The following is a 57671-nucleotide window of genomic DNA, read 5'->3' as shown; positions in this document are numbered from 1 at the left end:
ACTCGCTTGGCCACCGCGTTCGCTGTCAAGCAGCAGGTACCGCGGGGCCCGGCCCCGCGTGATGTGTCCCAGTTGCAGCCGGATCTTCAGCCTGGCGCGGGCCCGGATACGGCTGCCCCGGGTCGTAGCTTCGGTGACGTACTGATACAGCCAGTCCCTTTTTACTACCGCGGCGGACAAGCAGCGGCCGAATTCGTCTCGGCGCATCCGAAACACGACACTCGCCGCAACAGTACGTTCTTGGCGGTGCAGCGCAGGAATGCCGCTGGTATGTGGGTGCGGGTGGCCAACGAAGGTGAGTGGGCCGTGAAGTACTACTGGAGCAGGCGTGGTGTGGCCGAGTCGGTGGCGCGGTTCACCTGGGATATTCCCCCCGACGTCGAGCCAGGGCGCTATCGCTTCCAGCATTACGCGACCCGCCTCGGTTTCGACGGCTCGCTGGCCGCGTTCACGGGGACCAGCGACGAATTCGAGGTGGGCTGAGCGCGGTCGGACCCGGCTACAAGCCGACCTGCGCGCCCTTGTCGCCGCGGCGAGCGCCTCGGCGCTGGATCAGATAGATCACAAGTGCGAGTACGCCGACCACCAGCCCCATCAGGCAGACCGGGCGAGCCGGTGCCCAGCGTTCATCGCTTACCCATACCACCACGGTGGCGATCGCCCACAGCGCATTGCCGATCGCGAGCACCGGGCGCGGGTCGGTCAGGCGCGGTGGAAGTTGCGGGACGTGCTGTGTCACAGGCTCGAGCCTATCGGTGCGAGTGGAGTGGTAGCTGGACCCAGCGGGCCAAGCCGCGCGGTCGATCGAGATGGAAACCTCCTGATGCAGTCGGATCAGGGCGGGCTGGGCCGAGGTCCGACAGTCATCCAGCTTGATAGTTATCGAATAGCTAACATTTATGTGGGAGTCGTCTCGACTGTCTGATTGTGATTTATGTCACTTTCATGCTGTATGGGTGTGTACGGCTCATGAACCCGAGGATCTCGTATCCGATCGGGATCTCGGTCGGTGTCATGAGTTCGGGTTCGGCTCAGCCGAACCGGGCAGTGTGGTGACGTCTATCGCCCGCCGAACGGCTGATCGCTGTCCACGATCTCGCGTCCTAGCGGGAACAGTGAAATAGGTATGAGTTTCAGATTCGCCCAGCCGAACGGGATACCTATGATCGAGAGGAACAGCGGAATGCTGGTGAGCAGATGGCCGAGCGCCAACCACCATCCGGCCACGATGAACCAGATGATGTTGCCGATCATCGACCCCGCGCCCGCACCTGGTTTCTCTACCGTTGTTCGGCCGAACGGCCACAATACGTAGATCGCGATCCGGAAGGAAGCGATCCCGAAGGGGATCGTGACGATCAATAGGAAGCAGATGATTCCCGCCACGATATAGCCGAGCGCCATCCAGAATCCGGCGAAGAGGAGCCATACGATATTGAGAACCAGCTGAATCAGCTTCATGGCACCAGCATGCCAGCCCCGGACTGCATCTAGGGCACTTCCACGTCGCTGGTAACGAGTACCGAGGTATGGGTGGTCAAAAGAACCAGCCGAGTGCCGCGTCCCGCTCCGTCCGGAAGGCGTCGTCGAATGCGCGCAGTTGCGTGGAAGCCTTGGCTCGTAACCGATTGGCCGCGGCGAATACGCGTGCGGAATGCGCGCCGAGATACATGCTGCCCAAGACATCGATATCGCACTCTAGGTCGGCCGCGCGGTCGGTCGGTTCGCAGACCACCTGTTCGTCCCGCACTCGTAGCGCGAACCTTCCGCCCGCATTCAGGAAGGGGTCGGTGATATCGAGCACCACATCAAGGTCGGCCGCATACGTGCGTGCCATCAGTGCGGCGGGAATATCCATGAGACGCAGCCACAGTGCGTCGTAACGAGCCGTCGTGCGAACCAGCCTCGGGTCGGACAGCAGATAGCGCAGTGGGTCATGGTCGGTGAGCACGGCCTGTATCCGCTGGACCAGATCCAGCCCGAGCAAGGCCCGCCACAGTGCCGCATGTGCCGCTGTGGTGACCGTGCGTAATTCGACGATATCGATCGTCTTCGTCAGACCGTCGGAGTGGAATCGGTACAGTGCGTATCCGTCCGCGTGTCGCATAGCGAACAAGTCGCTGCCGCGGCCACGAAAGCGCTGTGGGTCGTCGAATAGGATGTCCCAGCTCGCCGCGGGACGCGCTTGCGCGCCGGGAACCAGTCTGCGCCAACGATCGTAAATCGCTTCCGCCGCGGCGCGTATATCACTCGGCGCGCACAGCGTGACCCCACCTGGATCCGGTGCCGAGGGCCGGAATTCGGCGAACCGGCGATCGATGCTGACCGCGTTTTCCCACGTCGCCGGGCCGTAGCCGAACCGGCCGTAGATGCCGCCTTCACTCGCGGTGAACATGGTCAGCGGCAGACCTGCCGCCTCGATGCGCCGATGCTGTTCGGTGTACATGGCGCGCAGAATCCCGCGTCGCCGGTGCGTTGGTGCCACGCTGACGCCTGAGATACCGCATACCGGCACGGTCAGCTCTTCAGGTACGGTCACCGACAGAGTGGTCGACTGCGTACACCCGACGATCCGTCCGCCCTCGGTCGCCACGATGGAGTGTTCCGGCGGAAACAACAGCAGCGTCCTGCTCAGCTTCGCTGGATCGTAGCGGATGCCGAAGGAGGTCTCCACCAGCGTTTTCATCGCGGTCGCATCGTCCTCACCCGCGGTGCGAATCGTGATTCCCGGAGGGGGCATGCCTCGACCATCCCACATTCGCATCCGCGGTTGTACCGGTTTTCGCATGGCCGTGCGCCTGCCGGGTGCGCACTGACTCGGCCCCTGCCACAGTCGCGCGGCAGGATAGGGTAATGGCCGAAGTGATCGATATCGATGACCCTGCCGACCCTAGGGTCGACGACTTCCGCGATCTCGCCTCAGCCGATCGCAGACCTGATCTGCCCGGACGCAAGGGACTGGTAATCGCTGAAGGTGTCATCGTGGTCCAGCGGATGCTCGATTCGAGATTCACGCCGGTCGCTCTGCTCGGGGTGGAGCGCAGACGTACCGAACTCGCCGAAGATCTGGCTGCCGTCGATGCTCCGTATTACCGTGTCACGGCTGAGGTGATGGCCGAGGTGGTGGGATTCCATCTCAATCGAGGTGTGCTCGCCGTCGCTTACCGCCCCGCGGCACTCGGTGTCGAGGAAGTGACCGAGAAAGCGCGGACTGTCGCGGTGCTCGAAGGCGTCAACGACCATGAGAATCTCGGCGCTATGTTCCGCAACGCAGCCGGACTCGGGGCGGATGCGATCCTGTTCGGCGACCATTGCGCTGATCCGCTCTATCGCCGTTCCGTGCGGGTTTCGATGGGGCACGTGCTGCGGGTTCCCTTCGCTTCGTTACTGAATTGGCCGGATGACCTGGATATATTGCGGAGCAAAGGCTTCCGGGTCATCGCGCTCACTCCGAATCCGGCTGGGACGATACTGGCGACGGCGATGCTGGGGGAACGGGTAGCGTTACTGCTCGGGGCCGAGGGGCCGGGATTGACCGAGAAGGCTATGCGGGCTGCCGATGTTCGTGCGCGTGTCCCCATGACGCCGGGTACCGATTCACTCAATGTCGCGACGGCGGCGGCGATGGCTTTCTACGAGCGGGTGCGGATCGCGTGACCGATCAGCGACCGGAACCAGCTTATCGGGATCCGACACCGTGGAGCGCTGGACTTACCGTGGCGACCATGGTGGCATTGCTGTCGGCGGTCGCGGTGTACTCTTTCGGCATCGCTCTGGCCGAGGTGCATCCGCTGCTCGCATTGGCGGTGAACTTGATCGCGGTGGGGGGTGCCGCGCCGACCGCGTGGCGATGGCGCTGCACCCTGGTTGTTCGGTGGGTCCTTGCCGGCGTAGCGGCAGGCGTGCTGCTCGGGTGGACCGTGTTACTCGGCGCGTTGCTCATCACTTAGCGGTGTTCCACTCCAGGCGAGATAGACAAGGCGCCTAGCGGCGTCGGCCGGTCCCACGCAGTCGACTGAATAGCCCGCCTCTGCGCCGTGTCGTTGACAGCTTTCTTTGTTGTGTCTGGCTTGCTTCTCCCCGAGGGTGGAGTGTGAAACCACAGACGGGGATATCGCCTGGCGCGAGTGCGCCATCTGTAGCAGGTGCGTGATAACAGAAGCCGAGCCATTCGTTATTGGCGGCGTCGGCGAAGTCTGGTGGATCGAACGGCAACGTGTGCGGATCGGGTAATTCGCCCGCCCGCCATCGAACCGGATGCTCTCCAGCCCAGTACGGCCGTTCCCATACCATCGGTAGTCCTTCATCCTCTACGATATTTATCCGGGTCGAGCTGAACGCTCTGCGGAATTCGCCACGTTCCCAGTGCGCGAAGGCCCCCCAGCCGTGCGCCCTGTCGAACGACACCAGGTAGGTGTGTTCGGAGGCCAGGGGGCGTACCAGTAGCTCGGGGAGTTCGGTCGGATGGATGCGCGCGGCCTGGGGCGTGCACAGCACAGTCACGCCGGGAAAACAGCCGATGCGAAGTTCGTCGGCGGCAGGCCCCGCGTAGCTGGCCAGTGTGTCAACCGGTCCAGGCAGTATATCGAGGTCGTCGTGCAATTGTTGTGCCAGTGCCAGCGCGGCTTCGGGAGCCGGATCGTGGTTCGCACGCAGGATTGCCACTGGGTCGGGGGCATCGATGTACCAGAGTGACGAAGCCTTGGATAGCATTTCCGGTACCTCCCCGTAGCCGTACGAATCGAATAAGCCAACTCAGAGCAACGCACGGTCGCACCGAGAGGGACCGTGCCGCAGTGGCCTGTTCGGCATCGATGTGCGTTGTCGACTACACCGAAACCTACTCCGTACTGGGCACAGCGCGGCTTTACGCCACGGAAACCACCGAAGCGTCTGGTCGTTTATCTCCGCTCGTACCGTAGAACGGCAGCACGACCAGTGAACTCAGTGTCCTGAGCTGCGCACTCCGAGCAACACGTCCTCCCAGGACGGCATCGCGGCCTTACCGCGTCTGCCACGGTTCGGCTTGGCCGGAGCCGCCTTGGTCGTCTGCTTGGCGGGCTCGTTCGGGGTGGGCGTAGGGGGGTGGTCATCCGTGGTGGATCCGGAGGGCGTCGTTGTCGCGCTGGTGGTGGGCATGGCATTATCAGCGGCGGGAGCGGCAGTGCTCGCCGTACCAGGGTTCGGCATGAGCGCAGCGCCATTACCACCGGTCGCAGTGGCGCGCTGTTCGTAGTACTCGTCCAGGGTGGGCTGGCCTTGCTTGGCCGAGGTGCGGGCTGGCGGGGTTGCTGATGTGGGGCGGGATGTGACCGCCTGCTCCGCGGGCGGTTCGGGCTCGACCGGCACGATGGTCGCCAGTCCGCGCAAAGCGCGGCCGAAATCCGGATCGATCAGGTCGGAGGCCGGATCATCCAGTGGAGAGACCGACCCGCCGTGTGCGTCCGGCTGATAGCGCCAGTGTGCGGCGATCTCGGAGCGCCCATTCCGCCACTGCAATTGGGCGACCCAGTATCCTTTCTCATCTTTCCACGCATCCCACTCGGCACCCTCGATGTTGTGTCCGCGTGCGGTGAAAGCGGCGGTGACCACAGCGATCAGAGTTTCCGCTGCGGGGCCGTCGGAACGGACGGGGTGCGCTTTCTGTGCGAGCTCCGCGGCACGCGCCCGCTCCAACAGCACCGGATAGGCGAACCGATCGACACGGCCTGCGGGCATACCGGATTCTTCGGTGACTTGTTCCACGGAGGCTCCGGCACGAATACGAGCCTGGATATCGCGGGGACGCATAGTTGCCTCCATTTCGATCTCGATCTGGCCGAATCGAGCAAGGTCTCCGCGCGCGGCAGCTCGTAGTTTGTCGTCGGCGGGAAGCCGGAACTTCTGGCCGGATTCGGTATCGACGCATACGATATGCGCGGAGTCGGGCGTCACCCCGATCACTCGAAGTTCATGCACCGCTACCTCCTTATCGCGTCGACTCGCGACACCGGCTACTTTCCGAAAGAGTAGTGCACATTCGAGGCTCGTGTGGCGGTGGGGCCCTATCTGGGGTAGCGAACACACGAGATTGTGAGATCGAGATCCCTGCGGGGATGTTCACTCTACTACTTGTCCAGGCCGATCGTATTCTCCTGAGTATCGGGCAGATACGACATATCGGGTAATCGATTTCGAACATTCAGTGCGCGAGTCTGCATGAGGGTGGGAACCGTATGAGATCCTCTGCGCCCGTAGATGCGCGCAGGGTACAGCGTAGCGATGGCTGGACTCGGTGGAATCCACAGCTTGGTTTCAGAGGTCGATCTACTTTCAGAGGCCAATGGTAATAAGGCATTTCAGCCGACGAAGATTGCGGTCGCCGAACATGTGCAGTAGATATTCGAAACCAGTGAGACCGGCCGGATGTGCTCGGGCGTAAGTGCGCGAGTAGCCGAAAATGCTGCCGCGATAGACAATTGGATGCATTTACCCGATGAGTAAGAGGTATCGCCACGTTTTGCTTCCAGTGCGCCGATCAACTGTTCACAGCTACCGAAAGAGTCACAGAAGCGAACCTGCCTTGTCCGTTATTTCAGGGACACGACGAGAGGTGCGGCGCGGAAATCTCCGAAGAGAGTCCTGCGCCGACTACTACGCTCTGCACATCCTGGACACGATGCTGCGATGATCGACTCAGGTGACATACCGAACCATGCGGTATCGCGTCTTGGGGCTGTGATTCGCAGCGGTTTACCGGACGCGACTCTCAGTCGAGATTCTGCACGACCCAGTCGATAGCACGGGTCAGCTGAGCGATGTCGTCCGGGGCGATTGCCGGGAACATGCCGATGCGCAGCTGGTTGCGGCCCAGCTTGCGATAGGGCTCGGTATCCACGATGCCATTGGCGCGCAGCACCTTCGCCACTGCGGCTGCATCGACCGTGTCTGCGAAGTCGATGGTGCCGACCACTTGCGAGCGATGCGCGGGGTCTGCGACATAGGGGGTCGCATACTCGCTCGACTCGGCCCAAGAGTACAGCCGCGACGAGGAGTCCAGTGTCCGCTTGACCGCCCAGTCCAGACCACCGTTGCCGTTGAGCCAGTCGATCTGATCGGCGAACAACAGGAGAGTGCTCAGCGCCGGGGTGTTGTATGTCTGGTCCTTGGTGCTGTTGTCGATCGCGATCGGCAGCGACAGGAAATCGGGCGTCCAACGACCCGATGTCTTGATTTCCTCGACCCTGGCCAGCGCGGCCGGGCTCATCAACGCGATCCACAGGCCACCATCGGCGGCGAAGCACTTCTGCGGCGCGAAATAGTAGACATCGGTATCGGTGATGGTCACCGGGAGACCGCCGGCGCCGGAGGTGGCGTCGATGGCGATCAGCGCGTGTTCCGACCCCGTTGGACGCTGTACCGGAATCGAGACACCGGTCGAGGTCTCATTGTGTGCCCAGCCGATCAGATCCACCGACGGGTCCGCTACCGGATTCGGTGCGCTTCCGGGCTCGGCTGAGACCACGATCGGGTCGGCGATGAATGGGTTGCCCTTGGTGACAGCGGCGAATTTCGAGCTGAACTCGCCGTTGGTCAGGTGCAGTGAGCGCTCCCGGACCAGGCCGAAGGCCGCGGCGTCCCAGAATGCGGTCGTGCCACCGTTGCCGAGCACCACCTCATAGCCGTCCGGTAGCCCGAATAGGTCGCGCAGGCCCGAACGTACGCGTGCCACTACGTTCTTGACCGGCTTCTGTCGATGCGAGGTTCCGAACACCGAGGCGCCGACATTCACCAGAGACTGCAACTGCTCAGGGCGCACCTTGGAGGGGCCGCAGCCGAACCGTCCGTCGGCAGGCTTGAGGTCGTCGGGAATGGTCGGAAACGCAGTGGTCATGGCGAATAGGGTAGTCGGTGATATTGCTGTGACGCCGCCCACGCTCCAGCTAACGTAGGTGTCCATGACCATGCCCTCAGTCAATTCGGGGTGGCGACTGCGGCAGCGCGCCCGAGTATTCCGATTACGCGGTCCGATGGTTTCGGATGCCATGCGGCGTGAGTTGCTGATCCGCGGGGAAGCCGGGTCGGCGACGATCCTCGGGGTGCGTCCGCGGCGCTCCGAATCAGGCTATGTGTTCTGGGTCCAGGTACAGCTGGCCGCGGAGTTCCCCTACGAGACCAGGGTATGGCAGCAGGTGCTGGAGCGGGATCTGGAATCGATGCGGCCAGGCGACGTCGTACGCTGCCGGGCGGATCCGCGCAATCGCGATCGGATAGTACTGTTCGCGCCCACGGTCGAGGAGCCGAGCCGGGCGAGTATTACGAAGATCCTTGCCGACGGCAGGCGCGCCGACGCCACTGTGCTCGCTGCTGCTCCGACCGCGGTCGACTACTCCGGGCGCGGTGATCCGGTACTGCGCCTCGACCTCGAACTGTGCGCCTGGGACGAGCCCGAGCCGTGGCGCGTCCGGCTGGTCCAGCCGGTGCCGTTGACCGCCATCGGAATGGTCGACCTGGGGCGGCATCTGGAGGTGGCCTTTTTCGCGGTCGACCGCGGTGAAACGGTCGCTATCGATTGGGCGGCCTCACTCGAGGAATAGCCTGGCTATGTCGTGCCTCGAGCGGGCCGTGCCCTCGGAAGGGGTGTGCGGTGGTTAGAGGTGGGCGATCGAGTCCCAGCCCGGAACATCGGTGAGTTCGCGCGCGCTCGGCCCGGTGTAGATAGCCGCTGGGCGGACCAGCTTGCCGAGTTGTTTCTGCTCGAGGATGTGCGCGCACCAGCCCGCGGTGCGGCCGCAGGTGAACATGGCAGGCATCATGTGTGCGGGCACCTCGGCGAAATCCAGGATCACGGCGGCCCAGAACTCCACATTGGTCTCGATAGCGCGGTCCGGACGCCGCTCACGCAGCTCCGCGAGTGCGGCCCGCTCCAGTGCGGCAGCGACCTCATAACGCGGCGCGGCCAGGCGCTTCGCGGTGGCGCGCAGCACGCGGGCCCGAGGATCCTCGGCGCGATAGACTCGGTGGCCGAAGCCCATCAGTTTTTCTTTGCGGTCCAGGATGCCTTTGACCAGAGCGCGCGCGTCGCCGGACTTCTCGACCTCCTCGATCATCGGGAGCACGCGTGCGGGAGCCCCGCCGTGCAATGGACCTGACATGGCGCCGATCGCTCCGGACAGCGCGGCGGCCACATCGGCGCCGGTCGAGGCGATCACCCTGGCGGTGAAGGTGGAGGCGTTCATCCCATGTTCGGCGGCGGAGACCCAGTAGGCGTCGATGGCTTCGGTGTGCCGCGGGTTCGGGTCGCCTTTCCATCGGGTCATGAACCGCTCGGTGACCGTGGCGCACGCGTCGATCTCCCGCTGGGGGACAGCGGGCTGGTAGATACCGCGCGCGGACTGCGCGACGTAGGACAGTGCCATCACCGAAGCACGGGCCAGGTTCTCCCGCGCGGTCTCGTCATCGACGTCCAGCAGCGGCTGGTAGCCCCAGATCGGCGCGAGCATGGCCAAACCGGCCTGGACGTCGACGCGCACATCGCCGGTATGCACAGGGAGCGGGAACGGCTCGGCGGGCGGTAGGCCGCGGCCGAACGATCCGTCGACCAGCAGCGCCCATGCGTCGCCGAAAGTGACCCGACTCTCGACCAGATCCTCGATGTCGACGCCGCGGTAGCGTAGGGCGCCACCGCTCTTGTCAGGTTCGGCGATATCTGTGGTGAAGGCCACCACACCTTCCAAACCACTGATGAAATCGTCGGGTACGGTAACCCGTCCTCCCGAAACCGCGGGGCTGGTAGTAGCCATTACGACTCTCCTTGGGCTGGGGTCCCATGCTCTCATCGATGGGAAGATGCTGGAATCGACGAGCACATGTCGATCACCAAAACCTTACAAAACTGTAGCCCCCCACTACTGCGGAGTAACATCTGGCCCATGCGTGACCTGGATGATTCGCTTCATGGCCAGGAAGCGGCTGAGATCTTCCCTGCTATGGATCTCGCCGCTATGCGGCTCGACTACGGCTTGCCGCCCGGCGGTACCGAAGATGCCGACCTGGACGAGAGCTGGCTGGCCGGCGGCTGGGAACCGCTGCTGCGTCATTGGATCGAACAGGCTACGGCATTCGGTGTCGCCGAACCCAATGTGATGGTGCTGGCTACGGTGTCGTCGGCAGGCAGTACGCCGCGACCGGTCACCCGGACCGTGCTGTGTAAAGGTCTCTCCCCGGCCGGGGTGATCTTCTATACCAACTACGACTCGGCCAAAGGCGCGCAATTGGCCGCCATCCCCTATGCCGCGGTTACCTTCGTCTGGCCCGCTCTGGGCAGGCAGGTGCATCTGCGCGGTGCGGTCGAGCGGGTGCAGGTCGAGACGACGGCGGCTTACTGGCGTTCTCGGCCGCGTGACGCGCAGCTGAGCGCATGGGCGTCGCGGCAGTCTGTGCCGATCGATTCGCGGGCGGAGCTGGATCGGGCGCTGGCCGAAGCGACGGCGCGGTTCACCGATGTCGATGAAATCCCGGTACCGCCACATTGGGGCGGCTTCTTGCTGCGCCCCGAAGAGGTCGAGTTCTGGCAGGGGCGTCGCGGTCGGCTGCACAACCGGATCCTGGTACGCATTGCCGAAGGGACTGTCGAGGTCGAGCGCTTGCAGCCGTAAGGACGAGTGCTCGCCGGGGTATTCCCGGTGCTCGCGTGAGAATTGTCGCGTCGAATCGAAAAGGGCCGACCGGATACGCTACGGCTGGTGAAGCTGCTCGCCGACACCACGCCGTTGCGTCATCCTGATTTCCGACGTTTGTGGGTCTCGGGCATTGTCACCACAATCGGTGCGCAGCTGTCCGTTGTCGCGGTGCCACAGCAGATTTTCCGGATCACCGACAGCTCCGGCTATGTCGGCCTGGCTGGGCTGTTCGGCTTGGTGCCGTTGATCGTGTTCGGTCTGTGGGGCGGGGCGCTTGCCGATGTGCTGGACCGGCGCACGTTGTTGTTGATCACCAATGCGGGTACCGGGCTCACCGCGCTCGCCTTCTGGCTGCAAGCTTTCGCCGGGATGGACAACGTATGGATCGTGCTCGGTCTGTTCGCGGTGCAGCAAGCGTTCTTCGCGGTGAATCAGCCTACGCGCAGTGCCGCTATCCCGCGCCTGCTGCCAAAAGGTCAGCTGGCTGCGGCAAATTCGCTGAGTATGACCGTGATGCAGTTCGGCGCGATCGCGGGTCCGGTACTGGCGGGTGTGCTGATCCCCGTGGTCGGGCTCGCCACGCTCTACCTGATCGACGCTATCGCACTGCTGGTCACGCTCTGGGCGGTCTGGCGGCTGCCCGCGCTGCCGCCGACTGGAACGGTGCGCCGCGCAGGCTTTCGTACGGTGCTGGACGGGTTCGGTTACCTCGCGACCCAACGAGTGTTGCTCGCATCGTTCGCTGTGGACGTGATCGCCATGGTGTTCGGCATGACGCGTGCGCTGTTCCCGCAGATCGCGCACGAGACCTTCGGCGACCCGGCCACCGGCGGTGTCGTGCTCGGGCTGCTGTTCGCCTCGATGTCGGCGGGTGCGGTGCTCGGCGGCGTGTTTTCCGGCTGGATACCGCGTATCCGCAGGCAAGGTCTGGCCGTCTTGGTCTGCATCGCACTGTGGGGCCTGGCCATGGCAGGTTTCGGCCTCGCTGTCGGATTCACCGGACACGGTCTCGGCCTGGGTGCCGGTTTGTGGATAGCGCTGACGTGTTTGGCTTTCGGCGGCGCGGTGGACATGGTCTCGGCCGCGCTGCGGGTCACCATGCTGCAAACGGTCGCCACCGATGACATGCGCGGGCGGTTGCAGGGAGTGTTCATCGTGGTAGTCGCGGGTGGCCCGCGCATCGGTGATGTTTCCCATGGTTTTGCGGCGGCGGCCTTGGGTACAGCTGTAGCTGCCGCCGGGGGAGGTGCGTTCGTTGTGGTGGGTGTGCTGATCGCGGCAGTCGCTTTCCCGGCCTTCCGACGTTATCGTGTCGGTCGCACTCATGCTCGAGTACTAGCGTGACCTGTGTCGAGAGGCGGATGGGCCCGAGTTTGCCTTCGGCGTGAGACCACGCCGAAGGCAAGACGCGTTTGTGAGCCGTCGCAGGACTACCCTCCGTATTTGTCTGCGTTGGCGAACGGCTAGCGTTGAGGAAGGCGCACCGCGCTGACCATGCCGGTGTCTATGGTTCTAGCCTGAGAGGGATCCTTCAGTGCCCGCTGAGAACATTATCAACGTCGATTACGACGCCAAGCCGGTTCTGTCCTATCCCGGCGGGGAGTTCCCTATGACGGTTACCGAGGCCGTCGAGGGCAACGACGGGATAGAGCTGGGAAAGCTCCTGGCCAGTACGGGGTACGTGACCTACGACCCGGGCTTCATGAATACCGCCCCGACCAAGTCGGCCATCACCTACATCGACGGTGAGGCAGGCATCCTGCGCTACCGCGGCTACCCGATTGATCAGCTTGCCGCGGCTTCGACCTTTATCGAGGTCAGCTATCTGCTGATTTACGGTGAGCTGCCCACCAAGATGGAGCTGGAGGACTTCACCGACCGCATTCGCAGGCACACCCTGCTGCATGAGGACCTCAAGCGCTTCTTCGACGGTTTCCCGCGTAACGCGCACCCGATGCCGGTGCTCTCGTCGGCGGTGAACGCGCTATCGGCCTACTATCAGGACTCGCTCGATCCGCGTGACCCCGAGCAGGTCGAGCTGTCCACCATCCGGCTACTGGCCAAGCTGCCCACCATCGCCGCCTACTCGTACAAGAAGTCGGTCGGTCAGCCCTTCCTTTACCCGGACAACTCACTGAGCCTGGTGGAAAACTTTCTGCGGATGACCTTCGGCTTCCCGGCCGAGCCTTATGAGGTCGATCCCGAGGTCGCGGCCGCTCTGGACATGCTGTTGATCCTGCACGCCGATCACGAGCAGAACTGTTCCACCTCGACTGTGCGGTTGGTCGGCTCCTCCGACGCCAACCTGTTCACTTCGGTGTCCGGCGGTATCAATGCGCTGTGGGGCCCGCTGCACGGCGGTGCGAACCAGGCCGTGCTGGAGATGCTCGACAGCATCAAGGCCAATGGCGGCGATGTCAAGGAGTTCATCCGCAAGGTCAAAGACAAGGAAGACGGCGTGAAGCTGATGGGCTTCGGGCATCGCGTCTACCGTAACTACGATCCGCGCGCGTCGATCGCCAAGAAACACGCTGACGCCATCTTGAGCAAGCTGGGTGCTGCTGACGAGCTGTTCGATATCGCGCAGGCATTGGAAGACGCCGCGCTCACCGACGACTATTTCATCGAGCGGCGCCTATACCCGAATGTCGATTTCTACACCGGTGTCATCTACCGGGCGATGGGCTTCCCGACTCGCATGTTCACCGTGCTGTTCGCGATGGGCCGACTCCCCGGCTGGATCGCGCACTGGCGTGAAATGCACAGTGAACCGCTGAAGATCGGTCGCCCGCGGCAGATCTACACCGGCTATGGCGCCCGCGATTATCGCGAGATCGCCAACCGGTGACCAACTCCATCCGAATACCTGACGAATCGAAGAGGACAACCGAATGACCAAGCCGGAGATCGAGTTCCAGGAAGGGCCTACGCCCACCGAGCTGGTGATCAAGGACATCATCGAGGGAGAGGGCAAAGAAGCCGTGCCGGGCGGCACGGTCGAAGTGCATTACGTTGGCGTCGAATTCGCGACCGGCGAGGAGTTCGACTCGTCCTGGAGCCGTGGCGAGTCCATCACCTTCCCACTGCGCGGCCTGATCCAGGGCTGGCAGGATGGCATCCCCGGTATGAAGGTCGGTGGACGTCGCCAGCTGACCATCCCGCCGGAGCTGGCCTATGGCCCAGTCGGCGCGGGTCATCATCTGTCGGGCAAGACGCTGGTCTTCATGATCGACTTGCTGAACGCCCATTGATTTCGCAGCGCCCTGTGCGCTGTGTGATTTTGCAGCGCCCTGTGCGCTGTGCCCGGTCGTCGCCGCTTCGGCTCGGTGTACCGGGCATCGTCGTGTGCTGCGCTATTTCCTGACGATATCGATAGGGTCGGTGAGCGCCAGCGCCAGCGCGGATTGCTGAACGCTGCTGCGTTGCGGGATAGCGGCGACCGCTTTGTCGGTTTGCGTGTTCAGATTGTCGACAATGCGCTGCAGCTGGCCGACCCCGCCCGTGAGCTGCTCGATGGCACTGATCAGCTGTGCGCCGCCCTGTTCAGCGAGTCGCGGTAGATCCTCGGCGAGTTTCGCGCCCTCGGACAGCTGTGCGCTCGCTCCGGTCAGGCGGTCGACGACGGTGCGAAGCAGGGTGCCGAGATCGGTGTCCGGGTTCGTCGCGCCACCGACGAGTTCGCCGAGGTCGGTCAGCTGGGTACCAGCCTGACCGGCCACAGCGTGCAACGCTTCGAGTTTGCCGATGACGTCGGCCAGCGCCGGGTCGTTCGCGAACGGCAGTGCGCGCAGCAGTGGCAGGACCTGGTCCAGTCCGCTACTCACCGTGCTCGCCGTCTGTTCCACTTGGGTGATTGTGATGCCAGTCGAGTCCAGGGCGTCAGCAAGCTGATTCGCCTGTGTGGCGGCGCCGTCCACGGTGGACTCGAGCAATGCGATAGCCGAAGTCAGCTGCGCCGAGCCTTCTTTGGCGAAGGCGAGGAAGCCGAGCAGTTGATCGGCACCGGAACTGAACTGATCGGCCCCTGTGGCCGCCGCGTTGACACCAGCATTGAGCAGTTGGGCAGTGAACTGCACTCGCGACATCTGCGACCGGGCTTGCGCGGCGGCGGTGAGCGCGGCGTCGACGCCGATGGCGCCGATGCGGTGCGCTACCTCGGTCACCGCATTGTTCACTACGGCGGCGTCGGCGTCTTTGTGTGCCCGCACAGTGACTTCGGCCCGCTTCGGCTGGGTGCCGGCCAGGGTGCCCATGGACTCGGTGAGGTCGGCGGGCAGGGTGATCACCGCGGCGTAGTCATCGATGCTCACCTCGTCCGGTGTGACGACAGTCCACTCGTAGTCACCGGCCTCTCGCAATGCCTGGACAACGCGCGCACCTGTCGGCCCGGTGTCTGCGTTGACCAGTGCGATTCCGCTCGGCGCCGGGCCTGGGCTGGTATATGCGGCGATTCCGACACCGAGAGCTGCTATGGAGACCAGGGCAACGGCGAAGAGCGCCCATGGGGCGCGTTTTCCGATCACGCACGCAGACCCTAGACGCCGGTTATGACCTGGTCTCTGGCAATTCTCTGAAAGTTGTCTAAGGGTCAGGTGGCGTGGTCGGGCAGTTCGAGAACCAGCCGGATGCCACCAAGCGTACCTTCATCGAAATATGCTCGGCCGCCGTGTAGTTGGGCCTGCTGAGCGACCAGGGCCAGACCGAGGCCCGAGCCCCCTTTGCCGGCCTGACTGCCGCGGAAGAAGCGGTTGAAGACGGCTTCGCGCTCCTCGGGCGGGATGCCGCGGCCATTGTCGTCGATGGAGATGATGATGTGACCATTCGGCTCCCGATGCGCGGAGACCAACGCCTCGGTGGCTCCGCCGTGCCTGACCGAATTGGTCAGGGCATTGTCTACCGCCAGTCGCAGCCCAGCGGGCAGGCCGTGGGTCACCAATTCGGCGTCGGAGTCGATCCACACGGTGAAGTCAGGGAAATGCCGCATGGCATCGTGCGCGGCTTGGTCGCACAGATCACCGACATCGGTGGCGACGTGATCGCGCTCATTGGTCAAATCGCCAGTGGCCAGCCGTTCGAGCGCGGTGAGCGTCGTCTCCACCCGGCCTTGACTCCGATGCAGATCATCGAGGATCTCCGTGCGCTGCGCCTCATCGAGATCGAGAGTGCGCAATACTTCGAGATCGGTACGCATCGCAGTGAGCGGGGTGCGTAGTTCGTGCGCGGACACGGCAGCGAAGTCACGCGCCGTTTCCAGGGCGGCAGCGGTTTGAGCTTGTGCCTGATCTACGCGGTGCAGCATGGTGCTGACCGCTTCGGCCAGTTTCTCGGCTTCGCGTACGCCCGGCTCTCGCACCGGTGCCTGCGGATTATGTGGGTTGGGGAATGCGCTGCGCGTGCCGACCTGCTGGGTGAGCCGCACGATCGGACGTACTGCGGCACCTGCGAGTAACCAGCCGAGTGCTGCGGAGGCGGCAATGGACAGCAGGGCGCCACCAAGTACCCATTTTTGCTGCCGAGCAGTGGCCTCGGTCGCGCCAGCGGCGGGGATACCGAGCGAAACGGCCCGTCCCGCAGGCTGATACTCCGCAGTGGTGAGAATCCGATAGGGAGTGTCGGATACCGTGACGGTACGGGTACCGGACGGCAGTGGGGGAAGTTCGATGCGGGTACTCGCGATGGCTCTGCCGTTATCGCGAACAGTTACCTCCAGATCATTGGCCAGTCCGGTCACGTTGATGAACTGGACCGCGATCTGGGGCTCGATCAGTACCAGTCGCGACGCGATAGCGAGTTGCTGGTCGGACTGCTGCAAATTGTTGCGCTCGATGGCGCGAATGCTGATCGAGCTGATCAATGTCACGATGACGATCGCACCAGCGGCCGCGGCGCCTGCCACGCGGGTACGCAGCGAAAACGACCGCCGCTGAACAACCTCTCGTGATCGGGCGGAGGCAGTGGACCCGGTCATTTCGGTGCTCGCAGCACGAATCCGACGCCACGGATCGTGTACAGCACCCTAGGCGTATCACCTATCTCCAGCTTGCGCCGCAGATAGCCGACGAACACGTCCACCACATTGGTATCGACGGCGAAGTCGTAGCCCCATACCAGCTCGAGTAGACGTTCCCGGCTCAACACCACACCGACATTCCTGGCCAGGGTGGACAATAGTTCGAATTCTCTTTTGGTGAACTCGATTTCGCGGCCGTGCAGCAGCGCGCGATACCCGGCGATGTCTACCTCGAGCGGGCCGACGGTGATCGCGGATGGCGTCACCGCCGACGGGACGTCGGATCGTCTGCGCAGCAGCGCGCGGATCCGCGCCACCAGCTCCGCCAGCACAAATGGCTTGACCAGATAATCGTCGGCTCCGGACTCGAGTCCGGAGATACGGTCGTTCACCGATGCGCGGGCGCTGAGCACGCATATCGGCACCTCATTGCCCATCGCGCGCAATGCGGTGACCACGCCGGCGCCGTCCAACACAGGCATGTTCATATCCAGCACGATGGCATCAGGAGTGTGTTCGTTCACGCTGCGTAGTGCCTGCGCGCCATCTCGGGCCACCAGTACTCGGAAACCGGACAGTCGGAGCCCGCGCTCGACCGACGCGAGTACGTCTTCGTCGTCGTCGACAATGAGGACGGTTGGGGTCGCACTCCGTTCGGTCACGTCGTTCATTCTGCCGTCCGATGGCACGGTGTCCGCTCCCGCACTGCGCCCAATGCTGTTCGGTGGTTGTGGCCGGACTCGATCGCGGTGCGGATATCACACGGGTGCCGCGCGATCAGGCTGGTGCCAGCGGATCCACGTCGGCGGGAGCGGCTGCCTCGTCGATGTTCGCGATGTCATCCCGCGCTGGTTCCAGCCACTCTGGACGCGCCGTGCGGATCTCCTCCTCCAGCGTCGCGAGCACCGTTGGATCGTCGATGGTCGAGGGGGCCTCGAACGACTCACCAGAGGTGAGCTGCCGGATGGTTTTGCGCAAGATCTTGCCGGACCTGGTCTTGGGCAGTGCCGAGACGATGAGGACGTCATAGAGGGTGGCGATCGCGCCCACCTGGGTTCGCACCCGCTGGGTCAGTTCATCACGCAGCTGCTGCGGATCGACGTCGACGCCGGACTTCAGCACGACGTAGGCCAGCGGTTTATGTCCCTTGAGCTCGTCGGGCAGCCCGATGACGGCGCATTCGGCGACCGCATCGTGCCCGGCTATGGTGGCCTCGATACTGCCGGCGGAGAGCCGGTGCCCGGCCATGTTGATCACATCGTCGCTGCGACCGAGGACGAACAAGTAGCCTTCTTCGTCGAAGTAGCCGGAGTCGCCGCTGAGATAGTGACCTGGGTAGGCGGAGAGATAAGAGCGTTGGTATCGGGCATCGTCGCGCCAGAGTCCGGTCAGGGTGCCCGGCGGTAGCGGCAGCCCGATCACGATGTTGCCTTCGGTGCCGGGTGCTACCGGATTACCGGAGGAATCGAGCACTCGGAGTCGGTAGCCAGGCACCGGCACCGAAGCCGAGCCCGGCTTGATCGGCAGTTGTTGCAGGCCCAGTGGGTTCGCGCAGATCGGCCAGCCGGTCTCGGTCTGCCACCAGTGATCGACGACCGGGCAGTCGGACCGATCGGCGAGCAGGACCTTGTCGGCCCAGGTGTAGGTAGCCGGATCCAGCCGCTCGCCCGCGCAGAACAGCGCGCGCAGACTGGACAGGTCATAGCTGTGAGCCAGCTGCGCGTCAGGATCGGCTTTGCGGATGGCGCGCAGCGCGGTCGGGGCGGTGAACAGCACGTTTACTCGGTGTTGGGCGACCACCCGCCAGTACGCTCCCGCGTCCGGTGTGCCGACCGGCTTGCCCTCGTACAACAGAGTGGTCGCACCGACCAGCAGTGGGGCGTAGACGATATAAGAGTGCCCGACTACCCAGCCGACGTCGGAGGCCGCCCACATGACCTGGCCGCCGTCCAAGTTGTAGATGTTGCGCATGGACCAGGCGAGAGCCACCGCGTGCCCGCCGTTGTCCCTGATCACGCCCTTGGGCTTTCCAGTAGTACCTGAGGTGTAGAGGATGTACAGCGGATCAGTCGCGGAGACCGACACCGGACCGGCCGATGGTGCGTCACGGATAGTGTCGTCCCAGTCGAGCCATTGTGCGGCCACAGTCTCTGCCGAACTCGGCAGATATTCGGTAGCGGGCTGCGGCGCGGGGAACGGAATAGTGTCGAACTGCGCTCGCTGCTTGACGATCACCGTGCGCGGTGCGGTGGTCTCGGCAAGATCCAATGCCTGCAGCACGATCGGTGGATATTCGATCCGTCTGCCCGGTTCCAGGCCACCGGACGCTGTGATGATCAAGACCGGTTCCGCGTCGTCGATGCGGGCGGCCAGCTCCGGTGCGGCGAAGCCGCCGAACACCACCGAGTGCACCGCGCCGATACGAGCACAAGCCAACATCGCGATTACCGCCTCGGGGATCATCGGCAGGTAGATGATCACACGGTCGCCCGCCGAGACACCGAGCCGGTTCATTGCTCCCGCGAACCGGGATACTTCCGCGAGCAGCTCGGCATAGGTGTACATGGCACTGTCGCCGGTGACAGCGGAGTCGTAGATCAGCGCGGGTTGATCAGCACGACTGGTCTTCCCCGCGGTGGTCGGGTACACGTGTCGGTCGAGTGCGTTGAAGGATGTATTGAGGCGGGCGTCGGGAAACCAGCATGTCGCCGGGCTTGCGGTGGTGTCGACGATGCGCTCCGGCGGGACATCCCAGTCGATCGTTTCGGCCGCGCGAGCCCAGAACTCGGCGGGATCCACCAAGCTGGTCTGATAGGCCGGTCGGTAACCCTGCCGCACGTTCAACCCCGTGACTCCCTAGCCTTGCTTCGATGCCCGTCTCGATAGATCTGTTTGATTGTGGCAGACTTCACGCGACACTCAGTTGGGTGTCGCGACCTCTGGTTTTGTCTAGAACTGGCAGGTCAAAGGTTACGACTTTGCACGGAGTCACCCAAGAAGTTATTGATCCGTTAGAATCTGATGTCACTTATTCGGGCCGTCGTAGACGCGATTTCTCGGCCAGCCGCAGTTCTCGGCCAGCTCCACCTGTCGAGCCACGCACGCGATTGTGGAGGTTCGGTGATGGCGCGTGGTAGGGGCCAGTTTGGAAAGTGAGTGGGAGATGCGCGACGCCGCTAGGTCCAGTAATAAACGCTGGGCACTCGGCAACTGGGACTTGCGCTGGAAGGTGACGGCCGTACTCGCCGTCCCGCTGGCAGTCGCGGTCGGGCTCGGCGTGACCAGGATCTCGTCGGAGTTCACCGAAGCGAACCGGTTAGCCGCCGTCGCGGAGAGCGTTGTCGCACTCCCCGCGGTCACCGCGCTCAGCGCGCAGACCGCGACGACCGCGGGCTCGCAGATAATCGCGCTGCGGCCCAACGTGTCGGTGGTGACCGACCAGAACTTGGCCGATCTGGACACGGCGATCACCAATGCCGAGAAGTCGGCCGATCGGCTTTCCGGCGTGCCCGGTGCGCGGGCGGCTCTCGACGGCATGATCACCGAGGCCAAAGCCATACGCGCCAGGGGCAAAGAGGTTTTCGCCGGCCCGAGCGCGGATATCCTCGCGGTGGTCCACCGTGTCCGCAGCGAGAGCGTGCGAATCGTGGAAATCACGGTCGGTCGGATCAGCAACGGCGCGGTAGACACACCCAAGTTGCGGCTGGTCGACTCGCTCAATACTCGTGCCACACTGACCGGTGAGCTCGCTACGGTCCCTGAGCTGCTGCGCAACCCGCAGGCCGGTGTGCAGTCCTTCTTGGTCGCGGCGAATACCGAGCGGGAGATGCTCAACGTGCTCGCGCACCGCTTCCCTGACGGTGACACCGCGATCGCCGACCTGCGCGCGGGCGTGGATGCCAGGACCGCGCTGCTGAGCAGTCCGCAGGCCAGGGCAGGCCAGATCCCGATCGGTGATCTGAAGCAGTCGTTGACCCAGAGCCTCGCGGTCTACGAGGACGTCGTCGCCAAAGCGACCAAGGACATCGACTCCGCGACGCAATCACTGGCGTCCACTTCCAAGCGTGGCGCGTGGACTTACACCGCGGTGGTCATCATGACCATCCTCGCCGCACTTCTGCTCGCAGTATTCGTCGCGCGCTCGATGATCGTCCCACTGCACCGATTGCGCTTGGCCGCGTTGCGGGTGGCGGAGAGCGATCTGCCGCAGGAGGTCGCTCAGTTGCGTAACGGCGCTTCACCGGAGGAGGTTCCGCTGGAGCCGATGCCCGTGCGCAGCGCCGAAGAGATCGGTCAACTGGCTCGCGCGGTCGACGATATCCACGGTCAGGCACTGCGCTTGGCGAGCGAACAGGCGAAAATGCGTTCGCAGGTCAACGATATGTTCGAAACCTTGGCGCGGCGATCGAAGTCGCTCGTCGACCATCAACTCAGCTTGATCGAGGCGATGGAGTACGACGAGAAGGATCCGCGGCTGCTGGAAAACCTGTTCCGGTTGGATCATCTTGCGGCGCGTATGCGCCGAAACGGTGACAACTTGCTCATTCTCGCGGGTACCAGGCAGCGCCGCTCCAAGTCCGCGCCTGTCGAGATCGCCGATGTGCTTCGGGCCGCGATATCCGAGGTCGAGGACTACGAGCGCGTGAAGCTCGGCGCCACTCCACGCGGTTCGCTCAGGGAACCGGCTGCTTCCGACCTCGCGCATCTATTCGCCGAACTGTTGGACAACGCGCTGCGTGCCTCTCCTCCAGAAACCGACGTCAAGTTCACTTTCGCCCAAGGGCACGATCAGGGTCTGCTCATCGAGGTCGCCGATCGTGGCATCGGTATGCCACCCGCCGAGATGGCCGATATTAATCATCGCCTTCAGGAAAGTGCCGAGCCCGGCCCCGACACGGCTCGCCACATGGGCCTTTTCGTGGTCGGGCGCCTTGCCGAGCGGCACGGCCTCACGGTACGGCTGCGTCCTACTTTCGACACCGCCCGCGATCCGGGTGTTACGGTGACCGTGCATGTGCCTGTCGGACTGATCGTCGCGAGTAAGACGACCGCAGGACAGCCCGTCACCCCACAGCCTTCGCCACAGGCGGCCGCACCGCAGCGATCCGCGGCGCCGTCGTCCATGCAGACGCGGGCGATAACCCCGACCCCTGGGGGAAATGTCATGGTCACTGTCGATCCTGGAGTGAGCGGCCCCATTCCAGCGGGCGACTCAGCTCCGGCCGGATCATCGGAGCGAAGTGGCACACCAAGCCCGGTCGCCGCTACGGGCCCTGGCGGACTGCCGCAGCGTCAGCCGGGCTCGACGATGTCATCCGGCCCGCAACCGGATGTTCAACAGTCGGGTCCGAGCCTGCGGCCCCCTCCGGGCAAGCAGGCGCCGAGCGGTCCGCAGCTGGGCAAGCTGGCTGCCGCGAGCTTACCCAAGCGCAACCTCGGCCCTGGTGGTCCGCCGCCTGAGCCCGGCGATCGTCCAGGGGAGGCAGGTACGAGTCTGCCTCCGCGGGAGGTGAGTTCCGGCGGACTGCCGCAGCGTCAGCCGGGTTCGAATGGTGCGCCACAGCGGGGGCCGGCGATGGGTGGTGTGTCGTCGGGGGAGCCTGGTGCTGTTGATCTGCCGCAGCGGCGGTCTGGGGCGGGTTTGCCGCAGCGTCAGCCGGGTTCGAATGGTGCGCCACAGTGGGGGCCGATGGTGGGTGGTGTGTCGTCGGGGGAGCCTGGTGCTGTTGATCTGCCGCAGCGGCGGTCCGGGCGTGAACCGGATTCCGGCGCGCTGTCCGCGAGCAGTGATCTGCCGCGACATGCCTCGGAAGCCAATGGTGTGTCGCAGCGGGGTAACGAACTGATCGGCCTGCCGCAGCGGCAGCCGGGTGCTCAGACACCGCAGCGCCACTCCGCGCCGCCTGGAGTCGGCTTGCCGCAGCGGGAACGCGGTGGTCAGCATGCTGCGAGCGATGTTCAACCCCCCACCACATCAGGACGCGACCCTGGCAGGCACAGCTTCCGGTCCAACCCGACGAAGACCGCCTCGTTCTTCCAGACCAGATTGCAGCCTGCGTCGGAGTCGGGGCCTGTGGCGGGTACGCCGATTTTCGCTGAGATGATGTCGGCATGGCTTTCGGACCCCAACGCGGATCGGTCTCAGATGGCCGCGTCCTTCGAATCACCGGGCGACGAAGGGTGGCAAGCGGCTCGACAGGCCAGCGAGGCACGAACCGAGACGAAGACAGCAGCGGGTTTGCCACAACGCAACCCGGGCGGAAGGCTGGTTCCTGGTGGCGTCAGCGGTGCGGCGGACCGGGCACCGCACCGTGACCCAGAAACGATCAGGTCCAGCTTGAGTCGTCACCAGAAGGGCGTCCGGGATGGCCGCGCAATGAGAGAGCAATGAACCTAACCGGAGATAAAGGAGACCAATGAACCCCGATCTAGGTGGTACGAATCGTCAGCTGGATTGGCTGGTTTCGAACTTCGCCAACGAGGTTCCTGGTGTAGCCCATGCCGTCCTGGTCTCGGCTGACGGTCTACTCATGGCCGCGAGCGCTCAGCTGCCGGTCGACCGCGCCGAACAGCTCTCGGCTGTGACGGCTGGGCTGGCCAGCCTATCGGTCGGCGTCTCGAACCTGTTCGAGGGCGGCACTGTACTGCAGTCCGTCGTCGAGATGGAGCATGGCTACTTGCTACTCATGGCGGTCGGCGATGGCTCCTATCTCGCCGTGCTGACCAACACCTCGTGTGATATCGGTCAGGTCGGCTACGAGATGGCTCTGTTGGTCGAACGGGTTGGCCAAACTGTTCAGGCCACGCCACGTGTCACGATGGGTTCCTGATGGTGGGATGGACATAGAAGATTTCCATATGGGGAGTGTCGAGCCGAGCCTGGTCCGCCCATACTCACTAACCGCGGGCCGTACCAGACCCGCGGTCGAGTTGGCATTGGAGGCCCTCGTCGCGTCGCATCCGGTCGCCTTGGAGCGGCAGTTCGAACTGACCAACATCGAGACATCGATCGTGGAGTTGTGCAGAGAATCGCCGTCCGTTGCCGAAGTTGCAGCCCGACTGGGTATCCCCATCGGGGTAGCACGCGTGCTCGTGGCCGACCTGATAGAGGCCGGACATGTGCGCGTTTCGGCGACTTTGAAAGACGATTCCAGCGACGATGAACGTCGCGAGCTGATCGAAAGGGTTCTCAGTGGACTCCGGCGTATTTGATTCCATGACGCAGGTCGACACCCGTACCAGTAAGCCGACTTCGGCGAAGATCGTGGTTGCGGGTGGCTTCGGTGTCGGGAAGACCACACTGGTCGGTGCTGTCTCGGAGATCGTTCCGCTACGCACCGAGGCATTGGTGACCAATGCCAGCGCCGGAATCGATAACCTGACCGGCATCCCGATGAAGTCGACCACCACGGTGGCGATGGACTTCGGGCGGATCAGCCTCGCTGATGATCTCGTGTTGTATCTGTTCGGCACGCCTGGCCAATATCGATTCTGGTTCATGTGGGACGATCTGATCCGTGGTGCTATCGGCGCCGTGGTGTTGGTCGACACCCGCAGATTGGAGGACAGCTTCGCGGCTGTCGACTATTTCGAAGCGCGCAATCTGCCGTTCCTCGTGGCGCTCAACGAGTTCGACGACGCGCCGCGATACCCGCTAGAGGACATCCGGCAGGCACTCGCCGTGCCCGCCGATGTACCGATCCTGTCTATGGATGCGCGGCGGCGTGAACCAGCCAAGCATGCGTTGGTCGCGCTCACCGAATACGCCCTACGCAAGGTGATGCAGGGGTACTGAGTGTTCGAGTGGCGCGCCGAAGCACCGGGCAGGGACGGATAGGACCGCCCGGTGCGGACTTCGGCGCGAGAGCTACTCGAGCAACTGCTCGATAAGGACTCGTTTGTCAGCTGGGACCGGCCGCCGGTGGCAGTGGCGACAACCCGGCGATATCACGACGATCTCCGTAAAGCCGCGGAGATGGCCGGCACCGATGAATCGGTACTCACCGGAGCGGGACTGCTGTGTGGTCGTCGTGTGGCGGTAGTCGCTTGTGAGTTCGGCTTTCTGGCCGGTTCGATCGGAGTCGCCGCTGCGGAGCGGATCGTCACGGCGGTCGAGCGCGCCACCGAACTCGGGCTGCCGTTGGTTGCTTCTCCGACCTCGGGCGGTACCAGAATGCAAGAAGGCACCGTCGCTTTTGTGCAGATGGTGAAGATCGCCGGGGTAATCACGGCACACAAAGCGGCCGGTCATCCGTACTTGGTCTACTTGCGTAACCCTACGATGGGCGGCGTCTTCGCCTCCTGGGGGTCACTGGGACACATCACCTTCGCCGAGCCGGGCGCGCTCATCGGATTTCTCGGTCCGCGTGTATACCAGGCCTTGTACGGTAAGCCATTTCCGGAAGGCGTGCAGACCGCCGAGAATCTCTACCATCGCGGTGTTATCGATGGCGTACTGTCGGTCCCCGTTTTCCGCCGCACAGCCCACCGCGCGTTGAGTGTGTTCAGCGGTGCTCGCCTTCCTGATTCTGTTGTAGGACAACGTGTCGGCACGCTACCGGATGCGGCGCAGGAGGCCGATCCAGTGCCCCGGACCACACAATCGGTATCGGCAGCGGCAGGGTCCCTCGCCGCGGATCCGCCCGCCGATAGCGCATCGTGGAAGCGTACCGACGACGTGCCGGGCCGCTACGAAGACAAGACGGTGTGGCAGTCGGTGCTGATCTCACGTCGTTCACAGCGCCCGGGCATTCGGGATCTGCTGCGTCATGTGACGCAAAGAGTGCCGCTCAGCGGGACCGGGCAGGGTGAGTCGGATCGCGCGACCGTGCTCGCGCTCGGACGGTTCCGTGGACAACCGTGCGTGGTGTTCGGGCACGATCGGTACGGACAATCCGGCGCGAACACCATGGGACCGGCTGCCTTGCGTGAGGCGCGGCGCGGTATGGCGCTCGCGCAGGAATTGCGGCTGCCGCTGGTACTGATCATCGATACGGCGGGTGCGGCGTTGTCGAAAGAGGCAGAGGAAGGTGGGCTCGCTCCTGAGATCGCCCGCTGCATAGCGGATCTGGTGACGCTGGATACTCCTACGGTCTCGGTGCTGATCGGCCAGGGTACCGGTGGCGGCGCACTGGCCTTGTTGCCTGCCGACCGGGTACTCGCCGCTACTCATGCTTGGCTGGCTCCACTTCCGCCGGAAGGGGCGAGCGTGATCGTCTTTCGCGATACCGACCATGCCTCGGAGCTTGCCGTTGCCCAGCGGATCGGCGCTCGTGAACTGCTTGCCGACGGCGTGGTCGACTGTATTGTGCCGGAATACCCGGATGCTGCGGACGAGCCGGTGGATTTTGCCCGCCGGATGGTCGCCGCGATTGCGCACGAACTCGAGACTCTGCGCGTTCAGCCGGAATTGGAGATACGCGCACAACGGCGGACACGTTATCGAAGGCTTGGCCTGCCTGGCGTCGAGGGCGGGGTGCCACGGTGATCGGGTGCCGGGCCGGTCAACACGCCAGGGGGTGTGATTGACGGTTCGTCGTCACACTTCTACCGTCGGAATGTGACCTTCAGAAGCGAGACCAGCACCGTTCCTTCGATTGTACTGAACGACGGGAATGTGATCCCGCAGCTCGGCCTCGGTGTATTCCAAGTGCCGGCCGAGGATGTCTTCTCTGTGGTCACCACCGCGCTCCAGGCAGGTTACCGCAGTATCGACACCGCCGCGATCTACGGGAACGAAGAGGGTGTCGGCCGTGCGATCCGGGAATCCGGCTTACCACGAGATGTGATCTATCTCACAACAAAACTGTGGAATTCCGAGCAAGGCTACGATTCCACTTTGCGCGCTTTCGATGCCAGCGCAGCCCGGCTCGGCGTGGATTACCTTGATCTCTACCTGATCCACTGGCCGGTAGCGGCCGCAGGTCGATTCGTCGATACTTTCCGTGCCTTTCAGACGTTGAAATCGCAAGGCCTGGTCAAGTCGATCGGTGTCTCGAACTTCACGGTCGCGAACCTGCGGCAGCTCATGGCGGAAACCGGAGAGATCCCGGTGGTGAATCAGATCGAGCTGCACCCCCGATTGGCGCAGCGGGAACTGTACGAGTTCCAGTCCGCGAACGCGATCTCCACTGAAGCGTGGAGTCCGCTCGGGCAGGGCACTCTGCTGGATGACGACACCATCGCCACAGTGGCCGCCGCGGTCGAGCGTACTCCGGCGCAGGTGATCATTCGTTGGCACCTGCAGCGGGGAACGATCGTCATCCCGAAGTCGGTTACACCGGCGCGGATCGCGGAAAATTTCGATGTATTCGGCTTCGAGCTCACCTCGGAGCAGATGGAGACGATCGATGCGTTGGATACCGGCTCGCGTATCGGTCCGGATCCGGAGGCGTTCACAGTAGGGCTGTGAACAATCCCACTACGTGCCGTGGAGCTTTCCGAGTAAGCGAGTGGGAACCGTGTCCACTACTGGACGGTGTGCGGATGTGTCCGGGTCCGGCCCAGTGAAAATCGTACAAGTCTGTGAACGCACCCGGACTCTGGTACGACCACGCGGCAGATGTGTGTACGCACCCTTGCGGTGCGGCTCGGCGCAGACCAGATGAGCGCCCACGGAAAGCGGTCATCGCCGCAGTCGTGCTGGTATCGCTTGTCGCGAGGCCGTCGGCCGACTGTGGCAGAGTGAAGAGAAAACCAGACAGATTGATCAGCTGGGGAGGTCGTATGCTCGGGGCCAGCCGCGATGGTGACGTGGTCACCATCGAACTGCAGCGGGATGAGCGTCGGAACGCGCTCGATCTCGAACTTGTCACGCGGCTGCGCGAAGCTGTCCTTGCCGCCGTTGCCGAGCAGGCGCGGGGCATTGTGCTGACCGGTCGTGGTTCGGTCTTCAGTGCGGGCGCGGATCTGTCCGGAGCGTATTCCGAGGATTTTCTGTCCGCGTTGCTGGATATGCTGCACACCATTGAATCGGCGCCTATCCCGGTGATCTCGGCGATCAACGGTGCCGCGATCGGTGCGGGCGTGCAGCTGGCACTCGCTTCGGATCTGCGGGTGATCGCGACGGACGCATACATCGCGATCCCTGCGGCGAAACTGGGGATCACCGTGGATCGGTGGACCATGCGCAGATTGGTCGCGCTGATCGGCGGTGGTCCGGCCAGAGCTGTGTTGCTCGGCGCGGAATCGGTGTCGGCCCACGACGCCTACACTTTTGGCTTCGCCAATCGGATCGGCGACCTCACCGAGGCCCAAGCCTGGGCGAAACAGATCGCGGCATTGGCGCCACTATCGTTGCGACACATGAAACTGGTACTCAACGACGACGGGACGCGGGGGCCGGAAAGCGCGCAGCAACGCGCCGCGCTGGAGGCGGCATGGGCGAGCGCGGATGCCGCAGAAGGTCGCTTGGCCAGGCAAGAGAAGCGTACCGCGAAGTTTGTGGGGCGATGATGATTATTCGACGTATCGTAGGTGCTGTCGCGGGCACGCTCGGCATCACCTGGCTGATCCGGGCAGTGTGGGGCATTCCATCGGCGATGGGTGCTTCCATCTCGGCGATCCAGCCATACGCGGCGGGCGCGACGAGTTATCGCGGTCGCCAATTCCACAACACTGAGCCCAGCAGTCAAGTGGTCGCGGGTTCGGCGGGCTCGCTGCTGATTTCGATGCTGACCCAGCGTAATGCGGGGAAGCCTCGTGGAGTCATACCGCTGCAGACCCCACAGCCGCAGAGCGCGGCGGCTGTGGCTGTTACCTGGTACGGCCACGCCACCGCGCTGATCGAGGTCGATGGGTACCGGATTCTCACCGATCCCGTATGGAGTGAACGGGTTTCGCCCTCGGCGCTGATCGGGCCCGCACGGCTGCATCCGATGCCGCAGCCATTGTCCGAATTGCCCGTGCTCGACGCGGTGATGATTTCCCACGACCACTACGACCATTTGGACAAGGACACGATCCGGGAACTCGTATGGCGACAGCATGCGCCATTCCTCGTTCCCATCGGCATCGGCGCACACTTGAGGCACTGGGGTGTCCCGGAACATCGGATCGTCGAATTGGATTGGGGTGGTTCGATATCGGTCGCCGACCTCGGTTCGGCTCGGGACGGCGCGGACCTGGTGATCACCTGCGCCGAGGCCAGGCATTTCTCTGGACGCGGCCTATCGCGCAACACCACGTTATGGGCCTCGTGGTCGATCGTAGGGCCGACCCGGCGAGTCTATTTCGGCGGTGACACAGGGTATACGAAGGCCTTCGCCGAGGCGGGTGCGGCGCTAGGACCATTCGATCTGACGCTCCTGCCCATCGGCGCCTACGACGAGCGCTGGCCGGATGTGCACATGAATCCAGAGGAAGCGGTACGGGCGCATGCCGATCTATGTGCCGGTGACCCCGGCCACGGCCTGCTCGTGCCCATTCACTGGGCGACATTCAATCTCGCCTTCCACGGTTGGTCCGAGCCGATCGGGCGAATGGTGACGGCGGCTCGGGCGGCGGGCACCGTCGTCGCAGTGCCGGTGCCTGGGCAGCGGGTGGATCCGCTGAGCACCACGCCTGGTGGTTCTTGGTGGGAGAAGATCGGGTGAACGGCTTCAGCCGACTGGCTGTCAGAAAGGCTTGCAGGCCATGAGTTTCACCTGACACGCTAGAGAATCCGTCTGACACGGGTAGGGGTATAGCGGCCGAGAAGCTCTGCGGCAGTGCGTGTTATCGAATGGGGCATGTTCCCGGTCGGGTGCGACCGGGAACATGCCCCATTCCCTTGTCCGGATTCCCTTCTCCGGCGGGTGGTGTTATCTCCGGCCGGTGGAGTCCATCCACTTGGTGGTCTCTGGCGTGGCGACGAGCGTGCTGATCAGGTCGATGCCTGCGATGATCAGCGTCGGTCCGCCGACGACGATGGTGCCGATGATGGCTCCCACGCTAGCACCGGCGATGACGCTGGCGATGACGGTAGGTCCCGCGACGATGCCGGTGAGCCCGACAAGCCCGCCGATAATGGTGCCGATGAACCCGCCGACCGCGGTGGCGATGCCGAACTGCGATGCGAAGGCGTTCATCGCGCGCTGGTTTTCGTACGTCGAGGCGATCGGCTGGGCCAGGGCCACGTCCTTGACGACAGTCAGCTCGAGTACCCGGCCTGCGTCGCGCAGCGCGAAGGGCATCGGGAATTCGAGTCCATCCTGGCGGAAGGCGAGCGGCATGGTGACCACGGTGTTTCCGGCTCGGTCCTTGATATCGACCGCGCTGTCGCGGGCGGCGAATGTGCCATCGGTGAGCGTTGTGACGATCTTGTTTCCGACCAGTTCGGCCTCATACCCGATATCCGGGATCGAGGCCGGAGTTTGTTGCGCGTGCGCGGCACTCGTCCCTACAGTCAGCGCGGCGACCATCGGCATGGCAGCAGCAGCGACTTTCCGGAGAATCATTTCTTGATGTCCAATCTTCATCAGGTTTCGAACGTGAGGAACATGGCGTGCGCCGAATCCCTTCCCCCCGGCGCGTACGTCCGTGATGTGACTCTGGAAGACGGTTGCTTCCAGTAAGGCAACTGTACTGTGGCTGAAGTGAAATAGGTAAAACGTCGACCCCGGGCATTCGCCCGCTCGGCTCACAGCAGTACGTGCAGAGCGATGGAGCCCAGGCAGGCGGTGAGGACCGTGACGAGTGCGAGCGCGTCTCGACGTCCTGGGGAGCCGGGGTGCGCGGTGAGTTGCCCGGCCCCGCCACGAGCGGTGATCGCTTCGCCGAGTTCACCGGCGCGGCGAGTGGACACAGCCATGGCCGCGGTGAGGATATCGATGACGGCGCTGTCGACGGCACGGGAGAACAGATTGTCCCTTGGCCGGAGCCTGCGGGCCGCCCGTAGGATCCGGATTTCCTCCATGAGCAGAGGAAGACCACGGAGAGTCAGCGCGACGACTACGGCCCATTCGTCCACAGGAATCCGTATTCTGCGCAATGGCGCACCCAAGGTGGCCAGGGCAGGCGCGATATCACTCATCGGCGTGGTCCATGCGATGAGAAGCGAGGCAGCTACCAAGATCAGGCCGAATACCGCTATCTGTGCGTAACGCAGCACCGCCGCGCCGCCGACCGGGATGTTGATCAGGGCTCCGATCGCGAGCAGCGCCCAGAACCACCACGGCAGCCGCGGCAGGGTGCCGAGCGGCAGCCGAGCGAGCACTCCGACAAGGATCAGGAACACGACCATTGTGCCCAGCACCGGCCAAGATGGGACAAACATCAGCACCACGCTGATCAGGAATGCTCCGATCATCTTGGTACCCGCCCATAGCCGATGCACCGGACTGGCCACGGGAACCTGACGTAACAGCACGGTGCTCATCGGCAATCTCCCATCCCGTGATCTTCTATCCTGTGACCTTCCGGATAGCGACCTACCGGATAGTGCGACAGCATTGAGCCGCCGTGTGTGAATCGTCCAGTGGTGTCGCCGGACCAAGGCGGCGTGCTGGATTCGGCCGGGGTCGACGCGATTCCTCGCACTGGCTCTATAGCCAGAATGCGCCCCGATCGCAGTCGCACCATACGGTCGCACACCGCTGCCATATCGGCCACATCGTGTGAGATCACGATCAGGGTCAGTCCAGAGTCCCGTAACCGCGCGAGCAGTTCCACGATGTCGGCCCGGCCTGCCGGGTCCAGCCCGGCCAATGGCTCATCGAGCACGACCACTTGTGGGTGACTGGCCACGATCGCGGCAAGGACCACGCGTTTGGCCTGTCCGCCGCTGAGTTCTTCGATAGAGCGCGCGGCCAGCGCGCGGTCCAGGCCCACCGCGTCCAGCGCTTGCCCGACCATGCCTGAACCGGTCGTGTGTCCGGCCCAGTCCGCGATCTCTTCACCGACGGTCTGCTTCTGTAATTGCAGCCGAGAATGCTGGAAGGCCAGCGCTACTCGCCCGATCTGTTTAGTGATCGGTTTTCCCCGCAGCTCGCAGCGGCCGGAATTCGGGGTGAGCAGCCCGGCCATGATCCAGGCGAGGGTGGATTTGCCTGAGCCGTTCCCGCCGACGACGACCAATGCTTCGCCGCGCCGCACTGACAGGTCCACGCCGTGCAGCGCAGGCGCTTCCCATGGCGTTCCCTGGTTGTAGCTGTGCCGGACATCACGCAACTCGAGGATCGGCTCGCCTACTGGTCGCCGCCGGGTATCGCGCACCGGGTGAGGCCAGGCGGGCAGGTGCGCGACCGAACGTCCTGCGGCCAGATGCACCACCCGATCGGCGGCATCGGCGTCGGCCTCGTGATGGGTCACCAGCACCACGGCCATCGGGTGCCGCTTGGGGAGTGCCGCGAGCAATTCCACGAGTTCGCGGCGTCCGTCCGGGTCGATCATCGAGGTCGCTTCGTCGGCGATCAGTAGCGCTGGGCGCCGGGCCAGCGCCGCGGCGACCGCCAAGCGTTGTTGCTGGCCGCCGGACAGGGTGGCGGTCTCAGCGGCGCCCAACCCGGCGAGCCCGACTTCGCCGAGAAGTCCGTCGACATCCACATCGGCGGCGAGTTCGGTGGGCAGCCCCCACACCACATCGTCGGCGACGAGCACGCCCAAGGTCTGGCTTTCCGGCCGTTGCAATACCAGCGCCGTTCCGCCGAGTTTCCCGAGCCCGGCCGACCCGGGCCGTCGCACGGTTCCCGACGTGGGCGGCAGCCCGGCGAGTAGTCGTGTCAGCGTCGACTTGCCTGATCCGTTGTGCCCCACCACGGCGACGAACTCACCGAGGTCGATGGTCAGGTCGACATCATGCAGTGTCTCCTGTGTCGCGCCGGGATAGCGGTACCCGACACCGCGCAGCGTGACGGGTAGCGGCTCGATGGGCCGATTATCGGGTGGTGCGTCGAGCCGGTCTCGTCCGGGTAGCCAGGCGAGTCGGTCGAGTACCGAGCCGAGTACGTACCAGGAGACCACCCCGGTGACGATCATGCCGAGAGCGACGCTGCCGCCGATCCATGCCCACCACCAGCGCAGTACCGAGTCGGTCAGATCCACCGCGATCCGCCCGAGCGGCTCCAGCCACGACTGGCGCGCTGCGAGATCCTGCACGCCGCGTGAGGCGTTACGGATGTTGTCGAATATCAACTCGCGCGTTCTCGACAACAGCAGCAGTGACCCGACCGAAAACGTTGCCCAGCCGAGTCCGGTCAGCAGTGCGAAGCCGAATACCGTGATCACACCACCACCACGTCGCTTCACGCTGCCGATGATCCCGCCCGTTGTCGCCGTGGCGACCAACGCGAGCGCGGACATCATGCCTGCCGCGACAAAAGTGACCAGCGTGGCCGCGATAGTCGCGCTTGCCAGCACGCGTAGTCGATAGCGCTGCGCGATCAATCCAACGGGGACCGCGGCCAGCAACTGCAGCGCGGCGGCGAACGGGATAATCGAGCCGACGGTCACCAACCCGACCGTGGCCCCGCCGAGCACAGCGCCCGTGGCCAGTTCGATCGGCCGTAGCGGTCCTTGCTCTCCCGGTTCGCCCGCATGGGTCAGTGCACTCACAGCACAAGTCTGCCAGTCCGAGGTATAGGCCCGGACTGCGGCAATTCGCATGATTCAGTGCCGGACGATCGGCCGGGCAGTTGAGTCAGTTATCGATAATGTGGCTTGTGGGGTCACGGTATCAGCTGAAGCGGCGATACCGGAGGAATAGTGCGTTATGCGGCATCAGGTTCTTTCGCCGCGTCCGCGGCGACTGCCGATGTAGGCCAGCTCACGGATCCGGCTGACAGCTTTGGGGAAGAGTTCCACCTCAGGCGGGTGATTGAGCATCGGATCGAAGTAGTCCGTTCGATATTCGGTCGGTTCGGCATGCCGAAAGGTGAGTTCGGCTAGTCGCTGGGATGGTGCGCCGACGCGGCTGGCGGTGAGGGTGAAGCTCACCAGGTCTTCGTCCAAACGGGTGGCTATCGCTTCGAGTGAAGCCGAGGCGGGTTGGTCGAGGTCGGGCTCGGCGAAGAACCAGATCGGTGCGGAGTTATCGATCCGATAGGGCAGCAGACAGCCATAGCGGGCGCTCGCCCATCCGCGGGCCGGGGTGATCACGAATCGACCCAATGGGCCCCGGCCGGTGGTAGCCAATGCGAAATCCCACGGATTGTTGTCGCGGTCGAGTACCCGGAACGCCAATCCGAGCACATCGGGTAGGCCGCCCGGCGTTCCCACCCCTTTGGACAGTCGCGCGATGACCGTGCGGTCGCCGCTGCCGAAGAGTGGCTCGAACTCGGTCGCCGCGTGCAAGCGACCGGCCAAGTGCAGGCCGTTCGGGTAGAACACTCGGGCATGCCGAATCCGCGCTCCGACGGCGAACGTTCCCTTCACCACTGCGGTAGGTAAGTCGACCATGGTGATTCCTCGGGGTAGAGGTGCTATGTCTCCCGATTGCCCCGACTTGTGCCGGGCAAACCGGTCTCAGGTCGGTGCCACGCTGATCCGTCCCCCAGCGGAACCGAGCGGAAATGGGTGGTCAGCCGAGCGTCGTCTGCGAAGACATGGAGGGCGACCATAGGGTCGGGCGCGTAGTCCATCACATGGTCGGGTGGGTCGAGTTCCCATACGCCGCCCAGCACGGACGCGGTGCTCGGAGCCACCAGGAGTGGGCGCCCGGCGAACGTGGTCGTCGCGGCGGAATGCGCGTGCCCGGCGAGTACGGCGACGATCCGATCATCGTCGATAATCAGTTCGGCGAGCCGCTGTGGGTCGGCGAGTGCGGTCTCGTCGATGATCGGACTGTGCAGCGGCGTGGGCGGATGGTGCAGCGCGAGCAGGATGGGTTTCCCCGCGGGCGCGGCCGCGAGCACATCGCGTAGCCAACGGTAGGTGTCGTCGGCGAGCTGCCCGCCCGCCGCGCCGGGAACGCTCGAATCCAGTAGGACGAGAAGCAGATCGTCGACTCGATGGACATAATTGATCGGTGTGTCGGCCGCGGGCTCGTCGAGCAGGGCGGTGCGAAAACTCGACCGGTTGTCGTGGTTGCCCGGAAGGAAGCACACCGGGATCTCGGTGGCCGAGGCGAGCTTGGCCTCGGCGTATTGTTCCGGTTTCCCGGAATCGGTGATGTCGCCGGTCATCAGGATGACATCGGGTCTACGGTGTAGGTTGCCGAGAAATGCCATAACCTGGCGCACACGTTCGGCGTTGCGGGCGCCGAGATCGAAGTGGGTGTCGCTTACTTGAGCCACTAGGATCATCGGTATTCGCTTTCTTTCGGAATTCGCTCTCTTGTGCCAGAGTGCTCCCCAGCATTGCCGTGGATTGCTATCAGGCTAGTTGACCTGCGTATAGTCCGCCGCTGCCGAGTGGAGCGCCGCCGTGGTCGTTCATTTGGTGCGGCACTGCGTCTCGGGCAGGAGCCGGTGCTCGGATCGCCGGAGCGGTCTGTCGTGACTACCGGAGGGTACGCAGGAGTTCGGCCGCGCGCGCGAGCCTCACTTCGCTCGCGGTATTGTTGGATTCATTGGATTTGTCTACAGGGCACCAAAATTCGGCGTCGGGATCGGCCGCCAACGTGAAGTGTGGGGGCATGCGCCATGAGGCGGTCAGCTCCAGCCGCCAGGAGTGCAAGTAGGTCCGTTCGTATGTGCCGGATCGGTCGAACAGCGGGTCGCCGACAATCGGATGTCCAGTCCAGGCCAGGTGGACGCGAATCTGATGACGCCGCCCGGTGATCGGGCGCACAACGAGCGCCGTATGCGCTCGGCCGCGCGATACTGTCGCGAAACGTGTGCGCGACGGGTAGTGCTTGGTGGGAAGTAGATCGCCGTCATCGACGAACCACCGATGCTCCTTGTACTGGATCAGTTCTCGCGGTGCGGCGATCCGCACTCGGTTCTTGCGCCCCACGCTGAGCGGCAGGTCGATCACACCGGTGTCGGGTAGTCCGGTGGCCGCGACGATGGCCAGATACGCTTTGTCGACAGTTCGTTTGTTGAACTGCCTGGTCAGCTCGCCGTGTGCGCGAAGTTCCTTCGCGAACAGGACCAGGCCGGAAGTCACTTTGTCGATTCGGTGCACTGGGAACAGGGTCTCGCCCGCGGTAGCCGCGAGCTCCACGATGTCGGTGTCGTGGCGTTCCCCGGTAACGGAGATTCCGGCCGGCTTGTGCAGCGCTAGAATTCTCGGGTCCTCCTCGAGGAGACAACGCGCACGCAGTTGTGCCCAATCCATGTCCACCGGATGAGCCTAGGATGGCCGCGCCGACCCTTGCGCATGTGGTCTCGATGGAGACTACCGCTCGTTTTTGCCGTGCCTGCGCAACAAGTGCGGACGCAGCCGGCTGAAGCCGCGCACACGGACGCTGCGCAGGTGTTTGATACTGAACTCGGGGTCGCTCTCCAGTGCTGTGGCAGAACGGTCATCGATAAGCACGGTGCCAGGCCGCGCGACACCGGTGAGCCGGGACGCGGTGTTCACCACCGAGCCGTACAGGTCGCCGAAGCGCTGCAGTACGGGGCCGTGGGCAAGGGCGACGCGCAGCTCCGGAGTGCCGCCGACCATCATTGTCGACTCCTGGATGGCCAGGGCTATATGGGCGGCGTCCGCGGCATTCTCCGCGGCGAACATGACTTCGTCACCGACGTTCTTGATCACCCAGCCGCCGTTCTCGGTGATGGCCGAGGTGGTGGTGGACTCGAATGCCTCCAGTAGGGTGGACAACTCATCCGGATGCAGGTGCCTGGTCAGCCGGGTGTAACCGACCATATCGGCGAATCCGACAGCCAACTCGCGCACCGGGTCACCCGCGGTGGTCTCCGGGTCGAGGGAGCGCGACAGCGACTCCGCGAGATGTCGCCGCCATGCATAGGTATTCAACTGTTCCAATGTGGCGATGGCACCCTCGGCGGCGGTGCGCACCACCTCGCTCTTATCCGCAGCAGGGTCCGCCTCGGCGATACGGTTGGTGATCTCCGCCAGCACCAGGTCGACTTGCCATTCCGCCAGGCGAGCCATCCCTTGCCCCAGCGTGCGTGCGGTCGCCGCCTGTTGCCGCTGGTCCGCGGAGGACAGCACGCTCAACTGCTGGAAGTTGCGGACCGCGGCGATATCGGCCCCGGTGTAGTCGACCGTGGTGTCGCTCGAGCTCGACGGGAAACCGAGAGCCGTCCACAACCGCTGGGTGAGCACTGTCGTCGTACCGGACAGTTCGGCGACCTCGGTACGGTTGTACCGGCGGGCGCCGCCGAGCAAGGTCGACTCGACAACCGACTGCACCAGTTCGGACCTCTTGGTGGACGCCATGATCGGTACCTTACGGGCCGGAACAAGTGGGCCGGTCGGTAATGGTGGAGTTCGATCCTTCGTGATCAGCCCATCTGGGCCATCCCTGCGGCGACGACCTGGGCGATATTCAGTACTTCTTCCGAGGTAGGCAGTGGCATATCGTCCAGTGCGTGCAGCCGCTCGGTGCTGGCGAGGGCCAACATGGCCGAGACCCATGCCGTGGCGCACGCGCGCAGGGTGCCTGGACGGACCGGAACGGGTGCGCTCGCTTGTAATACAGTGGCGGTCGTCTCCAGCAGTTGATCACGCAGGCGGCGCAGCTGATGCCGTACGTCGGGGTGGGTATCGGCTTCTCGCCACATGATCACCCGCAGCACCGACGAGTGGTGGGCGCGCAGATTCAGGGCGGCATCGAGATTGACCAGGCTTGTCGCTGGGTCACCCTGCGCTACCAAGGTGCTGATGTCGGCGATCGGCTGCGCGGGCATTCGTTCGGACATCAACGTGGAGAGAATCGATTCCTTGGCCGGGAAGTAGTAGAAGACAAGGCCTTTGGGCACATCAGCCGCCGCGGCGATAGATGCTGTCGCGGTCGCGTCGAAACCTTGTGCCGCGAAAAGTTTTTCCGCGGCATCGAGAATGCGTTGCCGGGCGTCACTATCGACTCTCGCGCTGCGGCGACGCTCGGCATGTCGGGGTTTCGGCATACGCGTCAGCGACACGTGTATCAGTGATGTGCGGTGTCGGTGATAGTCGATGTCAGCGAGGTGCGGCAGTGCCGTGCATCCGCCCCGATACCACCGGAAGTGCGGCGACCGCGGTTACCGCTGTCACGACCCCGATTATCCACGAGGTCCAGGACGCGCCCCGATACTCGGTGAAGTCCATGACCCAGGGGGAAAGAAACAGCAGCACGCCGCACAGGCCCATCAGATAATCCGCTGTCGCCATGGTGGGGCGGGCCATCTGCGCGAAGCCGGTGAGGGCGATGAGCACGCCGAGCACGATCAGCGCCCAGCGGGCGTTGGTGTTTGTATCCACCCAGATAGGTGATAGTGCGGCGAAGATCCCGAGCACGACAGCCAGGAAATCTTGTGCGCGGCTCTCGGTGAACATAGGTGCCTCCTCGGGCTGGGGATATCTTCTGATTTCGGTATAAACCTGACTGACCGGCCGATCAATATCGAGATGACTACGATTACGTCGGTCTCGGTTGGCGGGTAAACGTGATTTTCATCACATATTGATAAACCAAGCAAAGGTTAGGGTGTCTGCGAGGTGCTGCCGATCGCGCCGGTTCGGCGGTCGGATTCCAAGGAAGGACGTCCGTATGACTGCGCCGATCGTGATCGTCGGGGCCGGTCTCGCCGGCCTGCGTACTGCGGAGGAACTGCGCCGGATGGGTTATGCCGGTGATCTCGTACTCGTCGGTGACGAGCCGCGGTTGCCCTATGACCGTCCGCCGCTGTCCAAGCAGTTCGTGCGAGGTGAAACCAACGACACCACGCTGCGCCCGAGCGAGTTCTACGCCGAGAAGCGCATCGATGTGTGGCTGGGTACCGAAGCCGTCGACGTGGATACCGAGGCGCGATGTCTCCACCTCGCCTCCGGTGCCGTGCTGGATTATGACCAGCTGATCATCGCTACTGGCCTGCGCCCGCGGCGCCTACCCGGTCTGCCCGAGCTACATGGGGTGCATGTGCTGCGCAGCCATGCCGACGCCGTTGCGCTGTGTGCCGATGCGACAAGCCCTGCGACAGCGCTTGTGGTCGGAGCGGGTTTCATCGGCTGTGAGCTGGCCGCGAGCTTCCGGGCGATCGGACTGGAGGTCGCTGTGCTGGAGCCCCAGGCGACACCGTTGGCTTCGGTGCTCGGTGAACAGGTGGGTGCGCTGGTCGCGCGGATGCACCGTGCGGAAGGGGTCGACCTACGCTGTGGCATCGGCCTGGACGCACTCCGGGGTGATCCGGCGGGGCGGGTGTGCGGTGCGCAGTGCTCCGATGGCACGGAACTCGCCGCAGACCTTGTTGTGATCGGTGTCGGTTCGACACCGGCGACCGAGTGGCTGAGTGGCTCCGCCATCGCGCTTGCCGAACCGTCGGCCGGTGGCGGTGTGCTCGCCGACGCGGTCGGACGCACCGGCGTGGACAGGGTATGGGCGCTCGGCGATGTGGCAGCCTGGCAAGACGAGACCGGAGCGCACCGACGGGTGGAACACTGGACCAACGCGGGCGAGCAAGCCAAACTGCTCGCCTGTGCGCTCTTGGGTGGTGAGCCGTCCGCGGCCACTCGGGTCCCGTACTTCTGGAGCGACCAGTACGACGTCAAGATCCAGGCTCTCGGTACCCCGAAACCCGCCGACGATGTGCACATCGTCGCTGACGACGGCCGGAGATTTCTCGCGTACTATGCCAGGGGCGGTGAGTTGACCGGTGTGGTCGGGGCTGGGATGACCGGACAGGTCATGAAAGCGCGCGCCGCACTCGTCGCGCACGCCCCGGTGGCAGAGCTGCTCGCCACGCGCTGAGCCAGGCCGCGCCGACCGGTGCGTCTATCCGTTGTCGACTCGACGGGCGGTCTCCCGTGCCGAGATACCCCGGATGAGCGATACCCCGGATGAGCGATACCCCGGATGAGCTTCGTATCGTGCGATACGGCTCCTCGACGTAGCTGGTCGCAATCACCTGGCGTGGTCGTGATGGTGTGCGGGGGGTATGCCGGGTTGTAATACGGTGGACGGGTGATCGTCGCGCTCATCGACTCGGGTCTGGGATTGCTTCCCACCTCCGCATGGTTGCGTAAGCTGCGGCCGGACGTGGATTTGCTACTGCAGCTGGATCCGGATGGCGCGCCGTGGGGGCCGAAACCGGAGGGGTGGGTGGTCGAGCGGGTGGTGAATGCCGCGCGGACATCGCTGAGATCCGGCGCCGAAGTAGTCGTGCTGCCATGTAATACCGCCAGCGTCACAGCTCTGGAACACGTCCGGGCGGAAGTAGGGGTCGGTGTTCCAGTGATCGGTGCCGTGCCCGCGATCAAACCCGCGGCGGCTGTATGCCGTTCGGTAGCGGTCTGGGCTACCGCGGCGACCACGGCGAGCCGATATCAGGCCGATCTGATCGCGAAGTTCGGCGGCGATGCCGAAGTGACAGGCGTGGCGTGCCATGGACTGGCGGATGCGATCGACTGTGGCGATCTGGGTGCCGCGCGCGCCGCGATCGCCGATGCTGTCGCACGGACTCCGCTGGATGTCGCTGGTGTGGTTCTCGGTTGCACGCACTACCCTCTGGTGGCAGATGAGATCCAGGCCGCGCTCCCGGCCGGTGTGCGCCTGTTCGACAGCGCGCAAGCCGTTGCCGCACAGACCATTCGGAGAATCGAGGCCCTCGGACGCCCGACTACCGGCAATGGTGCGGTCCGGGTGCTCAACAGTGGTAGGCCGGGCGTATTGCCCACCGCCGCCGCCGCATTCGAATCAGGCCGCATTTTGGGCGCACGAGAATGAATTCTCGCCGAGCCGTTCGGAGCAGATCAAAACTGGATTTTCAGGCGATCAGTCACCGGATGCGCTTGGCAGCCGAGGATATAGCCGTTCTCGATATCCTCCGGGTCGAGAATTTCGGCGTTGTCCATCTCAACTGCGCCCTCCAGTACCGTGCACGCGCAGGATCCGCATTCTCCTTCTTGGCAGGAGTAGGGTACATCCAGCCCTTTGGCCAGCATAATGTCCACCAGTGTCCGAGTGCGCGGCCAGGCCAGCTCATGTACTTCGCCGTCGAGCTCGACTTCGACGGTCGCCGCATCGGCCAGTTCGGTCTCGGGTGTCTCGACCGTCGGCTTTCCGGTGAACGGGTCGCCGGCAAGGGAATTGAAGACCTCGGCATGTGTGCGTGACTTCGGCACGCTCAGTCGAGCGAGCGCATCGTGCACTTGATTCATGAAGGGCTTAGGTCCGCACATGAACGCCTCGTAACCGTGATACGGGGCTACCAGGGTGGCCAGCGCATCGGCGGTCGGCAAGCCTTGGAGCTGCTCCAGCCAGTGGATCACGAGGAGTCGCTGCGGGTGTTTGTCTGTAAGATCGCGCAGCTCATCAGCGAAGATCACCGATTCGTGGTCGCGGTTGGCGTAGATGAGCACGATGCGGCCGCCACCTTGTGCCAGTGCCGATTTCGAGATGGACATCACGGGTGTGATACCGCTTCCCGCGGCGAACAGCAGCAGATCTGTATCCAGATTCTTGGGCGTGAAGACGCCAGAAGGCGGCAGCACCTCGATTCGGTCGCCTGCTTTCACGTTGTCGCATACCCAGTTCGACCCATAGCCGCCTTCGGTCCGCTTGATGGTGACCTTCGGGCGATCATCGGTATGCGGCGAGCTGGCCAGCGAATAGCAGCGAGCCACCGAGCCGGTCCTTTCGCTGGGAATGCGCAGCGTGAGAAACTGCCCCGGCTGATAACGGAACTTTTCGGCCAGTTCGTCGGGGATGTCGAAGACCAGTGAACAGGTGTCGGCCGTCTCTGCGATGACTGCGGATACCCGCAGCACGGCCGAGCGTGAGCCGTGTGGAACCTCGACAGTGGTCATGTCGTCCTCTCGAACCTGACGCGGGCGCTACATGGCGCCAAAACTAGAACGTGTTTCAGTTTCATCGTACGTCGGTCGTCGCCTGGTGGACAAGCTTGGCCTCCAGGCCTGCGATCAACACGTCCATACTGAAATCGTAGGAGTACCTTCCGCGCAGGTCGCCGATGTATCTATTGGCGCGCATCACGACGGGAGGCAGGGTCACGTCGACCGGTGCGGAGTGGTCTCGCGGATTCACTCGGCTGCGGCCGAACAGGTAGGTGTGGATCGTCGCATAGGCGGCGAGTACGCTGCGGTCGTCGAAGCCTGCTTCGACCAGGACGTCCATTACCGCAGCGATCAGGTCCAACTGTTTGCCGAACATCTGCTCGATCAAAATGTCACCGAGGCCCGGATGCTTGCGCAACTTCTCGTCGATCTGGTCGACAAGAACGCGCAATCGGTGCTGCCATGGCCCGGATTCAGGAGGTGGCGTCCGGACTCCGTTCAGGGCTGCGCTGGCGACGAGGTCGAGCAGTTCTCGTTTGTCCGCGACATAGTAGTACGGCGCCATGGGGGAGACGCCGAGTTCGCGAGATAGTCGCCGCATGGACAGTTTCTCCACACCGTCCTCGCGGACCACCCGCAACGCCGCCTCGACGATCTCGGACTCCGATAGTGTGCCACCGCCCCCATTCGCCTGCATTCGTCCGACTCCCATGCCACCTCGACCACTGTGGGCGGTATCGCCCGTCGCCTTCTGTTCAGCTGCTTTCTACCCGAAGTCTAGAGCGCCGCGGGCCGACTTGATCGCTAGATGCTCGCCGTGGCGTGCATCCGGGGCGGACGCGGGCCAGCCAGGGTTGTCGATAGGTGAAACTTGTTCCTTTTTGTCAGCTGATGACGTTATCGTGTGAGCGCGGGCCGCAGTGGGCGGTCACGCACACGGATAGTTCTTCGGAGGTAGGCATGCCGGAATTCGGATCTATCGGACACACCGACACCGACAACGCCGGACGAGTGGAGCCCGTCGCCGCACAGTCGGCCGAGGAGCCGCCGCTGGTCGCGGAGAGTCTTATCGAAGAGGTGTCCATCGACGGTATGTGCGGTGTCTACTGACGGGCGGCCGATTATGCTCGAGCTCGATTCGCGCTGGCAGCTGCATCCGAGTGTCGCGGTGCGGTCGGAGTCGTTCGGTGCGCTGCTCTATCATTTCGGCACGCGAAAACTCTCGTTTCTGAAAAACCTGCGGATTGTCGAAATTGTGCGATCGCTGTCGGAGCATGCCTCGCTCCGCGTAGCCCTGGAAGCGGCGGGCGTGTCGGAAGGCAGTGCCACGCCATATCTCGCCGCACTGACGCAATTGGCCGATTCGGAGATGATCATCGGTGCGTCCGTCCGGGTACCGGCGGCGTCTTCCGCTGTGCGGGTGGCCGCGCCGCCGTCGACGGCGGAAAGGGTCGAGCGGCAGCCTGCGGGCGTGGGCGCGCCGGCGGACAGGGCCGTAAGCTTGGTCGATCGCTTCGAATCCGGACTCGCCGCGCCGATCTGCCTGACCTGGGAGCTCACCTACGCCTGCAACTTGTCCTGTGTGCACTGTCTGTCCTCTTCGGGGCGAAGGGATCCGCGCGAGCTGAGTACCGAGCAATGCAAGGCGCTGATCGACGAGTTCGAGCGTATGCAGGTGTTCTATGTGAACATCGGCGGCGGCGAGCCCACCGTACGACCGGATTTCTGGGAACTGGTCGACTATGCGGTCTCTCATCGGGTAGGGGTGAAGTTCTCTACCAACGGGGTCCGGATCACATCTGAGGTCGCGACACGTCTTGCGGCCAGCGACTACGTGGATGTACAGGTATCGCTGGATGGTGCGGATGCCGCGGTCAATGATGCCGTGCGTGGACCCGGCTCTTACGATATGGCCCTTCGCGCGCTGGAGCATCTGGCGGAAGCGGGTTTCCGGGATGCCAAGCTGTCGGTGGTGGCGACCAGGCACAATATCGGGCAGCTCGACCAATTTCTGGCCATCGCGGAAAGGTATGGTGCCACGCTGCGTTTGACCAGGCTGCGTCCCTCGGGGCGTGGTGCGGATGTATGGGACGAGCTGCACCCGACGCCGGATTTGCAGCGTGTGCTCTATGACTGGTTGCTGCGCAACGGCGAGGGCGTGCTCACTGGAGACTCGTTCTTCCACTTGTCCGCGTACGGCCAGGCACTGCCGGGTCTGAACATGTGTGGAGCGGGCCGGGTGGTCTGCTTGGTCGACCCGGTCGGCGATGTCTACGCTTGTCCGTTCGCCATCCACGACCGGTTTCTCGCCGGGAATGTAGTTACCGATGGTGGCTTCGACGAAGTATGGCGTTCCTCAGAGTTGTTCGCCGGGTTACGTGCGCCCAGTGGCGCCGGCGCGTGTGCTTCGTGCAGCCATTACGACGCCTGCCGGGGTGGCTGCATGGCGGCGAAATTCTTCACTGGATTACCTGCCGACGGCCCGGACCCGGAATGCGTGCAGGGCTATGGCGAGGTGGCACTGGCCGATACCACCCGGGTGATCCCGCGCTCGTCGATCGACCACTCCCGCAGGGCGGCATCGCGAACGAGCGGGCGCGGACCGGGGCCGGTCCCATTGAACCTGAGCACGATGAACCTGAGCACGACGCGCCCGGCCGAATCGGCGCAACCACATCCGCCTGCACGGGCTTGTGCGGAGAGCCCATTAGCAGAAGATCATAGAGTTTGCTAGAAGTATGCTGAAAGCGTGTAGTTGGCCTATGCCCGATCTGCGACCTGGAGATAGCCGCTCGTTAGCCGAATGCTGGGCTGTGCGTATCCCCCCGCGGTCGCACTCCGGTGGTGCGCGGGTAGCCCTCGCGGGCGCTCCGGTTTCGACCAAAATTCGGCCGGTTTGCGTGGATCGTTGATGTTCTCACGCGAATCTCCGCCTAACATGCCAGGAATGCGCCATGATCGCCTGCCCGATGGATTCGGGGTGCGGATCGACCCTCGGGTACGCGCATACTCCGGAGGTCGGGTCCTGCTCGGTGGTTCCCCTGCTCGGTTGCTACGACTCGCCCCAGAGGCTGCTGCGCTGATCGGCGATGGGTATTTCGAGGTGAATGGCCCGAAATCCGCTATCGTTGCTCGTCGGCTGCTCGACTCCGGTGTGGGTAATCCGCGCCCGCGGCTGTTGCCTTCGCCGGAGGACGTCACCATCGTCGTGCCGTTGCACAACAACGCCGAGGGGCTGGCGCGACTGCTCGCCGTGCTGCGTGGGCACAATGTGATCGTGGTCGATGACGGTTCGGACCAGCCGGTCCGAATACCACGCGCACGCGGCACCCGGTGCCGGGTGACGGTGTTGCGACACGATCGGACCAGGGGGCCCGCCGCTGCCCGCAATGCCGGCTTGCGCGCGGCGACAACCGACTTCGTCGCGTTCCTCGACTCCGACGTGGTGCCGCGCAGTGGCTGGTTGGAGGTAATGCTCGGCCATTTCAGCGACCCAGGGGTGGCGCTGGTCGCTCCGAGGATCGTCGCCTTGGACCCGGAGTCGAATGCACTGGCGCGCTACGAGCACACCCGTTCCTCGCTCGATCTCGGTAGGCGTGAGTCGGCCGTGCGCTCGCGGGGACTGGTGTCCTATGTGCCGAGTGCGGCACTACTGGTGCGCCGCAGGACGTTGCTGGACCACGGCGGTTTCGACGAGTCGATGCGAGTGGCTGAAGACGTCGACCTGTGCTGGCGGCTGGAGCGGGCGGGCTGGCGACTGCGTTACGAGCCTGCCGCCCACGTGGCGCACGACCATCGGGTCAGCTTCCGCGCTTGGTTCGGCCGAAAACTGTTCTACGGCACCGGCGCCGCACCGCTCGGGGAGCGGCATGCGGGAATGATCTCACCGCTGTCGGTGCCGTCGTGGACAGTGCTGGCCGGATTCTTTTTCGCCACGTTGACCCGATGGGGATTACTCGGCGGGCTCGTCACCTTGTGTACGGTGTTGATCCGGCTACGGCGTGTTTTTGCCGAGCTGGACAATCCGACCCGAATCGCCGCGATCTATCTGGCGCGTGGCTTCTTCGCCGGGCTCTGGCGCTTGGCCTCGGCCATATGCAGACATTACTGGCCGATCACGCTGCTCGCGGTACTTCTCTCCCGGCGGATTCGGCGTATCGCGATCACCATGGCTATTGCGGACGGTCTGGCCGATTGGTTCACCCATCGGGATGCGGGTGGGCTCGATCCAGTGCGCTACCTGGCTTACAAACGTCTCGACGACATCGCATATGGCACCGGTCTGTGGCTCGGGGCCTTTCGCACACGCAGTCCGCGAGCACTGAAGCCTACTTCGCCGTCTCGGTAGATCCGCGATGAACTGGTTGTTTCCTGCTCTGTCGTCGCGCAGGCCTCGATAACGCGCACCGTGCCGAGAGGTGGAAGAGAATCGTTATGGTCGACACACTCATCATCGGGGGCGGTAGCGCCGGTAGTGTCCTGGCCGAGCGGCTGAGCGCGAATCCGGCGCATATTGTGCGACTGCTCGAGGCAGGTCCGCTGTGGAGCAGTGCCGAGGCGATCCCTGCCGAATTATTGGACGCGGCTGTGCTGCCGATCGGCCCGGAGGCGGAGTGGCTGTGGCGTTACCCGGTCACCCTGGCCGACGATCCTTCGGTATCGGCGTCCATCGTGCGCGGCAAGGTGATCGGCGGTTCGGGAGCAGTCAACGGCTGTTACTTCGTCCGGGCCACTGAAGCGGATTTCACTGCATGGAGCAGGCAGCTCGGTGATTGTGCGACATGGTCGTACGATGCTGTGCTCCCGGCATATTGCCGCATCGAGCGGGACCTGGACTTCGGCGAGCGGCCCTGGCACAGCAGCAGTGGCCCGATTCCGGTGCAGCGCTCGTCGGCGCTATCCCCGGTCAGCGCGGCGTTCACTGCGGCGTGTCTGGCCGCCGGATTCACTGAGGTGCCCGACCTTAATGCGCCTACGGCAGGTGATGGTGTCGGTGCGGTACCGTGCAACTGCTACCAGGGCAGGCGGATCAGCTCCGCACTCGGTTATCTGCTGCCTGCTCTGGGCAGGCCGAACTTGACCGTCGCTGCGGGAACGTACGTCACCCGCATCCGTTTCGACGGATCGCGGGCGGTCGGAGTCGACTGCGTGCGTGACGGCGAACTCGACACAGAGTGGGCGGACCGTATTGTGCTCAGCGCCGGTGCGATCGAGTCGGCCGCACTATTGCTGCGCTCCGGCATCGGTGATCCGGGTCGGCTACGCGCACTGGGCATACCGGTAGTGCACGCTGCCGGAGTCGGTGCCGGGTTCAGCGATCATCTCGAGATCGGGATCGATTACGTGCTCGATTCTGCTGAATCGCCCGCGGTCGCGCTGGAATCTGTGCTCGAAGTCGGTGATGTCGAAATCCGGCCCTACGCGATGTCGTTTATGCCGGGTGTGCGCAGGCTCGGTGTTGGACTGATGCGCCCGCGCTCATCCGGCGTGCTCCGTCTGCGCACGGCCGACCCTACCGCCGCGCCACTGATCGACCACCATTATCTCGCCGAAGGGCAGGACCGCGCCAGGCTGTGCGCGGCGGTACCGATAGCTGCCGGACTCCTGCGGCGAATGAACGCCCGACTGATTGATTCGATTCCGGAACGGGAGGATCTCGACGCTTGGTTACACGCGAAGCTGGATACTTTGCAACATTTATCAGGAACCTGCCGAATGGGGCGGGAATACGATGCGGCAGCTGTCGTTGACGAGTGGTGCCGCGTGTACGGGGTGACCGGACTGTCCATTGTGGACCTCTCTGTGGTGCCCGTGCCATTGGGTCGTGGCCCGCAGGCCACGGTTCTGATGATCGCGGAAAAGGCGGCCGCATACCTCGCCACATGAAGTGAAATACGGCTAGGTCACATTTCTTTGCGAAGTGTATGGAGTGTGACCTGGCGGACAAACCGCAGTATCCGTCGTTGCCGTTCTACAAGCACCGGTAAAGTTTGGTGCGGAAAGAAAGGCAAATGGTCGGCAACATCGCGGGTGGACGCTCTCCACGGTATGGCGTCGAGCCGGAAGCCCAGCTCGGTGCGCTCGAGGCCTATGCTGCCCAGGCGCACGGATATCTCAGCTTGGGTGGCGATCAGCTCCCCCGGCTCGCCGGGTTGTTGCGTCCCGTGGTACTCGAATCCTGGTTACGCAGCATACGCGGCGGGGTCGACCCGATGGACGTACTCGACGGCCGCGGTCTGCGTGGCGCGGAGCTGCAGCACTATCGTCAGACGCATCCAGTTGCCGCGCTGATGCCGCTGATCGACAAACTTTTGGTGCAGGACGCGGTCAGAACGGGTTTGATCGTCCTGGTCGCCGATCAGTTCGGTCGGGCGCTTTCGGTGCACGGAAACCTCGAACAGGAAGCGGCGGTGGCGGAGATCGGCCTGCGAGCAGGTAATGACCTCAGCGAGCGCCGCATAGGAACGAACGCGGTCGGCATGGTCGTGCGTACCGGTAGAGCCGCATGGGTGCATGGCCCAGAACATTTCCTGCACCGAATGCATCTGATCACTGGCGCCGCGGCGCCAGTGCACGATCCGGACGGCAGGCTGGTCGGGGTTTTGATGATCGCCGGTGGCGTCCGCGTAGCCAAACCGGAGATCTTGGCGTTGGTCAAGGCGGCGGCTACCGCCGCGGAGATGGACTTGCTGCTCACGGCGATGCGATCCGGGGAGCGTGCGGCAGCCGGGCACGACACCGCGCGTCCGTACCCAGCGGGCAGGCTCGGGTTCGACGTGCTCGGTCTCGGACAGCCGCAATTGAGCGTCGCGGATGATCGAGTGCCCTTGTCGCAACGGCACGCTGAGATCCTGCTCTTACTCGCTGAACACCCGGAAGGGCTCAGTGCCGATCATCTCGCGTTGTTACTCGACGACACTGATCTCGGCAACGGCACCATCCGGGCAGCGATGTCACGTCTGCGTGCGGTGGTCGGTGCGACAGTCGTCGGCTCGCGGCCCTATCGTTTGCGTGTTCCGATCGCCACTGATGTCGAGGCGTTACGCGCCGCACTCGATTCCGGTGATATCGATTCCGCATTACGGCTCTATGTCGGGCCGGTGTTGCCCCGTTCGACCGCGCCGGGAGTTATAGATATTCGCGATGAATTGCGGGTGCGATTACGCACCGCGGTATTGGGTTCAGGCGATTCCGAAGTGCTGCGCCGTTGGACGGCGGGCGCAGAAGGCCGCGACGACGCTGTGGCCTGGGCGGCCTACCGTGCGACCATCGATCGCAATTCGCCGATATATATGCAGATAGAGGCAAAAATGCGGGTACTCGACCGGCGATTGGGCGCCGATGCAACGCAGATGCAACGTTTTGGCGCTTAGGGTGCTGGGCCAACAGCGCGACAGGGCGCTCGCGCGGCAAAATGTGGTCGCGCGCACAGCTGTGTCCAAGATTCCGGCCCGAATGTCCTTCCTGTGAGTTCTTTAAGAGAATTTTGGGTGAAATGGGTACGTTTTTTTAACGGAACGCCTACTGTCTGCAATGCACGGATAACATCCGTGTGATGTAACTGACATAGCTGTGGTGGTTGAGCCACAGCGATGACGTTGGAGGAACGATCAAAAGCTAGCCGAGGCCGTTGGCAGGCTACACGCCCGCCACGGCGGCGACCAGTCGGTCGCCGATCTCTTCTTCACAAATCTGTCGGATCCGCGCGAGCGTGGTGTCACCGCTCACGCCTTTTGCCGAAACACATGTGGTGGCCAACTCCAGACGCCCCGGTTATGTAGCCGGGTGTAGCGGTTGTCTCGTGCTGCCCAAAAGCGTTCGGACAGTTGTTTTGCCGGTTAGGAGGCTCTGGTGCAGGGTACTGAGTTGGGTGGGTTCAGCGTGCTACCGGAGCGAACCGCTGATCAGGAGCCGACATCGAGCGCACCGGAGTCGTTCAGGCTCGCGCCCGCCCAGCTCGGCATCTGGTATGCCCAGCTGCTCGATCCGGAGGTGCCGATCAATGTCGCGCAATACGTGGATGTTCAGGGTGTGCTGGACGTCAAGTTGTTGCAAGAGGTTTCGGTCGAGGCAGCCCGTGAGTACGAATCAGTGCTGGTGCGGCTCGGCGAATCCGACGGTGTACCACACCAGATTGTCGATCCAGGGCTCTCGGTCGATATTCCGCTGATCGACTTGCGTGACCACGCCGATCCAGTGGCCGCGGCACACGAATGGATGCGGGCCGACGCGAGCGCGCCAGTCGATTTATTGACCGATCGGCTGTTCGCGGGCGCTGCGCTGCGCGTAGCCGAGCGTCGGTACTTCTGGTATCTCCGGGCCCACCACATGGTGCTCGACGGCTACGGCGCGCTGACCAACACCATGCGAGTGGCCGAGCGCTACACCGCGCGGGTGCTCGGCACCGAACCCGAGGTCGTACGGCCGGGTACGTTGGCCGCGCTGACCGAGGCCGAGCTCGCCTACCGGGATACCACGCGATATCAGAAGGATCGTGCGCACTGGGCCGATCGGGTGGCGGGGCTGGATGCCGTAACGAGCCTGCACGGCCGCAGCGCGCCGCGCTGCGCGACGAATCTGATCGCTGGGCAAGCACTCGCTCCGTCGCTGGTCGACCAGATGAATGTCCTGGCGACGAGTCAGGATTCGACACCGGCGGTAGTGCTGCTCGCGGCATTCGCGGCCTACTTGGGCCGATTGACCGACCGGGACGAGGCGGTGTTGAGTCTGCCGGTGACCGCGCGCACCACCGCGGTACTGCGTCGTTCGGCAGGCATGCTGTCGAATATCGTGCCACTGCGCCTCGGGCTCGACGTGAGCTGGGGTGAACTGTTGCGTGCTACCCGGGTAGAGGTCGCCGGTGCGCTACGCCACCAGCGTTACCGGCATGAGGACATCCATCGGGACGCCGAACGCGCCGGTGGGCTCGCGCGGCGCGGGCTGTTCGGCCCATTGGCCAACATCATGCTGTTCCGTAGCGATCTCACCCTTGGTACGACAGCGGGACGCTACCATGTGCTGTCCACTGGACCGGTCGAGGATCTCAGCCTCAACGTCTACTACGGCGACCGCGATCGCGTGCATGTCGACTTCGAGGCCAATCCGAACCTCTACACCACCGATGACATCGCCCGGCACCACGCCCGGTTTCTTTCTTACCTGGAGCGTTTGCTCGCCGCTGAGCTGGATACCCCGCTGTCTGCCATCGATGTCGCCACTGAGCTGGAACTCGAGGTCAGCACACGGATCTGGAATGAGACGGGGTTCGATGTGGAAGCCGAGCTGGCGAGGTTTCGCGCGGGTCCGGCTCCTATGGCGACGCTGGTCTCGATGTTCCAGGCACAGGCGGCCCGCACACCGAGCGCGGTGGCGTTGCGGGCCACCGGTACGCCGGACCTGACCTACCGTGAGTTCGCTGCACGCAGCAACCAGCTCGCGCGGCGCTTGATCAGGTTGGGGGTTGGTCCGGAAACGCTGGTGGCGCTGCATATTCGTCGATCTCCGGAACTGGTGATCGCGATCTACGCGATCCTCGCCGCTGGTGGTGCCTATCTGCCACTCGACCCCGATCACCCAGCCGAGCGCACCGCACACATCCTGGCTACGGCTCGACCGGCATGCGTGCTGACCGCTGGGTCGGGGCCGGATCCCGACCTGCACGGTGCACCGTTGTTGCGCGTGGACCAGCTCGAGAAGGACGATGCCGTTGGACCGGTGTGGGATCGAGAAAGAGTCGCCGCACTGCGGCCGGAGCATCCGGCCTATGTGATCTTCACGTCCGGATCGACCGGACTCCCCAAAGGGGTCGCGATCACGCACCGCGCGATCACGAACCGGCTGGTATGGATGCAACAGACCTATGCGTTGTCCGCGCACGACGTCGTGCTGCAGAAGACTCCGGCCACGTTCGATGTCTCCGTATGGGAATTCTTCTGGCCGTTGCAGGTTGGCGCGACACTGGTGCTCGCGGCGCCGGACGGGCACAGGGATCCCGATTACCTGCGTGAGGTTATCGATGAATACGCGATTACCACGGTGCATTTCGTGCCATCGATGCTGGAGGCGTTCCTCGCTGAGCAGCCGGTGGACCGGCAGAGTTCCTTGCGTTCGGTGTTCGCTTCTGGTGAGGCGCTTCCAGGCGCGCTCGCGCAGCGGCTGCGGGCGCTGACCGGTGCCAGGTTACACAATCTGTATGGCCCGACGGAGGCGGCAGTCGACGTCACTTATCACGAAGTGACCGACGTGGACACTGCTTCGGTGCCGATCGGCGCGCCAGTGTTCAACACTCGACTCTATGTGCTCGATTCGCGGTTACGCTCAGTACCGATCGGGATGCCGGGTGAGCTGTATCTGTCGGGGGTACAGCTTGCCCGGGGCTACCTCGCTCGCTCGGGGCTGACCGCGTCGCGGTTCGTAGCTGATCCATTCGGCGGCCCGGATGCGATCGCTGCGGCGGGCGACCGGATGTACCGCACCGGTGATCTGGTGCGCTGGACCACCTACGGTGAGCTGGAGTATCTCGGCCGCACCGACTTCCAGGTGAAGATGCGGGGCCTGCGGATCGAGCTGGGTGAGATCGAAGCTGTGCTCGGAGCGGTCGAGTCGGTGCTCCGCGCAGTGGTTGTGGTGCGTGACGACGCGGGTGTCGGTGAACAGTTGGTCGCCTACGTTCTAGAGGCGCGCCCGGGTGCGGTACAGCCCGACCGGCTCCGGGCCGCGGCGACCAGGGCGCTGCCGGGGTACATGGTGCCCGCCGCTTATGTAGTGCTGGATACCTTGCCGGTGAACGCATCGGGGAAACTGGACCGAGGTGCGCTGCCCGCTCCCACTCGGATCTCGGTCGACTACGTCATGCCCGCGACTGCTGTGGAGCAGGCTGTCGCGCGCGTCTTCGCCGAAGTGCTCGGAGCCGAGCGAGTCGGGCGCAACGATGACTTCTTTGCCCTCGGTGGAAACAGTCTGGTAGCGACCCAGGTCGCCGCTCGGTTGGGCGCCGACCTGAACTGTTCGCTCGGAGTGCGTGAGGTATTCACCGCCAGCACGGTCGCCGAACTCGCTGAAATCGTCGAACAGGCCGGTGGGTCCGGCGGTGCGTCGGTAGTCGCGCAGTTGTCGGCTCGGCCTCGGCCGCCATTGGTTCCGCTTTCACCCGCACAGCAGCGCATCTGGTTCCTCAATCGGTTCGAGCGATCGAGTGCGAGCTACAATATGCCGTTCGTAGTGCGGTTACGCGGTGCGGTGGATGTCGGCTCGCTGCGGCAGGCACTTGCGGACCTGGTCGCCCGGCATGAGGTGCTGCGCACGGTCTTCCCCGCATTGCCGCCCGGCGATGTCACAGGACCCGCTGCGTGGCAGCGGGTGCTGCCTGCGGTAGAAGTGGCCGAGATCATAGATGTGCCGGAGCTCATCTCCGCTGTTGAACTCGACGCTCGACTGGCCGTGTTCGCCGCGCGCGGTTTCGATATAGAGCGCGAGATCCCCATTCGGGCCCAGATCTTCGGGGTGGACGATGACAGCTACGCCCTCGCCCTCGTCCTGCACCATATTGCCGCCGATGGCTTGTCTCTGCGGGTGCTGGCGCGTGATGTGATGATCGCCTATGGGGCGCGCCGTGGCGGCGGAGCGCCCGCTTGGGCTCCACTTCCGGTGCAGTACGCCGACTACAGCCTGTGGCAGCACGACATGCTCGGTTCCGCGGATGATCCGGCTGCGCCGTTGGCCGGCCAGATATCGTTTTGGACCGAAGCGCTGGCAGGGGCACCCGACCAGCTCGACTTGCCCGCAGACCGGCCTCGCCCTGCGGTCGCGTCCGGTCGGGGATCGGTGTTCGCTTTCGAGCTGCCAGGCGAGCTGGCCGCCGCTATGGCTGAAATCGCACGTGAACACGGTGTCTCTACCTTCATGCTGGTGCATGCGGCACTGGTCGCGCTGCTGTCGCGACTGTCCGGCAGCGACGATATTGTGATCGGTACGCCGGTCGCAGGTAGAGGCGAGCGGGCGCTCGACGACCTGATCGGCATGTTCGTCAATACCTTGGCGCTGCGCACCCGCATCGATGTCACCGCACCGTTCACGGCATTGCTCGCACATGTACGTGAGCACGATCTCGCTGCCTTCGGACACGCCGAGCTGCCGTTCGAGCAGGTGGTCGAGGTGCTCAACCCACCGCGTTCGCAGGCGCGCCATCCGGTGTTCCAGGTGCTGCTCGCTTTCGACAATGCTGAGGCAATCGCCTTCGAACTGCCCGAACTGTCGGTGGACACCAGTACCGTGGACATCGGAGTGACCAAGCTCGATCTGCAGCTCACGGTCACCGAGAACTCCGCTGGTGCCGGACACGAGGAAGGTTCGGCACCAGCGGGGATTCGAGCCGAGTTCACTTATGCCACGGATCTCTTCGACGAGCCGACCATCGCGGGGTATGCGCGGCAACTGGTCGGCTTCCTGGGCGCATGCATCGTCGACCCCGATATCGCGGTGCTCGACCTGCCTTTGCTCGATGCCGCCGAGCAGCTGCGCGCGATCGAGGCGGGTCAGGCAGCCACAGGCACAGTGAACTCGGCGGATACGTTACTCACCGCCTTCGAAGCGCAGGTCCGGCGTAGCCCGGACGATATCGCGGTGCTCGACGATGAGCGCCTGCTGACTTACGCGGAGTTCTCCGATGCGGTCAATCGCTTGGCGCGTCTGCTGATCGACACAGGCGTCGGCCCGGAGCAGCTGGTTGTGCTCGGCATGCGGCGTTCGATCGACTTCGTCATCGCTGTCTATGCGGTGTTGACCGCGGGTGGCGTCTATGTACCGGTGGATCCGGACCAGCCGGCGGCCCGAATCGCGCAGGTGATCGCCGCTGCGCGTCCGGTCTGTGTGCTGGCCCGCGCCCGTGACCACCTGACTGCTGAACTGGCCGATCGGTGCGCCCGCGCGGCACGTCCGGAAACGCCGATCATCGCGGTCGATTCGCCCGACCTGGTGGAGCACTCCGCCGCTCCGGTGGCCCCCGTACACCGCCGCGCTCCGCTGTACGCGGCAGGCGCCGCCTATGTCATCTTTACCTCAGGTTCTACTGGAAAGCCTAAAGGCGTCGCAGTGCAGCACAATTCAGTAGTCAACCAAATCGACTGGATTGCGCGCGAATACCGGATCGGCGCCAGGGATGTGGTGTTGTTCAAGACTCCAGCGTCTTTCGATGTCTCGGTATGGGAGCTGTTCGCGCCACTGGCCGCGGGTGCGCGGATCGTCGTCGCCGAGCACGACGGGCACCGTGATCCCCAGTATCTCGCGACGACTATCGCCGCGCACCGGGTTACCATGACCTCTTTCGTTCCTTCCATGCTCACCGTGTTCGCAGACGCGGTCGCGCCGGAGCAGATCGCCTCTCTGCGTACCGTGCTCGTCGCGGGAGAAGCGATGACCGGTGAGGCCGCTGCTGCATTCGCCGCAGTGAGCCCTGCGGCGCTGCACAATCTCTACGGTCCGACCGAATTCACCGTGCATGCCACCCACGCCCCGGTAGACCCGGTCACCAGTGGCCAGGCCCCGATCGGACGCCCTGTGCACGCGGGACGGGCTATGGTGCTCGACGCTCGGTTGCGACCGATGCCGGATACCGTGACTGGTGAGCTGTATTTGTCTGGTGTCCAAGTGGCGCGTGGTTACCACGGCCGCGCCGACCTGACTGCTGAGCGTTTTATCGCCGACCCATTCGGACCAGCGGGCGCCAGGATGTACCGGACCGGAGATCTGGTGCGCCGCCGCCGTGGCGGCGCACTCGAGTATCTGGGGCGTAGCGATTTCCAGGTGAAGCTGCGCGGCCAGCGGATCGAGCTCGGCGAGATCGAAGCGGCGCTGCTGGCAATGGATGATGTGCGTGCGGCAGCGGTACTGGTCTTCACACAGCCGACCGGTCAGGCACTGGTCGCCTACATCGTCGGCGATATCGCGCCCGACCGGCTCACCGCGGAACTGGAACAGCGACTGCGTCTGGTGTTGCCCTCGTACATGGTGCCTTCGATGTACGTTGCGTTGTCTGCGATGCCATTGACCGCCTCGGGCAAGCTGGATCGTAAAGCGTTGCCGGAACCGACGCCGGTCGCTATAGCGTTCCGTGCGCCGGGCACTGTCGCTGAGCAGGCGGTTGCCGAGGTATTCGAGCAGGTGCTGCGGGTCGATCGCGTCGGACTCGACGACGATTTCTTTGCATTGGGTGGAAATTCACTGGTAGCGACGCAGATCGTGGCACGCCTGGCTGTAGCACTTGACACCGATGTTCCGGTGCGCACGCTGTTCGAGTGCCCGACCGTTGCGGCGCTTGCCGCGCAGTTGAGCGATGGAAGCCGAGTGCGAAACCGGCTCCCGCTGGTCGCCGGGTCTCGGCCCTCGCTGGTTCCGCTGTCATATGCGCAGCAGCGGATATGGTTCCTCGCCCAGTTCGACACGGCGTCGGTGGCGAATAACCTGGTCGCGGCGATACAGTTGCGAGGGGCGCTCGGACACGCCGCTCTCGCGGACGCGGTCGCTGACGTGATCGCCCGGCACGAGTCGCTGCGCACCACGTATCCGGCGGTGGAAGGTATCCCACATCAGCGGGTGCTTCCGGTCGAGGCAGCACAGGTCGCGTTGCGCACCGAGGCGGTCGATGAGAGGCGAGTGGCCGAGCGTATCCGCGAACTGGTGGCCACGCCATTCTTGGTCGATCGTGAGCCACCGATACGGTTCACGCTGCTGCGGCTGCGCGATGAGCAGCACGTTCTCGTTGTCGCGCTGCATCACATCAGCGCCGACGGTTGGTCCCTTGCGCCGCTGGCCCGGGATCTCATGCAGGCCTATGCCGCACGCCGCTCCGGCGTCGCTCCGGACTGGACGCCATTGCCAGTGCAGTACGCCGACTATGCGTTGTGGCAGCGCGCGGTACTCGGGTCTGAGGACGACCCGGAGTCGGCGCTGGCCGAACAGATCCGGTACTGGCGCGATGCGTTGGTCGGTGCGCCGGATGTATTGGCGTTGCCTGCTGACCGCCTACGACCGGCTGAGGCATCAGGTCGTGGCGCGCGCCACGAGTTCACGATCGATGCGCAGACGCTGCACCGGTTGCGGGAGATTGCGCAGGAGGCGAATGCTTCGCTGTTCATGGTGCTGCATGCCGCTTTCGCCACTGTGTTGGCCAAACTATCTGGACAGCAAGATATTTCGATCGGAACTCCAGTGGCAGGTCGAGGAGACTCGGCGCTGGATGAGGTGGTCGGCATGTTCGTCAACACTGTGGTGCTGCGCACCGATGTCCAGGCGGAATTGTCGTTTACCGATCTGATCGCGGCCGTGCGTGATCGTGACCTCGCTGCCTTCGCGCACGCCGAAGCGCCGTTCGAACGGCTGGTCGAGGTGCTCAGCCCGGAGCGGTCGGCGGCGCGGCATCCACTGTTCCAGGTGATGCTCGACTTCCAGAACACTGCGCGGGTCGAGCTTTCGCCGACCGGATTAACCGCTACCTGGCTCGACATCGACACGCGAACAGCGAAATTCGATCTGCAGCTGTCCTTGGCCGAGGCATCGGACGCCGCAGGCCTCGCCGCGGTCTTCGAATACGCGACCGATCTGTTCGATCCGGCCACAGTCGCGTCGTTCGCGCTGCGTCTGTGTCGAGTTCTGGATGCGGTGGTGGCCGACCCGCGCATTCCGGTCGGGGCGATCGATGTGCTGACCGCTGGGGAACACGCCCTGGTACTGGATACTTGGAATGCCACCACGCATCCGGTGGATCCGACCGCGACGCTGGTCGAGCTGTTCGAGACGCAGGTGACTTTGACACCGGAGGCGATCGCGGTGACCTGCGAGGGTGAGTCGCTGACGTATGCCGAATTCGCGAGCCGGGTACATCGGACGGCCAGGCTGCTGGTGTCGCTCGGGGTGCGGGCGGAGACGCCGGTGGCAGTGGGCATGCTGCGATCGGTGGATCTGGTGGTCGCACTGTATGCGGTGCTCGCGGCTGGTGGCGCCTACGTGCCGCTGGATCCGGAGCATCCGGCCGAGCGCATCGAGCACATAATAGAAACCGTACGCCCGGTCTGCGTGCTGACCCGCGCTGCGGACGGACTCGAACTGCCCGGCCGGGGCATGACGCTGTGGCGGGTGATCGAGATTGATCGGGTGTCGTTGGCGGGTTATGCGGATACGCCGGTTAT

Annotated in this window: 46 protein-coding genes and 1 pseudogene (1 of these 47 running past the window's edge); 25 read left to right on the top strand and 22 right to left on the bottom strand. The window is 64.1% G+C overall.

The genetic code is table 11. The features are described 5' to 3' along the window. Positions 1-483: the final stretch of a neutral/alkaline ceramidase gene (locus tag ACX4ZE_RS09370; protein ID WP_480273027.1), read on the top strand. Its footprint begins 1566 nt before the window's first position; only the last 483 of its 2049 coding nucleotides appear in the window; the start codon falls outside the window, past its left edge; it ends in the stop codon at positions 481-483. A 16-nt stretch (positions 484-499) separates the two neighbouring features. Here the strand turns inward: ACX4ZE_RS09370 and ACX4ZE_RS09365 are convergent, their stop codons facing one another. From ACX4ZE_RS09365 to ACX4ZE_RS09355, 3 genes are all read right to left on the bottom strand, one after another. Then, positions 500-739, bottom strand: a complete 240-nt coding sequence (locus ACX4ZE_RS09365; protein ID WP_480272943.1) for a DUF2530 domain-containing protein — start codon at positions 737-739, stop codon at positions 500-502. A gap of 320 nt (positions 740-1059) precedes the next feature. Continuing rightward, the gene (locus ACX4ZE_RS09360) at positions 1060-1461 is read right to left on the bottom strand and encodes a YccF domain-containing protein (protein WP_480272942.1); all 402 of its coding nucleotides are present in this window, start codon (positions 1459-1461) and stop codon (positions 1060-1062) included. A 76-nt stretch (positions 1462-1537) separates the two neighbouring features. Continuing rightward, a complete protein-coding gene (locus ACX4ZE_RS09355; RefSeq protein WP_480272941.1) occupies positions 1538-2740 on the bottom strand; it encodes a GNAT family N-acetyltransferase in 1203 nt (400 codons plus the stop codon). Between the two features lie 113 nt (positions 2741-2853). On the opposite strand from ACX4ZE_RS09355, the gene ACX4ZE_RS09350 reads away from it, so the two are divergent. Then, positions 2854-3657 carry a TrmH family RNA methyltransferase gene (locus tag ACX4ZE_RS09350; protein ID WP_480272940.1) on the top strand — a complete coding sequence of 268 codons (804 nt, stop codon included), beginning with the start codon at positions 2854-2856 and terminating at the stop codon, positions 3655-3657. After that, positions 3654-3950 (top strand): DUF2537 domain-containing protein, encoded by a 297-nt coding sequence (locus ACX4ZE_RS09345; protein ID WP_480272939.1) that lies wholly within the window; start codon positions 3654-3656, stop codon positions 3948-3950. The genes ACX4ZE_RS09350 and ACX4ZE_RS09345 overlap by 4 nt, the downstream gene beginning before the upstream one ends. A 34-nt stretch (positions 3951-3984) precedes the next feature. Here the strand turns inward: ACX4ZE_RS09345 and ACX4ZE_RS09340 are convergent, their stop codons facing one another. From ACX4ZE_RS09340 to serC, 3 genes are all read right to left on the bottom strand, one after another. Beyond that, positions 3985-4713, bottom strand: coding sequence for a DUF6928 family protein (locus tag ACX4ZE_RS09340; RefSeq protein WP_480272938.1), 729 nt, complete (start codon positions 4711-4713; stop codon positions 3985-3987). Positions 4714-4944: 231 nt separating this feature from the next. After that, on the bottom strand, positions 4945-5958 hold the full coding sequence (gene sepH / locus ACX4ZE_RS09335) for a septation protein SepH (protein WP_480272937.1): 1014 nt from the start codon (positions 5956-5958) through the stop codon (positions 4945-4947). A gap of 790 nt (positions 5959-6748) precedes the next feature. Beyond that, the gene (gene serC, locus ACX4ZE_RS09330) at positions 6749-7873 is read right to left on the bottom strand and encodes a phosphoserine transaminase (protein WP_480272936.1); all 1125 of its coding nucleotides are present in this window, start codon (positions 7871-7873) and stop codon (positions 6749-6751) included. Between the two features lie 64 nt (positions 7874-7937). Here serC and ACX4ZE_RS09325 point away from each other — a divergent pair, with 64 nt between their 5' ends. Continuing rightward, positions 7938-8576, top strand: coding sequence for a hypothetical protein (locus ACX4ZE_RS09325; RefSeq protein WP_480272935.1), 639 nt, complete (start codon positions 7938-7940; stop codon positions 8574-8576). Between the two features lie 54 nt (positions 8577-8630). Here the strand turns inward: ACX4ZE_RS09325 and ACX4ZE_RS09320 are convergent, their stop codons facing one another. Then, positions 8631-9782, bottom strand: a complete 1152-nt coding sequence (locus ACX4ZE_RS09320; RefSeq protein ID WP_480272934.1) for a citrate synthase 2 — start codon at positions 9780-9782, stop codon at positions 8631-8633. A gap of 129 nt (positions 9783-9911) precedes the next feature. On the opposite strand from ACX4ZE_RS09320, the gene pdxH reads away from it, so the two are divergent. The 4 genes from pdxH (at position 9912) to ACX4ZE_RS09300 (ending at position 13912) form a co-directional block, all read left to right on the top strand. Further along, on the top strand, positions 9912-10637 hold the full coding sequence (pdxH, locus tag ACX4ZE_RS09315; protein ID WP_480272933.1) for a pyridoxamine 5'-phosphate oxidase: 726 nt from the start codon (positions 9912-9914) through the stop codon (positions 10635-10637). Between the two features lie 87 nt (positions 10638-10724). After that, positions 10725-12005 carry an MFS transporter gene (locus ACX4ZE_RS09310; protein WP_480272932.1) on the top strand — a complete coding sequence of 427 codons (1281 nt, stop codon included), beginning with the start codon at positions 10725-10727 and terminating at the stop codon, positions 12003-12005. Positions 12006-12195: 190 nt separating this feature from the next. Continuing rightward, positions 12196-13509 carry a citrate synthase gene (locus tag ACX4ZE_RS09305; RefSeq protein WP_480272931.1) on the top strand — a complete coding sequence of 438 codons (1314 nt, stop codon included), beginning with the start codon at positions 12196-12198 and terminating at the stop codon, positions 13507-13509. Positions 13510-13552: 43 nt separating this feature from the next. Then, on the top strand, positions 13553-13912 hold the full coding sequence (locus ACX4ZE_RS09300) for an FKBP-type peptidyl-prolyl cis-trans isomerase (RefSeq protein WP_480272930.1): 360 nt from the start codon (positions 13553-13555) through the stop codon (positions 13910-13912). A gap of 102 nt (positions 13913-14014) precedes the next feature. On the opposite strand, the gene ACX4ZE_RS09295 is transcribed toward ACX4ZE_RS09300, so the two are convergent. From ACX4ZE_RS09295 to ACX4ZE_RS09280, 4 genes are all read right to left on the bottom strand, one after another. Continuing rightward, on the bottom strand, positions 14015-15184 hold the full coding sequence (locus ACX4ZE_RS09295; RefSeq protein ID WP_480272929.1) for a YhgE/Pip domain-containing protein: 1170 nt from the start codon (positions 15182-15184) through the stop codon (positions 14015-14017). A 65-nt stretch (positions 15185-15249) separates the two neighbouring features. Then, entirely contained in the window at positions 15250-16629 is a 1380-nt protein-coding gene (locus ACX4ZE_RS09290) for a sensor histidine kinase (RefSeq protein ID WP_480272928.1), read from the bottom strand. After that, positions 16626-17342: a response regulator transcription factor gene (locus ACX4ZE_RS09285; protein ID WP_480272927.1), complete on the bottom strand. Its 717-nt coding sequence runs from the start codon at positions 17340-17342 to the stop codon at positions 16626-16628. The genes ACX4ZE_RS09290 and ACX4ZE_RS09285 overlap by 4 nt, the downstream gene beginning before the upstream one ends. Positions 17343-17448: 106 nt before the next feature. Further along, complete coding sequence (locus ACX4ZE_RS09280) at positions 17449-19515, bottom strand: AMP-binding protein (RefSeq protein ID WP_480272926.1); 2067 nt, start codon at positions 19513-19515, stop codon at positions 17449-17451. Positions 19516-19834: 319 nt separating this feature from the next. Between ACX4ZE_RS09280 and ACX4ZE_RS09275 the strand changes: the two genes are divergently transcribed. The 8 genes from ACX4ZE_RS09275 to ACX4ZE_RS09240 all read left to right on the top strand — a co-directional run bounded on the left by ACX4ZE_RS09275 (position 19835) and on the right by ACX4ZE_RS09240 (position 29264). Further along, positions 19835-23062: a sensor histidine kinase gene (locus ACX4ZE_RS09275; RefSeq protein WP_480272925.1), complete on the top strand. Its 3228-nt coding sequence runs from the start codon at positions 19835-19837 to the stop codon at positions 23060-23062. Between the two features lie 25 nt (positions 23063-23087). After that, on the top strand, positions 23088-23501 hold the full coding sequence (locus ACX4ZE_RS09270; RefSeq protein WP_011207200.1) for a roadblock/LC7 domain-containing protein: 414 nt from the start codon (positions 23088-23090) through the stop codon (positions 23499-23501). Positions 23502-23508: 7 nt separating this feature from the next. Beyond that, on the top strand, positions 23509-23883 hold the full coding sequence (locus ACX4ZE_RS09265) for a DUF742 domain-containing protein (RefSeq protein ID WP_412801557.1): 375 nt from the start codon (positions 23509-23511) through the stop codon (positions 23881-23883). A 4-nt stretch (positions 23884-23887) separates the two neighbouring features. After that, positions 23888-24466, top strand: coding sequence for a GTP-binding protein (locus ACX4ZE_RS09260; protein ID WP_480272924.1), 579 nt, complete (start codon positions 23888-23890; stop codon positions 24464-24466). A gap of 51 nt (positions 24467-24517) precedes the next feature. Continuing rightward, a complete protein-coding gene (locus tag ACX4ZE_RS09255; protein WP_480272923.1) occupies positions 24518-26158 on the top strand; it encodes a carboxyl transferase domain-containing protein in 1641 nt (546 codons plus the stop codon). A gap of 72 nt (positions 26159-26230) precedes the next feature. Further along, entirely contained in the window at positions 26231-27082 is an 852-nt protein-coding gene (locus tag ACX4ZE_RS09250) for an aldo/keto reductase (protein ID WP_480272922.1), read from the top strand. A 314-nt stretch (positions 27083-27396) separates the two neighbouring features. Further along, entirely contained in the window at positions 27397-28125 is a 729-nt protein-coding gene (locus tag ACX4ZE_RS09245; protein ID WP_480272921.1) for an enoyl-CoA hydratase, read from the top strand. Beyond that, on the top strand, positions 28125-29264 hold the full coding sequence (locus ACX4ZE_RS09240; protein ID WP_480273026.1) for an MBL fold metallo-hydrolase: 1140 nt from the start codon (positions 28125-28127) through the stop codon (positions 29262-29264). Before ACX4ZE_RS09245 ends, ACX4ZE_RS09240 begins: the two co-directional genes overlap by 1 nt. A gap of 207 nt (positions 29265-29471) precedes the next feature. Here the strand turns inward: ACX4ZE_RS09240 and ACX4ZE_RS09235 are convergent, their stop codons facing one another. From ACX4ZE_RS09235 to ACX4ZE_RS09195, 9 genes are all read right to left on the bottom strand, one after another. Next, positions 29472-30107, bottom strand: coding sequence for a DUF8020 domain-containing protein (locus ACX4ZE_RS09235; protein ID WP_480272920.1), 636 nt, complete (start codon positions 30105-30107; stop codon positions 29472-29474). A 182-nt stretch (positions 30108-30289) separates the two neighbouring features. Next, positions 30290-31027 carry an energy-coupling factor transporter transmembrane component T family protein gene (locus ACX4ZE_RS09230; protein WP_480272919.1) on the bottom strand — a complete coding sequence of 246 codons (738 nt, stop codon included), beginning with the start codon at positions 31025-31027 and terminating at the stop codon, positions 30290-30292. Next, positions 31024-33201 (bottom strand): ATP-binding cassette domain-containing protein, encoded by a 2178-nt coding sequence (locus tag ACX4ZE_RS09225; protein ID WP_480272918.1) that lies wholly within the window; start codon positions 33199-33201, stop codon positions 31024-31026. The genes ACX4ZE_RS09230 and ACX4ZE_RS09225 overlap by 4 nt, the downstream gene beginning before the upstream one ends. A 165-nt stretch (positions 33202-33366) precedes the next feature. After that, a complete protein-coding gene (locus ACX4ZE_RS09220) occupies positions 33367-34044 on the bottom strand; it encodes a phosphodiesterase (protein ID WP_480272917.1) in 678 nt (225 codons plus the stop codon). Positions 34045-34067: 23 nt separating this feature from the next. After that, on the bottom strand, positions 34068-34889 hold the full coding sequence (locus ACX4ZE_RS09215; RefSeq protein WP_480272916.1) for a metallophosphoesterase: 822 nt from the start codon (positions 34887-34889) through the stop codon (positions 34068-34070). A 196-nt stretch (positions 34890-35085) separates the two neighbouring features. Further along, positions 35086-35865, bottom strand: coding sequence for an RluA family pseudouridine synthase (locus tag ACX4ZE_RS09210; RefSeq protein WP_480273025.1), 780 nt, complete (start codon positions 35863-35865; stop codon positions 35086-35088). 60 nt (positions 35866-35925) lie between these two features. Continuing rightward, complete coding sequence (locus ACX4ZE_RS09205; RefSeq protein ID WP_480273024.1) at positions 35926-36939, bottom strand: adenylate/guanylate cyclase domain-containing protein; 1014 nt, start codon at positions 36937-36939, stop codon at positions 35926-35928. 62 nt (positions 36940-37001) lie between these two features. Then, positions 37002-37625 carry a TetR/AcrR family transcriptional regulator gene (locus ACX4ZE_RS09200; protein WP_480272915.1) on the bottom strand — a complete coding sequence of 208 codons (624 nt, stop codon included), beginning with the start codon at positions 37623-37625 and terminating at the stop codon, positions 37002-37004. Between the two features lie 52 nt (positions 37626-37677). Beyond that, positions 37678-38034: an SPW repeat domain-containing protein gene (locus ACX4ZE_RS09195; RefSeq protein WP_480272914.1), complete on the bottom strand. Its 357-nt coding sequence runs from the start codon at positions 38032-38034 to the stop codon at positions 37678-37680. 214 nt (positions 38035-38248) lie between these two features. On the opposite strand from ACX4ZE_RS09195, the gene ACX4ZE_RS09190 reads away from it, so the two are divergent. Continuing rightward, a complete protein-coding gene (locus ACX4ZE_RS09190) occupies positions 38249-39445 on the top strand; it encodes an NAD(P)/FAD-dependent oxidoreductase (RefSeq protein ID WP_480272913.1) in 1197 nt (398 codons plus the stop codon). Positions 39446-39658: 213 nt separating this feature from the next. Continuing rightward, positions 39659-40420, top strand: a complete 762-nt coding sequence (locus ACX4ZE_RS09185; RefSeq protein WP_480272912.1) for a glutamate racemase — start codon at positions 39659-39661, stop codon at positions 40418-40420. A 26-nt stretch (positions 40421-40446) separates the two neighbouring features. Here ACX4ZE_RS09185 and ACX4ZE_RS09180 read toward each other — a convergent pair whose 3' ends face one another. Beyond that, positions 40447-41502: a 2Fe-2S iron-sulfur cluster-binding protein gene (locus tag ACX4ZE_RS09180; protein ID WP_480272911.1), complete on the bottom strand. Its 1056-nt coding sequence runs from the start codon at positions 41500-41502 to the stop codon at positions 40447-40449. Positions 41503-41563: 61 nt separating this feature from the next. Next, positions 41564-42202 carry a mycofactocin system transcriptional regulator MftR2 gene (gene mftR2 / locus ACX4ZE_RS09175; protein WP_480272910.1) on the bottom strand — a complete coding sequence of 213 codons (639 nt, stop codon included), beginning with the start codon at positions 42200-42202 and terminating at the stop codon, positions 41564-41566. Between the two features lie 299 nt (positions 42203-42501). Between mftR2 and mftA the strand changes: the two genes are divergently transcribed. From mftA to ACX4ZE_RS09140, 7 genes and pseudogenes are all read left to right on the top strand, one after another. Then, positions 42502-42600 (top strand): mycofactocin precursor MftA, encoded by a 99-nt coding sequence (gene mftA, locus ACX4ZE_RS09170; protein WP_480273023.1) that lies wholly within the window; start codon positions 42502-42504, stop codon positions 42598-42600. A 13-nt stretch (positions 42601-42613) separates the two neighbouring features. After that, a pseudogene (gene mftB, locus ACX4ZE_RS09165) lies at positions 42614-42856 on the top strand (mycofactocin biosynthesis chaperone MftB); the annotation flags it as partial. Between the two features lie 3 nt (positions 42857-42859). Further along, on the top strand, positions 42860-44224 hold the full coding sequence (mftC, locus tag ACX4ZE_RS09160) for a mycofactocin radical SAM maturase (protein ID WP_480273022.1): 1365 nt from the start codon (positions 42860-42862) through the stop codon (positions 44222-44224). 213 nt (positions 44225-44437) lie between these two features. After that, entirely contained in the window at positions 44438-45838 is a 1401-nt protein-coding gene (mftF, locus tag ACX4ZE_RS09155; protein WP_480272909.1) for a mycofactocin biosynthesis glycosyltransferase MftF, read from the top strand. A gap of 86 nt (positions 45839-45924) precedes the next feature. Further along, positions 45925-47376 carry a mycofactocin dehydrogenase MftG gene (gene mftG, locus ACX4ZE_RS09150; protein ID WP_480272908.1) on the top strand — a complete coding sequence of 484 codons (1452 nt, stop codon included), beginning with the start codon at positions 45925-45927 and terminating at the stop codon, positions 47374-47376. 125 nt (positions 47377-47501) lie between these two features. Then, complete coding sequence (locus tag ACX4ZE_RS09145; RefSeq protein ID WP_480272907.1) at positions 47502-48863, top strand: GAF domain-containing protein; 1362 nt, start codon at positions 47502-47504, stop codon at positions 48861-48863. 478 nt (positions 48864-49341) lie between these two features. Next, positions 49342-57671, top strand: an 8330-nt coding sequence (locus tag ACX4ZE_RS09140) for a non-ribosomal peptide synthetase (RefSeq protein ID WP_480272906.1), incomplete at its 3' end; no start/stop codon positions are given.

Source organism: Nocardia sp. TBRC8007, from assembly GCF_056629435.1.
Note: the sequence above shows the minus strand (reverse complement) of the source record. Positions and strands in the feature narration are given on the sequence as shown.

What these genes read in the sequence shown, in the direction of transcription:
- ACX4ZE_RS09360 (WP_480272942.1), bottom strand. Translation starts at nt 1,461, where the DNA reads ATGAAGCTGATTCAGCTGGTTCTCAATATCGTATGGCTCCTCTTCGCC.
- ACX4ZE_RS09355 (WP_480272941.1), bottom strand. Translation starts at nt 2,740, where the DNA reads ATGCCCCCTCCGGGAATCACGATTCGCACCGCGGGTGAGGACGATGCG.
- ACX4ZE_RS09350 (WP_480272940.1), top strand. Translation starts at nt 2,854, where the DNA reads ATGGCCGAAGTGATCGATATCGATGACCCTGCCGACCCTAGGGTCGAC.
- ACX4ZE_RS09340 (WP_480272938.1), bottom strand. Translation starts at nt 4,713, where the DNA reads ATGCTATCCAAGGCTTCGTCACTCTGGTACATCGATGCCCCCGACCCA.
- serC (WP_480272936.1), bottom strand. Translation starts at nt 7,873, where the DNA reads ATGACCACTGCGTTTCCGACCATTCCCGACGACCTCAAGCCTGCCGAC.
- ACX4ZE_RS09325 (WP_480272935.1), top strand. Translation starts at nt 7,938, where the DNA reads ATGACCATGCCCTCAGTCAATTCGGGGTGGCGACTGCGGCAGCGCGCC.
- ACX4ZE_RS09320 (WP_480272934.1), bottom strand. Translation starts at nt 9,782, where the DNA reads ATGGCTACTACCAGCCCCGCGGTTTCGGGAGGACGGGTTACCGTACCC.
- pdxH (WP_480272933.1), top strand. Translation starts at nt 9,912, where the DNA reads ATGCGTGACCTGGATGATTCGCTTCATGGCCAGGAAGCGGCTGAGATC.
- ACX4ZE_RS09300 (WP_480272930.1), top strand. Translation starts at nt 13,553, where the DNA reads ATGACCAAGCCGGAGATCGAGTTCCAGGAAGGGCCTACGCCCACCGAG.
- ACX4ZE_RS09290 (WP_480272928.1), bottom strand. Translation starts at nt 16,629, where the DNA reads ATGACCGGGTCCACTGCCTCCGCCCGATCACGAGAGGTTGTTCAGCGG.
- ACX4ZE_RS09285 (WP_480272927.1), bottom strand. Translation starts at nt 17,342, where the DNA reads ATGAACGACGTGACCGAACGGAGTGCGACCCCAACCGTCCTCATTGTC.
- ACX4ZE_RS09275 (WP_480272925.1), top strand. Translation starts at nt 19,835, where the DNA reads ATGCGCGACGCCGCTAGGTCCAGTAATAAACGCTGGGCACTCGGCAAC.
- ACX4ZE_RS09270 (WP_011207200.1), top strand. Translation starts at nt 23,088, where the DNA reads ATGAACCCCGATCTAGGTGGTACGAATCGTCAGCTGGATTGGCTGGTT.
- ACX4ZE_RS09265 (WP_412801557.1), top strand. Translation starts at nt 23,509, where the DNA reads ATGGACATAGAAGATTTCCATATGGGGAGTGTCGAGCCGAGCCTGGTC.
- ACX4ZE_RS09260 (WP_480272924.1), top strand. Translation starts at nt 23,888, where the DNA reads ATGACGCAGGTCGACACCCGTACCAGTAAGCCGACTTCGGCGAAGATC.
- ACX4ZE_RS09245 (WP_480272921.1), top strand. Translation starts at nt 27,397, where the DNA reads ATGCTCGGGGCCAGCCGCGATGGTGACGTGGTCACCATCGAACTGCAG.
- ACX4ZE_RS09240 (WP_480273026.1), top strand. Translation starts at nt 28,125, where the DNA reads ATGATTATTCGACGTATCGTAGGTGCTGTCGCGGGCACGCTCGGCATC.
- ACX4ZE_RS09235 (WP_480272920.1), bottom strand. Translation starts at nt 30,107, where the DNA reads ATGATTCTCCGGAAAGTCGCTGCTGCTGCCATGCCGATGGTCGCCGCG.
- ACX4ZE_RS09230 (WP_480272919.1), bottom strand. Translation starts at nt 31,027, where the DNA reads ATGAGCACCGTGCTGTTACGTCAGGTTCCCGTGGCCAGTCCGGTGCAT.
- ACX4ZE_RS09220 (WP_480272917.1), bottom strand. Translation starts at nt 34,044, where the DNA reads ATGGTCGACTTACCTACCGCAGTGGTGAAGGGAACGTTCGCCGTCGGA.
- ACX4ZE_RS09215 (WP_480272916.1), bottom strand. Translation starts at nt 34,889, where the DNA reads ATGATCCTAGTGGCTCAAGTAAGCGACACCCACTTCGATCTCGGCGCC.
- ACX4ZE_RS09210 (WP_480273025.1), bottom strand. Translation starts at nt 35,865, where the DNA reads ATGGATTGGGCACAACTGCGTGCGCGTTGTCTCCTCGAGGAGGACCCG.
- ACX4ZE_RS09200 (WP_480272915.1), bottom strand. Translation starts at nt 37,625, where the DNA reads ATGCCGAAACCCCGACATGCCGAGCGTCGCCGCAGCGCGAGAGTCGAT.
- ACX4ZE_RS09195 (WP_480272914.1), bottom strand. Translation starts at nt 38,034, where the DNA reads ATGTTCACCGAGAGCCGCGCACAAGATTTCCTGGCTGTCGTGCTCGGG.
- ACX4ZE_RS09190 (WP_480272913.1), top strand. Translation starts at nt 38,249, where the DNA reads ATGACTGCGCCGATCGTGATCGTCGGGGCCGGTCTCGCCGGCCTGCGT.
- ACX4ZE_RS09180 (WP_480272911.1), bottom strand. Translation starts at nt 41,502, where the DNA reads ATGACCACTGTCGAGGTTCCACACGGCTCACGCTCGGCCGTGCTGCGG.
- mftR2 (WP_480272910.1), bottom strand. Translation starts at nt 42,202, where the DNA reads ATGGGAGTCGGACGAATGCAGGCGAATGGGGGCGGTGGCACACTATCG.
- mftC (WP_480273022.1), top strand. Translation starts at nt 42,860, where the DNA reads ATGATCATCGGTGCGTCCGTCCGGGTACCGGCGGCGTCTTCCGCTGTG.
- mftF (WP_480272909.1), top strand. Translation starts at nt 44,438, where the DNA reads ATGCGCCATGATCGCCTGCCCGATGGATTCGGGGTGCGGATCGACCCT.
- mftG (WP_480272908.1), top strand. Translation starts at nt 45,925, where the DNA reads ATGGTCGACACACTCATCATCGGGGGCGGTAGCGCCGGTAGTGTCCTG.
- ACX4ZE_RS09145 (WP_480272907.1), top strand. Translation starts at nt 47,502, where the DNA reads ATGGTCGGCAACATCGCGGGTGGACGCTCTCCACGGTATGGCGTCGAG.